At 45.6% G+C, this 56,878-nt stretch carries 61 protein-coding genes and 2 tRNA genes (1 of these 63 cut by a window edge); 33 read left to right on the forward strand and 30 right to left on the reverse strand.

Annotated features, from left to right (window positions below; translation table 11 throughout):
- Positions 1–682: 682 nt before the first annotated feature.
- From ICN12_RS09225 to ICN12_RS09235, 3 genes are all read left to right on the forward strand, one after another.
- Positions 683–1,669: a GSU2403 family nucleotidyltransferase fold protein gene (locus tag ICN12_RS09225; RefSeq protein WP_216272214.1), complete on the forward strand. Its 987-nt coding sequence runs from the start codon at positions 683–685 to the stop codon at positions 1,667–1,669.
- A gap of 379 nt (positions 1,670–2,048) precedes the next feature.
- Entirely contained in the window at positions 2,049–2,834 is a 786-nt protein-coding gene (locus ICN12_RS09230) for a formylglycine-generating enzyme family protein (protein ID WP_216272215.1), read from the forward strand.
- Positions 2,835–2,837: 3 nt separating this feature from the next.
- The gene (locus tag ICN12_RS09235; RefSeq protein WP_216272216.1) at positions 2,838–4,163 is read left to right on the forward strand and encodes an ATP-dependent DNA helicase; all 1,326 of its coding nucleotides are present in this window, start codon (positions 2,838–2,840) and stop codon (positions 4,161–4,163) included.
- Positions 4,164–4,167: 4 nt separating this feature from the next.
- Here ICN12_RS09235 and ICN12_RS09240 read toward each other — a convergent pair whose 3' ends face one another.
- The 10 genes from ICN12_RS09240 to ICN12_RS09285 all read right to left on the reverse strand — a co-directional run bounded on the left by ICN12_RS09240 (position 4,168) and on the right by ICN12_RS09285 (position 14,220).
- Positions 4,168–4,437, reverse strand: a complete 270-nt coding sequence (locus tag ICN12_RS09240; RefSeq protein ID WP_216272217.1) for a hypothetical protein — start codon at positions 4,435–4,437, stop codon at positions 4,168–4,170.
- Between the two features lie 14 nt (positions 4,438–4,451).
- Positions 4,452–5,978 (reverse strand): Fic family protein, encoded by a 1,527-nt coding sequence (locus ICN12_RS09245; protein WP_216272218.1) that lies wholly within the window; start codon positions 5,976–5,978, stop codon positions 4,452–4,454.
- A gap of 212 nt (positions 5,979–6,190) precedes the next feature.
- On the reverse strand, positions 6,191–7,780 hold the full coding sequence (locus ICN12_RS09250) for a gamma-glutamyltransferase family protein (RefSeq protein WP_216272219.1): 1,590 nt from the start codon (positions 7,778–7,780) through the stop codon (positions 6,191–6,193).
- A 48-nt stretch (positions 7,781–7,828) separates the two neighbouring features.
- A complete protein-coding gene (locus ICN12_RS09255; RefSeq protein WP_370625010.1) occupies positions 7,829–8,806 on the reverse strand; it encodes a Bug family tripartite tricarboxylate transporter substrate binding protein in 978 nt (325 codons plus the stop codon).
- A gap of 7 nt (positions 8,807–8,813) precedes the next feature.
- Positions 8,814–9,542: an LrgB family protein gene (locus ICN12_RS09260; RefSeq protein WP_216272220.1), complete on the reverse strand. Its 729-nt coding sequence runs from the start codon at positions 9,540–9,542 to the stop codon at positions 8,814–8,816.
- Positions 9,539–9,892 (reverse strand): CidA/LrgA family protein, encoded by a 354-nt coding sequence (locus ICN12_RS09265; RefSeq protein ID WP_216272221.1) that lies wholly within the window; start codon positions 9,890–9,892, stop codon positions 9,539–9,541. The genes ICN12_RS09260 and ICN12_RS09265 overlap by 4 nt, the downstream gene beginning before the upstream one ends.
- 24 nt (positions 9,893–9,916) lie before the next feature.
- Positions 9,917–10,771, reverse strand: coding sequence for a formyltetrahydrofolate deformylase (gene purU, locus ICN12_RS09270; RefSeq protein ID WP_216272222.1), 855 nt, complete (start codon positions 10,769–10,771; stop codon positions 9,917–9,919).
- A gap of 87 nt (positions 10,772–10,858) precedes the next feature.
- Entirely contained in the window at positions 10,859–11,266 is a 408-nt protein-coding gene (locus tag ICN12_RS09275; RefSeq protein WP_216272223.1) for a hypothetical protein, read from the reverse strand.
- 10 nt (positions 11,267–11,276) lie between these two features.
- Positions 11,277–11,684, reverse strand: a complete 408-nt coding sequence (locus ICN12_RS09280; RefSeq protein WP_216272224.1) for a surface-adhesin E family protein — start codon at positions 11,682–11,684, stop codon at positions 11,277–11,279.
- Between the two features lie 70 nt (positions 11,685–11,754).
- A complete protein-coding gene (locus ICN12_RS09285; protein ID WP_216272225.1) occupies positions 11,755–14,220 on the reverse strand; it encodes a penicillin acylase family protein in 2,466 nt (821 codons plus the stop codon).
- 133 nt (positions 14,221–14,353) lie between these two features.
- Here ICN12_RS09285 and ICN12_RS09290 point away from each other — a divergent pair.
- Positions 14,354–14,442 (forward strand) — tRNA-Leu (locus tag ICN12_RS09290).
- Between the two features lie 211 nt (positions 14,443–14,653).
- On the opposite strand, the gene ICN12_RS09295 is transcribed toward ICN12_RS09290, so the two are convergent.
- The 4 genes from ICN12_RS09295 to ICN12_RS09310 form a co-directional block, all read right to left on the reverse strand.
- Positions 14,654–15,031: a HEPN domain-containing protein gene (locus ICN12_RS09295; RefSeq protein WP_216272226.1), complete on the reverse strand. Its 378-nt coding sequence runs from the start codon at positions 15,029–15,031 to the stop codon at positions 14,654–14,656.
- Positions 15,021–15,815: a hypothetical protein gene (locus ICN12_RS09300; RefSeq protein ID WP_216272227.1), complete on the reverse strand. Its 795-nt coding sequence runs from the start codon at positions 15,813–15,815 to the stop codon at positions 15,021–15,023. The genes ICN12_RS09295 and ICN12_RS09300 overlap by 11 nt, the downstream gene beginning before the upstream one ends.
- 373 nt (positions 15,816–16,188) lie before the next feature.
- Complete coding sequence (locus ICN12_RS09305; RefSeq protein ID WP_216272228.1) at positions 16,189–16,902, reverse strand: FecR domain-containing protein; 714 nt, start codon at positions 16,900–16,902, stop codon at positions 16,189–16,191.
- Positions 16,899–17,708, reverse strand: a complete 810-nt coding sequence (locus ICN12_RS09310; RefSeq protein WP_216272229.1) for a DUF6502 family protein — start codon at positions 17,706–17,708, stop codon at positions 16,899–16,901. The genes ICN12_RS09305 and ICN12_RS09310 overlap by 4 nt, the downstream gene beginning before the upstream one ends.
- Before the next feature lie 175 nt (positions 17,709–17,883).
- Here ICN12_RS09310 and ICN12_RS09315 point away from each other — a divergent pair, with 175 nt between their 5' ends.
- From ICN12_RS09315 to ICN12_RS09370, 12 genes are all read left to right on the forward strand, one after another.
- Complete coding sequence (locus tag ICN12_RS09315) at positions 17,884–18,219, forward strand: hypothetical protein (RefSeq protein ID WP_216272230.1); 336 nt, start codon at positions 17,884–17,886, stop codon at positions 18,217–18,219.
- A 14-nt stretch (positions 18,220–18,233) separates the two neighbouring features.
- On the forward strand, positions 18,234–19,952 hold the full coding sequence (locus tag ICN12_RS09320; RefSeq protein ID WP_216272231.1) for a caspase family protein: 1,719 nt from the start codon (positions 18,234–18,236) through the stop codon (positions 19,950–19,952).
- Positions 19,953–20,399, forward strand: a complete 447-nt coding sequence (locus tag ICN12_RS09325; RefSeq protein WP_216272232.1) for a hypothetical protein — start codon at positions 19,953–19,955, stop codon at positions 20,397–20,399. It abuts the gene before it with no gap.
- The gene (locus tag ICN12_RS09330; protein ID WP_216272233.1) at positions 20,396–22,057 is read left to right on the forward strand and encodes a trypsin-like peptidase domain-containing protein; all 1,662 of its coding nucleotides are present in this window, start codon (positions 20,396–20,398) and stop codon (positions 22,055–22,057) included. The genes ICN12_RS09325 and ICN12_RS09330 overlap by 4 nt, the downstream gene beginning before the upstream one ends.
- Position 22,058: 1 nt before the next feature.
- Entirely contained in the window at positions 22,059–22,880 is an 822-nt protein-coding gene (locus tag ICN12_RS09335) for a DUF4384 domain-containing protein (protein WP_216272234.1), read from the forward strand.
- A 17-nt stretch (positions 22,881–22,897) separates the two neighbouring features.
- Positions 22,898–23,512 carry an LPP20 family lipoprotein gene (locus tag ICN12_RS09340; RefSeq protein ID WP_216272235.1) on the forward strand — a complete coding sequence of 205 codons (615 nt, stop codon included), beginning with the start codon at positions 22,898–22,900 and terminating at the stop codon, positions 23,510–23,512.
- Between the two features lie 114 nt (positions 23,513–23,626).
- A complete protein-coding gene (locus tag ICN12_RS09345) occupies positions 23,627–24,022 on the forward strand; it encodes a DUF1924 domain-containing protein (RefSeq protein WP_216272236.1) in 396 nt (131 codons plus the stop codon).
- 13 nt (positions 24,023–24,035) lie between these two features.
- Positions 24,036–24,491: a diheme cytochrome c gene (locus ICN12_RS09350; RefSeq protein WP_216272237.1), complete on the forward strand. Its 456-nt coding sequence runs from the start codon at positions 24,036–24,038 to the stop codon at positions 24,489–24,491.
- The gene (locus ICN12_RS09355) at positions 24,491–25,120 is read left to right on the forward strand and encodes a cytochrome b/b6 domain-containing protein (protein WP_216272238.1); all 630 of its coding nucleotides are present in this window, start codon (positions 24,491–24,493) and stop codon (positions 25,118–25,120) included. Before ICN12_RS09350 ends, ICN12_RS09355 begins: the two co-directional genes overlap by 1 nt.
- Positions 25,120–25,782 (forward strand): response regulator transcription factor, encoded by a 663-nt coding sequence (locus ICN12_RS09360; protein WP_216272239.1) that lies wholly within the window; start codon positions 25,120–25,122, stop codon positions 25,780–25,782. Before ICN12_RS09355 ends, ICN12_RS09360 begins: the two co-directional genes overlap by 1 nt.
- A complete protein-coding gene (locus tag ICN12_RS09365) occupies positions 25,779–26,861 on the forward strand; it encodes an ATP-binding protein (RefSeq protein WP_216272240.1) in 1,083 nt (360 codons plus the stop codon). Before ICN12_RS09360 ends, ICN12_RS09365 begins: the two co-directional genes overlap by 4 nt.
- A gap of 53 nt (positions 26,862–26,914) precedes the next feature.
- A complete protein-coding gene (locus ICN12_RS09370; protein ID WP_255537787.1) occupies positions 26,915–27,334 on the forward strand; it encodes a hypothetical protein in 420 nt (139 codons plus the stop codon).
- Here the strand turns inward: ICN12_RS09370 and ICN12_RS09375 are convergent.
- The 5 genes from ICN12_RS09375 to ICN12_RS09395 are packed head-to-tail and all read right to left on the reverse strand — an operon-like array spanning position 27,331 to position 31,511.
- Entirely contained in the window at positions 27,331–27,744 is a 414-nt protein-coding gene (locus ICN12_RS09375; protein ID WP_216272241.1) for an ExbD/TolR family protein, read from the reverse strand. The two genes, ICN12_RS09370 and ICN12_RS09375, sit on opposite strands and share 4 nt — an antisense overlap.
- Before the next feature lie 2 nt (positions 27,745–27,746).
- Positions 27,747–28,439 (reverse strand): MotA/TolQ/ExbB proton channel family protein, encoded by a 693-nt coding sequence (locus ICN12_RS09380; protein WP_216272242.1) that lies wholly within the window; start codon positions 28,437–28,439, stop codon positions 27,747–27,749.
- Positions 28,440–28,444: 5 nt separating this feature from the next.
- Positions 28,445–29,140: an energy transducer TonB gene (locus ICN12_RS09385; protein ID WP_216272243.1), complete on the reverse strand. Its 696-nt coding sequence runs from the start codon at positions 29,138–29,140 to the stop codon at positions 28,445–28,447.
- Entirely contained in the window at positions 29,137–29,946 is an 810-nt protein-coding gene (murI, locus tag ICN12_RS09390) for a glutamate racemase (RefSeq protein ID WP_216272244.1), read from the reverse strand. Before murI ends, ICN12_RS09385 begins: the two co-directional genes overlap by 4 nt.
- Positions 29,947–29,987: 41 nt before the next feature.
- Positions 29,988–31,511, reverse strand: coding sequence for a fumarate hydratase (locus ICN12_RS09395; protein WP_216272245.1), 1,524 nt, complete (start codon positions 31,509–31,511; stop codon positions 29,988–29,990).
- 179 nt (positions 31,512–31,690) lie between these two features.
- Between ICN12_RS09395 and acs the strand changes: the two genes are divergently transcribed.
- From acs to nadB, 11 genes are all read left to right on the forward strand, one after another.
- Positions 31,691–33,652 carry an acetate--CoA ligase gene (gene acs / locus ICN12_RS09400; protein ID WP_370625013.1) on the forward strand — a complete coding sequence of 654 codons (1,962 nt, stop codon included), beginning with the start codon at positions 31,691–31,693 and terminating at the stop codon, positions 33,650–33,652.
- 59 nt (positions 33,653–33,711) lie between these two features.
- Positions 33,712–33,802 (forward strand) — tRNA-Ser (locus tag ICN12_RS09405).
- Between the two features lie 234 nt (positions 33,803–34,036).
- On the forward strand, positions 34,037–34,609 hold the full coding sequence (locus ICN12_RS09410; RefSeq protein WP_216272247.1) for a phasin family protein: 573 nt from the start codon (positions 34,037–34,039) through the stop codon (positions 34,607–34,609).
- Positions 34,610–34,706: 97 nt separating this feature from the next.
- On the forward strand, positions 34,707–35,009 hold the full coding sequence (locus ICN12_RS09415; RefSeq protein WP_216272248.1) for a YciI family protein: 303 nt from the start codon (positions 34,707–34,709) through the stop codon (positions 35,007–35,009).
- An 80-nt stretch (positions 35,010–35,089) separates the two neighbouring features.
- Positions 35,090–35,443 (forward strand): toxin-antitoxin system TumE family protein, encoded by a 354-nt coding sequence (locus ICN12_RS09420; RefSeq protein WP_216272249.1) that lies wholly within the window; start codon positions 35,090–35,092, stop codon positions 35,441–35,443.
- Complete coding sequence (locus ICN12_RS09425) at positions 35,440–35,787, forward strand: HVO_A0114 family putative DNA-binding protein (RefSeq protein WP_216272250.1); 348 nt, start codon at positions 35,440–35,442, stop codon at positions 35,785–35,787. The genes ICN12_RS09420 and ICN12_RS09425 overlap by 4 nt, the downstream gene beginning before the upstream one ends.
- Positions 35,788–35,803: 16 nt before the next feature.
- Entirely contained in the window at positions 35,804–38,215 is a 2,412-nt protein-coding gene (locus tag ICN12_RS09430) for a DUF748 domain-containing protein (protein WP_216272251.1), read from the forward strand.
- Positions 38,216–38,224: 9 nt separating this feature from the next.
- Complete coding sequence (locus ICN12_RS09435; protein WP_216272252.1) at positions 38,225–38,449, forward strand: hypothetical protein; 225 nt, start codon at positions 38,225–38,227, stop codon at positions 38,447–38,449.
- A gap of 215 nt (positions 38,450–38,664) precedes the next feature.
- Positions 38,665–40,479, forward strand: a complete 1,815-nt coding sequence (locus tag ICN12_RS09440; RefSeq protein ID WP_216272253.1) for an NADH-ubiquinone oxidoreductase-F iron-sulfur binding region domain-containing protein — start codon at positions 38,665–38,667, stop codon at positions 40,477–40,479.
- A gap of 52 nt (positions 40,480–40,531) precedes the next feature.
- Positions 40,532–43,426 (forward strand): formate dehydrogenase subunit alpha, encoded by a 2,895-nt coding sequence (fdhF, locus tag ICN12_RS09445; protein WP_216272254.1) that lies wholly within the window; start codon positions 40,532–40,534, stop codon positions 43,424–43,426.
- 96 nt (positions 43,427–43,522) lie between these two features.
- Positions 43,523–45,184 (forward strand): L-aspartate oxidase, encoded by a 1,662-nt coding sequence (nadB, locus tag ICN12_RS09450; RefSeq protein WP_216272255.1) that lies wholly within the window; start codon positions 43,523–43,525, stop codon positions 45,182–45,184.
- An 83-nt stretch (positions 45,185–45,267) separates the two neighbouring features.
- Here nadB and ICN12_RS09455 read toward each other — a convergent pair whose 3' ends face one another.
- From ICN12_RS09455 to nadA, 4 genes are all read right to left on the reverse strand, one after another.
- Positions 45,268–45,600, reverse strand: a complete 333-nt coding sequence (locus ICN12_RS09455; RefSeq protein WP_216272256.1) for a helix-turn-helix domain-containing protein — start codon at positions 45,598–45,600, stop codon at positions 45,268–45,270.
- Positions 45,597–45,953 (reverse strand): type II toxin-antitoxin system RelE/ParE family toxin, encoded by a 357-nt coding sequence (locus ICN12_RS09460; protein WP_216862180.1) that lies wholly within the window; start codon positions 45,951–45,953, stop codon positions 45,597–45,599. Before ICN12_RS09460 ends, ICN12_RS09455 begins: the two co-directional genes overlap by 4 nt.
- Before the next feature lie 171 nt (positions 45,954–46,124).
- Complete coding sequence (gene nadC / locus ICN12_RS09465; protein ID WP_216272257.1) at positions 46,125–46,979, reverse strand: carboxylating nicotinate-nucleotide diphosphorylase; 855 nt, start codon at positions 46,977–46,979, stop codon at positions 46,125–46,127.
- A gap of 50 nt (positions 46,980–47,029) precedes the next feature.
- On the reverse strand, positions 47,030–48,157 hold the full coding sequence (gene nadA, locus ICN12_RS09470) for a quinolinate synthase NadA (protein ID WP_216272258.1): 1,128 nt from the start codon (positions 48,155–48,157) through the stop codon (positions 47,030–47,032).
- Between the two features lie 214 nt (positions 48,158–48,371).
- On the opposite strand from nadA, the gene ICN12_RS09475 reads away from it, so the two are divergent.
- The 4 genes from ICN12_RS09475 to ICN12_RS09490 are packed head-to-tail and all read left to right on the forward strand — an operon-like array spanning position 48,372 to position 50,253.
- Positions 48,372–48,929, forward strand: coding sequence for a hypothetical protein (locus ICN12_RS09475; RefSeq protein ID WP_216272259.1), 558 nt, complete (start codon positions 48,372–48,374; stop codon positions 48,927–48,929).
- Positions 48,930–48,977: 48 nt separating this feature from the next.
- On the forward strand, positions 48,978–49,334 hold the full coding sequence (locus ICN12_RS09480; protein WP_216272260.1) for a bactofilin family protein: 357 nt from the start codon (positions 48,978–48,980) through the stop codon (positions 49,332–49,334).
- Between the two features lie 14 nt (positions 49,335–49,348).
- Positions 49,349–49,786, forward strand: coding sequence for a bactofilin family protein (locus tag ICN12_RS09485; protein WP_216272261.1), 438 nt, complete (start codon positions 49,349–49,351; stop codon positions 49,784–49,786).
- A 17-nt stretch (positions 49,787–49,803) separates the two neighbouring features.
- The gene (locus ICN12_RS09490; protein WP_216272262.1) at positions 49,804–50,253 is read left to right on the forward strand and encodes a bactofilin family protein; all 450 of its coding nucleotides are present in this window, start codon (positions 49,804–49,806) and stop codon (positions 50,251–50,253) included.
- A gap of 4 nt (positions 50,254–50,257) precedes the next feature.
- Here the strand turns inward: ICN12_RS09490 and ICN12_RS09495 are convergent, their stop codons facing one another.
- Complete coding sequence (locus ICN12_RS09495) at positions 50,258–51,196, reverse strand: M23 family metallopeptidase (RefSeq protein WP_216272263.1); 939 nt, start codon at positions 51,194–51,196, stop codon at positions 50,258–50,260.
- Positions 51,197–51,991: 795 nt separating this feature from the next.
- On the opposite strand from ICN12_RS09495, the gene ICN12_RS09500 reads away from it, so the two are divergent.
- Positions 51,992–52,171 (forward strand): hypothetical protein, encoded by a 180-nt coding sequence (locus ICN12_RS09500; RefSeq protein WP_216272264.1) that lies wholly within the window; start codon positions 51,992–51,994, stop codon positions 52,169–52,171.
- A 6-nt stretch (positions 52,172–52,177) separates the two neighbouring features.
- On the opposite strand, the gene ICN12_RS09505 is transcribed toward ICN12_RS09500, so the two are convergent.
- The 6 genes from ICN12_RS09505 to pgi form a co-directional block, all read right to left on the reverse strand.
- Complete coding sequence (locus ICN12_RS09505) at positions 52,178–52,495, reverse strand: CcdB family protein (RefSeq protein WP_216272265.1); 318 nt, start codon at positions 52,493–52,495, stop codon at positions 52,178–52,180.
- Positions 52,495–52,752, reverse strand: a complete 258-nt coding sequence (locus ICN12_RS09510; RefSeq protein ID WP_216272266.1) for a type II toxin-antitoxin system CcdA family antitoxin — start codon at positions 52,750–52,752, stop codon at positions 52,495–52,497. Before ICN12_RS09510 ends, ICN12_RS09505 begins: the two co-directional genes overlap by 1 nt.
- Before the next feature lie 71 nt (positions 52,753–52,823).
- Positions 52,824–54,209 carry a phosphomannomutase/phosphoglucomutase gene (locus tag ICN12_RS09515; protein ID WP_216272267.1) on the reverse strand — a complete coding sequence of 462 codons (1,386 nt, stop codon included), beginning with the start codon at positions 54,207–54,209 and terminating at the stop codon, positions 52,824–52,826.
- Between the two features lie 17 nt (positions 54,210–54,226).
- A complete protein-coding gene (locus tag ICN12_RS09520; RefSeq protein ID WP_216272268.1) occupies positions 54,227–54,595 on the reverse strand; it encodes a type II toxin-antitoxin system PemK/MazF family toxin in 369 nt (122 codons plus the stop codon).
- Complete coding sequence (locus tag ICN12_RS09525) at positions 54,595–54,855, reverse strand: AbrB/MazE/SpoVT family DNA-binding domain-containing protein (RefSeq protein ID WP_216272269.1); 261 nt, start codon at positions 54,853–54,855, stop codon at positions 54,595–54,597. Before ICN12_RS09525 ends, ICN12_RS09520 begins: the two co-directional genes overlap by 1 nt.
- Before the next feature lie 88 nt (positions 54,856–54,943).
- On the reverse strand, positions 54,944–56,434 hold the full coding sequence (pgi, locus tag ICN12_RS09530; protein WP_216272270.1) for a glucose-6-phosphate isomerase: 1,491 nt from the start codon (positions 56,432–56,434) through the stop codon (positions 54,944–54,946).
- 140 nt (positions 56,435–56,574) lie between these two features.
- On the opposite strand from pgi, the gene ICN12_RS09535 reads away from it, so the two are divergent.
- A protein-coding gene (locus ICN12_RS09535; protein WP_216272271.1) for an NAD(P)/FAD-dependent oxidoreductase crosses the window boundary here: on the forward strand, positions 56,575–56,878 show its beginning. 833 nt of this gene lie beyond the right edge of the window; 304 of the gene's 1,137 nt are visible here — the first part of the coding sequence; its start codon is at positions 56,575–56,577; its stop codon lies off the right edge, out of view.

A 56,878-nucleotide genomic window follows, 5' to 3' on the forward strand; every position in this document is an offset into this window, starting at 1 on the left:
CGGCTTGTTTGAGGATGGCCATGATTTGGCTATCGGTAAAGCGGGAGGTTTTCATAGAATTTCCTTTAAATCAAACAACTTAGAAATTCTACTTTTAACTCAGGTTAAGGGGCGGGGGTATTACCCCCCCCGGCCATCACTTTTTTAAATTGGACAGATAGATCGATGATTTCTAGCAAAGCGCTGATAGACCAAACAGGCATATCGCGCGCCACCCTTAACAACTACATCCAGCTTGGGATATTGCCCAAGCCAGTTGTACAGTCTCTCACTGCAAGTGCAGATGAGGGTGGAGCTAGGCTTGTCTATTAGTAATCAACTCTTAGAGCTAATGGGCAGCAAACTCATCATCAACAGTACCGAGGGCCAAGGTTCGACTTTTAGTTTTGATTTGGTTTTAGGCGCAGGGCAGAAGGCTTAAAGCGGTCGGTAGTAAGTTGGTGTCACCGTCGCTTGTGGGTCGATATTTGTCTGCGGGGACTAATAAGCATGAGAGTCTGCTTAACATGCTAAAGCGGCCTGATTTAAATTCTATTAAATGGATTCATTAGGATCGGGTAGCGGATGACGACAGGACGATAAAGCTATTGATTGGTGAGCGTCGGCAAGTGGATTTATTTAAGTCATTGATTTATATGTTTTTTCAATATAAAATAGAAAAAACACAATTTATGTTGAAAAAATGACCGAATTCAAAGAGCTTAACGAAAATCAGCTCAAGCAGATTACTAATTCTGACCAGCTTTATCGGGCCTATATTCAAGCTCGTCAGCGCCAAGTAGCCCATGCAGGCTCGATGATTTGGCGCTCACAAAATGGCAAAGATTACTTGGTCAAAACGTCAGCTCGTGGGAATCAAACTGGGATGGGGCCTCGCAACGCAAAGACAGAGGCCATTTTTGGTCAATTTATGCGTGCTAAAGAAGGGGCCCATCAAAATTGGCTTGGCACTTTAGCGGCCTTAAAGGAAGCGGTGGCAATTAATAGAGTCTATGGCGCTGGGCGCACTCCGAATTTGATTGTTGAAATCTTGAGCGCTTTAGGTGAGCAAGGCCTTGGTGAGCACTTCATGATTATTGGAACCAATGCACTTTACGCCTATGAGACTCATTGCGGTGTTCGCTTTGAGGACAAAATTACTGCAACTGCAGATTTGGATATGTTGTGGGATTCGAGAAAGTCCATTCAAATTGCTGTTACCGAAAATATTAAAGAGCATGGCTTTTTGGGGATCTTAAAGAAGGCTGACAAAAGCTTTGAATTGCTTGAAGACCAACGTTATACGGCAATTAATCAAACGGGCTTCATGGTTGATTTGCTGCATTCTGGGAATCGAAAGCGCAAGCCAGAATCTCTGCAACTGTTTAAAAATCCAGATGATTTTTGGGCTGTGGAGGCTCCGAATATTGATTGGTTGTTAAGTGCTCCCAAATTTACTCAAACTGTTATTTCTGCGAATGGGAAATTTGCACGCATGGTAACAGTCGATCCAAGGGCATTTGTGATTTATAAGAATTGGCTTTCGCAACGAGTAGATCGTGATCCGACAAAAAAACCAAGGGACCTAGTCCAATCAAAAGCAGTTGCTTTGTTGCTAGAAGAATATATGCCACACTTTCCAACCAACGGAATTAATCATTTTCCAAAGGCGATAAGGTTGGACTTGTGAGCAATGCTTATTGGCTTAGATAGATACCAGCGGGTACTAAGTGAAGCGAGTGACTGCTATACAGCTTATAACTGCCGTATGAGTAAACTGGATAAATATGTCAGATTGACGGCCTTATGTAAGCCGCCTTCTTACGCAATAGAAACCTTCAATATCTGATTATTTTTTTGGGAATAGCGAACGTGAGAGCCTTATTCTATATGGGTGCTATTTATAAAATAATTCCCGAAAAAGACGGGAGAGGCTTATAGAATATGACTTGCCTAACCAGATTGTGATTCTGGTTGTCGCGGGTTCGAGCCCCGTCGTTCGCCCCACCGAATATTGCAGTATCCTAAGGCTCCCTTCGCGGAGCCTTTTATTTTTTTAGATTTTTCCCATGAAAAAATTCGACATTCTCCAAATCATTTTTGGTGTTCTGCTTTCAGTCATTGCACTGTATTTCATGTTGAGACCTTCAGCTTCTAATAGCGCTCCCGTATCTACTATTCCCGTAATAAAAGTTAGCAATCTAACTTGGGATCAAACTGAGAGGACAATTGCTGACGTAAAAACCTTTGCTGATGCCACAGGATTTGTCAGTCAGACCGAAAAAAATGGCGGCGGTCTCTCTTACGAGGCGGGCTTTGTGAAGAAGTCGGGCTGGACCTGGAAAACCCCTTACGGCGCTCCTGCAAAAAGTAGTGAGCCAGCGGTGCACCTCAATCAAGCAGAGGCACAATCAGTCTGCCAGTTTTATGGCAAACGCTTGCCTACCAATGATGAGTGGATTAGTGCGGCTTTTGTAGAACAAAGAGCCAATCCGCCCGAAGGTTTTACTCAAGGACAGCGCTATGCATTTCCGGGCGGCAACACACCCGTTGTTTCACACTGCTTAAGTGGTTGTGGTGATTACCAGGGTGTTGCACCTGCAGGCGCTCTGAATCGTGGCACAGGACATGTGCCTGCTGGCAGCACTAATCCAGGTGTGAATGGTTTGCTCGATATGGGCGGCAATGTATGGGGGTGGACTGCAACCGAGCGCAATGGTGGTTACATCACCCGCGGTGCTTCTTGGTGGTACGGGCCTGAAAGGCAGAAAGAGTCTGATGTCGAGTCTAAACCAACCGACATTGGAGTGGTTTACATTGGATTTCGTTGTGTAGCTGATACCGTGAAACAATAGCAGATGACCACTCCTGTAGTTGACCCCCTCCAAATTGAAATCACGGCTGAATATCAGGCGGTCATTGATGCCATCGAGCGTCGCGATCCCTATATCTTTGTCAGCGGTAAGGCGGGTACGGGCAAGACAACCTTAATTGGTTATTTGCGCGAGAACATTCCTGGCAACGTGGTGGTGGTAGCTCCAACAGGTGTAGCTGCGCTACAGGTGAAGGGTGTGACTATTCATTCCTTCTTTCGCCTGCCGCCCCGTTTGATCTTCCCTGAGGAAGATATCAAGCCCTTAAAAGATAAGCGTCTCTATAAAGATATTCGTTTACTCATCATTGATGAGATCTCGATGGTGAGAGCGGATGTAGTGGATGCCATGGATTTATTCCTACGCGCTAATGGTCCTCACAAGAGCCAACCATTTGGCGGCATTCAGGTCATGTTTGTAGGGGACTTATTCCAATTGCCCCCAGTAGTTTCTAACGCGGATATGCAAGTTCTTTCGGAGCGCGGTTATGAGGGCCCTTATTTCTTCTGCGCTATGGCACTGCATCGCAAAGATGTCACGATGGTGGAGTTGTCCAAGATCTTCCGCCAAAAGGATGCACACTTTGCAGGCTTACTTAATCAGATCCGTATCAATCAAGATATTGACGAAGCGCTTGATACCCTCAATGCGGTTTGTTATGAAACTAAAAAAGAGGCTGATGAGCAGACCATCACCTTAACTACAACCAATGCACGCGCTGATCAAATTAATGGCGCAGGCTTGCGCGCATTAACCACGGATGCCAAGGTCTATACGGGTAACAGCACCGGTAAGTTCAACGTGGATGACCGCAATCTTCCATCACCCAATCATTTGACCCTGAAGGTTGGTGCAAAAGTGATGTTTACTGCAACCGATAGCAACTTCCCCAAGCGCTGGGTGAATGGCACTATTGGGGTAGTGCGTGAGTTACTGCCCAATACCGTGAAGGTAATGGTGCAAAACGGACCATACTCAAACACGGTTGAAGTCAAAGGCCATCAGTGGGAGTCTTATCGCTACGACCATGACATGATGTCTGGCAGAATCTCACCAAACATCATTGGTACTTTTGTGCAAATTCCTTTGATGTTAGCTTGGGCCGTTACCATTCATAAGAGCCAGGGCAAGACGCTTGATAAGATCAAAGTAGATCTGTCGTCAGGTGCATTTGCGTCAGGGCAGGTCTATGTAGCCTTAAGCCGCTGCACCTCAATTGAAGGTATCACCTTAGAGCGACCCATACAGCCTAAGGATGTGAGCTGCGATCAAGAGGTGAAGCGCTTCTACTTGAACTGCTTGCCAAGTTAAGCTGCTACTTTAATTCGGAGTTAATAAAGCGTTTTAAGGCCTCCCGAATTAGGGGCTGATGCCCCATATTATATTTTTTTTCCAAGATCTTGAAGGACTTGATTAAATCTTTTTCCACGCGAATCGAGATTGTTTCTAAGCCTAATGCCCTGTCTACTTTGGTGCCCAATTCTGCATTTAGGGGTTTTGCAAATCTTGCATCGCATCCCAATTTTCTGTTTTCCCAGGCTTCGGTGGTATTTTCAATCGCAACTTCCTTGCTTTTTCTAGGCATTAATTTCCTCTTGTTCAGTTTTTAATTTTGTTAAATGAGTGATCTTGGATATCGTGCGGATCAAGCAATTGGTATTGGGATGGATTGTCTGTAAATGCATTGCAAGCCTTCATTTTTTCCCAGAGCTTGGCAAAGTCAGAATAGCTAAATCCAGCAGTCCAGTTCCAGGCCCTTGTCATAGAGCGTACAAATGGGGTTGGATCATTATTTTGTGACAGCGCCTTAAGTGGTAGCAAGTAATCTTCGCGATACCCGGTGGGAACAATGATGCGACAGGCTGAAGCTTCGGTTAGATAGGCATTCATGGTCAGGCGCGCAGTTCTACCATTGCCATCCATAAATGGATGAACCTCAGTAACGACAAACATGGCCATGAGGGCGCGCGCGAAAGCATCATCCAATAGCGCAACTCGCTTAAAGCCTTCACGCAAAGTTCCCTTTACTAATTCAGGGTGAACAAAGATTGTGCTTCCAGCTTGATTGGTTTGTTCTTTCCATTGACCTGGGTTTTTATCTGGGCGACTAGACAATATTTGGTGGTTGCATTGCTGTAACCATGCCAAGAATTCATCCTCGTTCCTAGGAAGTTTTGATCGAAAGGGCTGCTCCATAATGGCCTTGAAGGTACCCAGAATATCGTGAGAATCTTCATTGCGCTTGGGAATAATCTTGCCGTCGAAAATAATTTCAGAAGCTTCTTCAACGGTAAAGGTAGTGCCTTCAATATAGTTTGAAAAATACGATTCAAAAAAAGCAAAATTAAAGGCGCTCACCCCAGTCTTTGCTGGATCTGCAATCAGTGGGAAGGGCTTTCTTAAGGCAGAAAATAAACTCTCAAAGATCTCAATGCGATCAGGGTCATAAGGCTTTCCGGCGGCGCGAGCCAATGCATCGGCGGCGCGTAATGAGCGCGTTTTACCAGTTTGCATCAAAGCGGAAATGATCCTGGTTAAGGTTTTGAACTGAACATCTAAACCCAATTCGCTAGCGATTGACTTGGCATCATCACGCAAGGCGTTGATTTTGTGTTCACCGCGAATGGTGCACAGCTTGCTCAGATGGGATTCAACCCACTGGCGACCCATAGTACGAATCTCTGAGCCTTTGCCGGTGTAGAGATTTTCTAAAAGTCTTCTTGCCTCTGAAGAGACAAACAGCTTTCCATAGGGAGTGTCATTCACAGACGGGCTACGACCCACAATTGCAGGCGTGCCTGGCAAAATATTTAAGGTAAGACCTGGAAGCTGAAGGCTACGCACGCGCTTGCCATGGACAAGAAAAATATTACCTAAATCATCTGGCATACCTAATTGGGCAGAGCGGTAAGCTATAACTGCATTGGGATAGAGGTACTCTGCGATCTTGTGCCAATTGGGTCTAATGATTTGTTCAAGAGGGCTTTCAAGGTCACTTGTATAGATTCCACCGTGAATCTTGCGTAAATACCCAGCTCTTGCCAATCGAGAGATGCGCTGGGCATTTGCTTGATCTTCTGCCGAGCTGAAAAGGAGAAGCGGGAGACTGTCAACGGAAGTGCTCATAAAGCCTTAATTTACCGAGTGTTGTCAATAATAATGCTTATATTATAATTTATTGTCAATAAAAATGCATATTTATGATAAATAACCCCATTTTCTGTGTATTGGAATGGGCAGGGATGGCATTCCGTCAAGGGCAGCCCAAAGGGGCGCCTTGCGCACCCTTGATGCTCATGTTTATATCCAAGCTAACTATGTGCTTTTATGTAACGCGATTAAAAACCAGCCGCCAACCCATCTCGACGATGATCACTTCCAGCGATATAAGCATCTTTAGTTTCTTCTCCCAATAGCGCAATTGCTTGGGCACTACCAAAGTCTAAGCTATTGGCTGGCATGATAGTTACCTCATGCCCCATGGCTTTTAAGCCCTCAACGACTGCTACGGGCATTGAAGCCTCAACCGTGAGCTTGCCCACATCATCGATTCTCCAGCGTGGCGCGTCTGAGCATGCTTGTGGATTGAGGTACTCATCAACAAAGCGCATTACAAACTGGATATGTCCTTGGGGCTGCATATTGCCGCCCATCACACCAAATGCCATAGCCGCTTGATTGCCTTTGGTCAGGAATGCCGGAATGATCGTGTGGAAAGGGCGCTTGCCTGGGGCTACTTGATTGGGGTGGCCATCGACCAGGCTAAAGCTCATGCCGCGGTTATGAAAGGCAATGCCGCCTGGAGCAACTACACCAGAACCAAAGCCTTTGAAGTTCGACTGAATATACGAAATCATCATGCCAGCGTCATCAGCGGCGCAAAGGTAAACCGTGCCGCCGGAGTGCGGATCTCCTGCGCCATAACTACCTGCCTGTTGATGATTAATCAATGCGGCACGGCTGGCTAAATAATCCCTATCAAGCAAAGCGCTTGTCGGCACTTTCATGCTGCTGGCATCAGATACGTGTGCGTATGCATCAGCAAAAGCAATACGCATCGCTTCCACTTGTAAATGAATACGCTTTGCAGAATTAGCAGGGTATTGTTTTACATTCGCCGCTTGCAAAATACCGAGTGCCATTTGCGCTACGATGCCGGAGCCATTGGGCGGGATCTCATGCAGGGTGTACTCACCATAGTCAAAAGCCAGAGGCTCAACCCATTCAGTTTGATTATTGGCAAAGTCTGACATGGTGAAGCAGCCACCAGTACTCTGGGCAAAGTCCACCATGCTTTGGGCTAATGTGCCGGTGTAAAAAGATTCACCTTCGGTCTCGGCTATTTCGCGTAGTGTTTTGGCTTGTGCAGGGTAACGCCAGATTTGACCAGCAGTCGGCGCTTTGCCATCAATTAAAAATGATTCACTAAAGCCAGCTTGATTTTTAAGAATCGGAATGGCTTCACGCCATTGGCGCGCGACGACAGGTGAAACTGGAAAACCATTCTCCGCATAATCAATGGCGCGCTTAAAGAGCTCTGCAAACGGCAACTTACCAAATTTACGAGACAGCTCAATCCATCCCGACACCATACCAGGGACGGTCACGGTATTCCAGCCAATCAGATCCATTGCTGCTTTGCCAGAAAAATATTCCAGCGTCCAGGCTGCGGGTGCACGACCAGAGGCATTCATGCCATGGAGTTTCTTACCATCCCAGATGAGCGCAAAGCCATCACCACCTAAGCCATTCATGGTGGGCTCAACTACGGTGAGTGTGATCGCAGTGGCCAAGGCCGCATCGACAGCATTGCCCCCGTTTTGCAATGCCTCAATACCTGCTTGAGTAGCTAATGGCTGTGAGCTAGCAACGGCATTCTTAGCAAGTACTGGGGCGCGGCCACCACCAAAGGGAGGGGAGATCAACATAGGTCTGGAGTAATTTAAATAAGTGTTAAAGAATGATTAATGCAAGCATTAATCTACTTTGATATTGGCAGACTTTACTACTTTCTCCCATTTGCTGTGCTCGCTATCGGTGATTTGCGCGAGGCTCTCTGAGTTCGCAAATTGGGGATGTATTCCTTGGGCTGCCATGCGCGCCTTCAAGTCTGGATTGGTGAGGATTTTCCGAATCTCTTTTTCTATCTTGGAGATGATTGCTGGTGGCGTGCCCTTTGGGGCATAAACTGCATAGAAGTTTTCGACATCAAACTGCTTCATGCCATCTTGACCCAAAGTGGGAGCATTGGGCATTAGTGGTGAACGCTCGCTTGCCGCAATGGCAATCGGGCGCAACTTCCCACTTTGAATATGGGGCAGGGAGGCGGTCACGCTATCAAACATCATGGAGGTATTGCCTGCTATTAAGTCAGGTAATGCAAAGCTACTACCTTTGTAGGGAATATGTGTGCCAGTAGCGCCAATGCGCTGCATAAACAAAGTGGACTCCAGATGGGGGAGACTGCCGTTACCTTGGGATGCGTAATTGAAGTTCCCATTCTTAGATTTAATAAACGCAATCAGCTCCGGGAGTGTTTTGGCGGGAACGCTGGGATTAATCACAATCAGGTGCGGCACCGTACCGATGAGGGCTACAGGCGCAAAGTCTTTGCGCAAATCTGCCGGCGGATTTTTAAACAGCGCTTGAGAAATCGCCTGGTTGGTCATGGCGCTAATATGAATGGTGTAACCATCAGGAGCAGCTTTTGCAGCTGCACTCAGCCCAATCATCCCCCCAGCACCAGGCTTATTTTCAATGACTATCGATTGCCCAAGTGCCTCACCTAGCGGTGCAGTAACAGCCCGAGCAAAGATATCAGTAGATCCACCCGCTGGAAATGACAAGATGGCAACGAGGGGTTTCTTGGGCCAATCTCCATCTGCGCTAGCTAATCCCGCTGATAAAGCAATGAAAAGTCCCCAAGCCAGACGAGCCAAGATATTTTTGTTCACGAGTGCTTTATTTATTAAACAGGTGATACAGAATCGGAATGGCTACGGCGCTAATCACACCATTCATGCCCATGGCAAGGCTGGCGTAAGTCCCAGCCTCAGGATGAATGCTAAACGCACGAGAGGTACCAATCCCATGGGCTCCAATGCCAATTGCAAACCCGCGTTGCCACCACGCTTTCATACCAAGGGCATTCAGAATAAAGGGCGCCAAAATGGCTCCGAGGATGCCAGTGGTTACGGCAAAGATCGCAGTCAAGGTTGGGGATACGCTAATTCGCTCTGCGATACCCATAGCAATTGGTGCGGTCACGGATTTGGGGTACATGGCACCAGTAATGTTGGAGTCAGCCCCGAATAATTTAGCAATATTCACCGCGCTCACAATAGAGACAAGTCCACCAACAATCAGAGAAGCAAGTAAGGGGATAGAGCGACCCTTCAAACTATTTAATCCACGATAGATGGGGATGGCCAGAGACACTGTTGCAGAGCCCAGTAGGAAGTGAATAAATTGAGCGCCCTCGAAGTAGGTCGAGTAAGGCATCTCGATAAACTGAATGACGCTAGCGACAATGATGGTGGCAATCGCAACGGGATTGGCTAAGGGATTCTGCTTGGTGGTTTTGTAAACCCAGAGTCCAGTTTGATAAGCCGCTAGCGTAATGAATAGGGCAAATAGAGGGCTACCTGAGAGGTAAACCCAAATTTCGACAATGGAATGTTTTTCGCTCACTGTTTTGCCCCATCCAGCTTGGAGCTCAAAAAGCGCACCACGATGGCGCTGGCAGCAATCGTGAGGACTACGCTACCCACTAGGGCACTCACAATAGCTAAGGCATTTGCTTTGAGCTGAGGCAAAAACAAGACCACACCAACAGCTGCCGGCACAAACAAGAGGCCGAAATACTGAATGAAGCCATCTGCAACCAGAGCTAATTCAGGGTTGATACCTTTACGGAAGACTAGCCAGAGTATCAGCAGCACCAAGCCAATCACAGGGCCCGGCAGGGTAGGCAGAGCAAACTTGGAGATCAGCTCACCAAGACTCTGAAAAAAGAGGATTTGGACGAGTCCGGAGATCATCTAATGTGTTCTCCGTATTTCATCTTAATCAGAGAAGACGACAGAAGTAGCGCCGTTAATCAGCACGCGGTCATGCAAGTAGTAGCGTAGGGCACGGGATAGTACCGTACGCTCTAGATCGCGACCCTTACGAACCAAATCTTCTGGACTGTCGCCATGGGTAACTCGAGTAACGTCCTGCTCAATAATCGGACCTTCATCTAAGTCGCTCGTGACAAAGTGCGCTGTAGCGCCAATGAGCTTAATGCCGCGGGCATGCGCTTGATGATAGGGCTTCGCACCCTTAAAGCTTGGCAGGAATGAATGATGAACGTTGATGCATCGACCAGATAACTTGGTTGACAAATCGTCGGAGAGAATTTGCATATAGCGCGCTAAGATCACCATATCCGCTTTTGAGTCAGCAACGATTTCTAAGAGTTTGGCTTCTTGAGCTGGTTTGGTCTCCGGCGTTACAGGCAGGTGATAAAACGGAATGTCTGCAAAATCAATGCTTGAATAAACCTCGCGCGGGTGATTAGAAACGATCCCGCAAATAACCATTGGTAATTCGCCGATACGCCAGCGATAGAGTAAGTCTACTAAGCAGTGGTCCAACTTTGATGCCATGATCAGCACGCGCTTTAAATCCTTTACAGCGCGCAGGTCCCAGGTGAGATCAAAGCGTTTGGCAATATCTACAAATCCCGCTCTCAGAGTCTTGGCATCAGCACTACAACTAAAACTCACACGCATAAAGAAGCGCTTAGAAGCTTTGTCATCAAATTGCTGGGCTTCTTCAATGTCGCCACCCAGTTCAAAGATATAGGTTGATACAGCAGCAACAATACCTGGGCGGTTAGGGCAGGTAAGTGTGAGGTAATAGTTTTCTGAGGTCATGGCTTCAATATCGGGAAAGATTGCTTTTAAGGCCCAATTTTAGACTGCTTATGCAAGGGCCGTAAAAAGGAGGCCTCAGCCTGCGGACTATTGCTTGGCTTTGGGGATTGCGATATCGGCGGGGCCTAAATAGGGTTCGCTCATATCTTTTACTGCCGGAATGGGGATGTCCACGCAAATGGGTTTTGATCCTAAGGCATTCAGAAAATTACAGTCTTGTTTGGTGGCTGCTGAGGCAGCATGCTCTAAAGGGGATTTCCCCGTTGTTGCGGTAGAAATAGCGCTTGCTGCAGTCGAGGGATTGGCAACGGCTACAGAGACGGCTGCAGTACCTACAGAGCTAGCGGCAGCAGTCGTAGAGCTACCCAAGGCTAGAAGTGGTGCTGCACAGCCAGCGAGACCTAAGAAAAGGGCTATGCCGCCTATGGTTAAGCTTGTATAAAAGAAAAAAGCAGACCAGCCCGATGGGTTTGGCCTGCTTAGCTGAGCTGTCAAGAAGATGGGTTTATTTGCGTTGGCAAACAACGTTAAAGACTCCGGCCGCCCAAGATTCACTGACAACAGGTTCGAATTCACTATTCGGGGTTTTGTTATCAGAAACTACTTTGCCGGTACCCTTATTGCCAGCAAACTCTTTGTATTCAATTGGGCGGTAGCTAATAGCGGGGCAGTTGTATTCATTGATGCCGATGATTGAGTTAACAGGCTGCTTTGTTTTTGGATTCACACCTGGCTTTTTAAAATCCAACATCGACATAATTTGCGCTTTTTCGCCAGAATCACTAATGGTGTCTAGATCTACATAAACCACCATTACCTCATTTGCGCCCAACTCTTTCCAGGCAGCAAAGCTATTGGAAAGTGGCAACAGAGTCAAGGCCGTAAAGATAGTGAGTGCGTGTATTTTTTTCATGATGTGTGACGTATTGGTTAAATGGATAAGACTTAGGTAAGACCTCAAGAATCATTCTAAACTCCCTAGCTTATTTTTCCTTAATATTCAGATTCAGCTGTCGGTTGATCTTTTGGGGCTTCATTTGGAGGGGGAGATATTCATTTTTAGCCCAGAGTGCGCTCATATTTCGGTAGAGCTTGCTTTGTACCCAGCCTGATTGCCCAGTTTGATAAATAAAGAGGGATTGCTCTAAATCCGAAAGATCGTAGAGTGTCCGCAGGCTGGGGGCCTGCTTGGTTTCAAAGGGATTCTCAGCCCTAAGGAGCTCGAGTCGCCCGACATTAATCGTGAAGCTATCCCCCGGAAATGGCTGGGTTAAATTGAAGAGGCTTCCAATCAGCGGAACCTTGCTTAAAGGGCGATGTTCTGAGACGGCGATATGCGCGTTACCCCAAGCCCAATTTTTTGGATTACCGCCAAATTGCGAACGCAGTTGTTCTAGTGCTTTATCCAATGCAGCATTTGAGGCATCAGCACAGCTCTCGATCTGCTCTGTTTGGGGATCGTTACACCAGAGACTATCGGGGTTTTGTAACTGCAGTATCAGGGCTTGCCTGAAGTTGCGCGTGCCGTAATTCTCTGTAAACAAATAGCTCAAGCGAGAAAAGAGTTTGCGAGTGAGTTGATCGGCCCAGGCATTAAAAATGAGCGCACCAGGGCTATCTATTCTCATATCGCCATCAAAGTTTCTGCTGAGCTCGATAGCTTGTTGAGCTAGCGGATGTGTTGATTGGGCAGATTTGAATAAGTCTAATAATGGTGTGGCACCTAAAGAGACGGTATCAGCCTGCATGGATTTCATAGAAGCAAGATCATGACTTGATTTGCCTTTAATTAAATCCACAATTCTGTCGTAGCGAGTTGGTAGTTCCCAGTCACCCGTTAATGGATTGGGATCGTTGCTAGCCAATATTTTTTGGTTGGCAGTAGTAATCCAATTGCTATCTGGATTATTTCTATTGAGCAGCTGGTCGAATGGAACATATCCGGTCCAGTCATACTGCTTCTCCCAACCCAGTGCTGGGGCTACACCATATAACCCTTGATGCAGGGTGCGCTTGGGTGCAACGCCGGCCGCCTGAAAAGAAATATTTCCATCTACATCTGCCATCACCACGTTCTGCATGGGTGCATAGTTTTTGCGCAGCGCTTGCTTAAATGTATCCAAATCTTTGGCATGGTTCATCTCAAGCAAACCAGCGACAGATTGATTTTCAACATCCAAGGCGGTCCAGCGTAATGCCAGGACATAGTGATCTGTATCAATTGCCCGTTTAGCTCGTGCATACGATTCGGAAATCACAGGGCCGTGTCGTGTCTCTTTAACTAAAAAACGTAAAGGAGGCTCGCCTTTGACGTCGATGATTTCTTGGCGAACTTTAAAAGGGAGTGGGCCCTCAGGGCCGCGATAGACACCAGGATTTTTGGGGTCTAGTTGCTCAATATATAAATCTTGAACATCTGGACCCGTGTTCGTAAAGCTCCAAGCAAACTTATCTGTTCTACCCAAAACAACTGCTGGAACGCCGGGAAGGGTAGCGCCAATGACATTGAGGCCTGGCGCCTCTAAGTGAGCCATATACCAAATGGCAGGAGCAGAGAGGCCTAGGTGAGGATCGTTTGCTAGCAAGGGCTTGCCAGATGCAGTTAGCTTGCCGCTTAACGCCCAATTGTTAGAGCCAATACCGTCTTTTCCGCCAGGTATTTCATTGAGCACCAGCTCGGTAGCGGGAAGCTTATTGGATTTTTGATCTCTTGCGAGTGGATTTGGATTAAAGACATTGATATCGCGATAGATCTTGGCAAAGTCAACATGACTCACTGGTTCACCAGGTGTATAAGCTGGCATCACTTCCCATACTTGCTTGGTTGTTAAGAATTGCGATAGCTCCAGGCGTTGCAATTCTTTATGCCAGTTACCGCCAAGATCAAGTGCCATCATCAACATCCAGGCCACACTATCAGTAGGCGACCAATGTCCTGGCTTAGAGCCAGTTAAAAAGTACTCAACAGGTAGCGCCCAACCTAAGTGCGCATTACCCGCATTAACTCCATCCGCATAAGACTGCAGCAATCGCTTCGTAGCAATGGGGTAGTGATCAAATTGTTTTTCAGCTGCATGCTTAATACCTAGCGTACGAATAAAGCGATCAATTGCTACAGTTTCTTTGCCAAGAATTTCAGAGAGGCGCCCACTCGCTAGGCGACGATTAATTTCCATTTGCCAGGAACGTTCACTAGCATGTAAGTACCCTAGAGCGAAGAGTGCGTCAGTAGAGCTCTTTGCCTCAATATGGGGTATGTCGCTCTCGTCAAAAGTGATGACAACGGAATCGCCCAAGCTTTTAATCACTCGTTTACCAGAGGGATTGGTTTGAGCGGAGAGTAAGTAGATTATTCCGACAGCGATAGCCAGAACTAGGGCTGTAGAACCCAGCCAGAAGATGCCTTTGAAGAGGGTTTTAAGGCCTGAGCTCGGGGTGGGAATTTTCATGGGAATAGTGTAGTGGGTTTGGCTCAAGCGCAGTCGAACCTCAATGAAAGCAGGCTTCCCGCCACCCATGGGTCACGCATGTTAAAATTTTGCTTGTCTTGATTTATTTAGTACGGCTTTATTGCTCGTGCGAGCCCGAGTGGTGAAATCGGTAGACACAGCAGATTTAAAATCTGCCGACTCAAAAAAGTCGTGCCGGTTCGATTCCGGCCTCGGGCACCAAAGATTACTTTTTAATTCCCACTAAAAAGTAACATGCAGTAAACATAAGGGTTTGCGGTCTTATGGTTCTGGTACATTCTTGCAAAAAGGAATCTTTTAGAACTCACTTCCCGATAAAAATCCCGACTCAAATGCTTATTAATTTATCTATTTTGTTGGGCAATAAAAAAGCCCCGATAGGGGCTTTCTATGTGATGCGTATTAAGTATGCTTAGCTAGTTAATTCGTCGATAGTAGAGATTAACTTTTTAGAATTGGCAATTGCCTCTTCTGCATCACCTAATTCAAATACATCAAGGGTTTTATAGTCGGCCGTCACTCTCATTGTTCTTAGAGCTGTTAGTTGGTAGGCCGCAGACCTAGATTTCAATGCTTTTTCAACCCTTAATCTTCTAATTAGGGCTTCATGAACACCCACTCCATCGGATAGTGCTGAAATGGGTGCGAGCTTAGCGTCAACATACTCTTGTGTGTGCAGAAAGGCTCCATAGTAGGATCTACTAATGGCAGATCGCAACCCAGCTTCATTTAGAGGGTTCGAGAGTAGGCTTTCTGCAAACTCTATAAAGTCTAGTGGTTTAATTGGCATCAGAGATAGTTTGCCGTAGCCCACAAACTCCAAATGTAATTAGATCGGATTGAGTATCATCTCCAAATTCCTCAATTATCTTTTCACCAATTTCCCAGGAAAGGTCAACTCTTTCATCCAAAGGAGCGTCAATTTGAAAGTGGATTGCAATTGATCCGTTCGGATTTGAGCTAACCAAATTACGCTCAGGAGAGTGACCCTTTGAAATCAAATGATTCAATGCAAAGTCATATCTTAGATCAACATCTTTTTGAGATAAGCTCATGCGTTTAGCTAGTTCGGTGAACTTGGTGCTAAGTTCACCGAATATAGAAGTTTGTATTCTAGGGTTTGAGTGAACCACGTATTCCCTCACTTCGCTTAACTTAAAAAAATTCACAATATTTATGTTTAAAAATAGTAAAACAGCAACGTCGTTTTCTGATAGTTTTTGGGTGTAATCGAAATCATTTAGGGTTGTGCGAAGACGGTCAATTTCCTTTAGTCTCCACAAAAATCCTGCATACATCAAGTCTAATTCATGCGAGTTACTCAGAGACTTTATTTTTTCATGTGCATCTATTACAAATTCTGCTCTGCCCAAGATTGTGTTGGCATACATAATTGTTTTGTAGCTATTTAAAATGATCAGGCCGTCATTAGAATTCGCAATAATTCGCTCAGCATCTTGAATTATTCTTCTTATAGGGAATGTATTTTCAGATGATTTACGACTATCTAGTGCGATAAGCTGCTCCATCCACTTTGGTGCAATTTGTTGTGGTACGGGTGCTTGCCTCATCATATAAATCTTAGAGCCTTATTCTGAATGGTTATCTTTGTGCTGTCACTAATTAAATGCTGTGGGCGCTGTTTTTCTGCACAAGATACAGGCTTATTTTAGCAACCGATGATTTGTTAAGCTGTAATTAATGTCTTGATTCCCATAAGGGGCAACGAAGCTATTTTTGATAGAATATAAAATATTCTTTATAAACAATAACTTATATAATTTAACGAAGATAAATTTCTGAAATTAAATCCCGACAATTTCCCGAAAAACCCTATGTAAGTTGTTGATTTATATAGAGCGCTTCGCCCGGCCTCGGGCACCAAGTAATTGCAACATTCATCAAAGATGCTTTAGGCATCAATCCCTCCCAATTGGCCCATGAAATCTATATGGGTATCCTAGCGCCAAGTTGCCCGGTATCCTTTCGAACCTCAGTAATTGGATGCTCAGTATTTTCATTTGAAAATCCCATGTATCCCATGGGTACGGCAACCTTCTTGTTTTCTATTGATAGCCAAGATACCCCAGAGTATGAGCGGACATAAGTTGAGTATTTTTTATCCGTCGTTGGTTTGAGAATAATTTCTGCATCTAATCCGGCAACTTCAATTGTTGAATTGGCAGTTTTCAGTAATACCGCCGTTGAAATACCACCCACTTCTTTTCTCGTCACTCTGATTTTTCCATTCGTTAGCTTAAGAACTTGATTTTGTAAATTAGTGGCATCTTCATTGGGCTGAAACACCAGCTCTGCAGATCCTGAGATTGATATTTTTACGCCGTCTTGCAGTTCGACAACTACATATTCATCCTTTTGAGTTTTAATTTGAAAGCCTTCGCAAATCAATTCATGCTGTTTGTACTTGATGGAGGCTCCTTGAGCAATCGCAATCGACCCTATGCTTGATTTCTTGTCGCAGGGGGCTACTGCAACATTACTCATATTGACGAGTAAATCGCTATTTGTCTGTGTATATCCGGTGCCTCCAATGCCACCACCAGTGCCACCATTTTTTTCATTTCCGAAGCTTTGGGTGGCTATGCCTAGAGCTAGAACAGTTGCTAGTAGGGCGACTGTTAGAAGTTTTGTCAGGATCATTTCGAATCTTTCTTCATTACTTTTTCTTTTTTGTAGGCATAGACGCCAAAGTTTGTAGACCAGGCACCATGATTGCTTGGATCTTTGATGAGTGCTTGTGCTTTCTCATTAATAGCCATGAGGATTCTCATGCCTTCTTTCTTCGAAAATTCCTCTAGTTCCTTGGCCGCAGATTCAGAGAGTCCGAAGTAGTGGGCGGAGCGCTCTAGCTGAAGCGCATGGGGGTTTGTAAGATTGCCAACAGCAACCTCAAGGTGATCATGAATATTCATCCCAAGAAAATGGGCGACTTCATCCGTAGGTTGATTCGCAATAATATTTTCTAAATTCAGCGCTATTAGCCCTGACCGGTCAATCGCCACCATCTTCCTAGAAATCATTTCATCTAGAACGGCTTTTGACCTGACATCTTTGCTGAGTGAATATATGAGGTCATCGAAACTGTCCTGCGACCCATTTGATTTCTTTTCTAGTGGGCGCGGTGATCCGTCGGCATTTAAAAACTGTGGATCACCAATCCATTTTGAAAGTGCCTGAGAGGTAAGGGGCATATTTGACTGCTTAGTCTGATCAGATCCTTGCGCCCCCTTGATTCGCTTGACATCTTTTCTGTGAACCCCAGTCATTAAATGAATTCTGGTATCGGTAATTGGTTCGTTTAGTTCGATCAACTTTTCCGATGCCACTTGAACAAGTGAAGTTTTGAGCATCTCTGTTGCGTGAGCGCAGGAAATCTCTCCTTGAATGAGAAGCTTTGAAAGGGGCCTCAAGATCAACCCCACAGCGGCTTTTAGTTTTTCGCTCACATAAATCCCCATATTTTTTGAAAATATACCAGAATTTTGCTTGACGAGGGAAACTTTCCCTCTGATAATCTAAATAAGAGGGAAAATTTCCCGCAATAATTAATAAGCTTAAGAAATTCTTAATGTACGAGGGCAAAAATAGGGTTGTTAAAACTATCAACCAAAAAGCATAAACATGAAGAAGATATTCGTCCATTTTCTGATAGCCATCTTTTCGCTGGGATGCATCCCTGCGTACGCAGATACTGAAAGTAGCAGTAGCGATGGTGGCGGCGGAGGCGGTGGAGGTGGTTCTGGTGTAGGTATCGCGATCGGGGCTGCAGCTGTTATCGGTTTATTGATATGGGCTTTATCAGATAAAAAGGTGCCGGAAACTCCGGTTGCAGAAATTAAAGACCCGATGGCAAGTCAGGTCCCACCCGCAATCGAGACGGAATCTTCTAATGCGATTAAAAAATTACCAACCACACCATCGGGTGGTGTTGGTAACGTCAAAAGCATGGAGTTCTAGTAATGAGAGTCTCTATGTATAAAAAAATAGTGGTAGTTAGCGCCGGTATTGTGGCTGCTATGTATTCTCACAATGGAATTGCGGGTTACCTTGAGTCGAAAAGCGCCTTTATGCGTCAGGACTATAAGGATGCCTATGAGCAATGTATTCAAGCGGCAAATATTGGGAATCCTGAGTGCCTTAATGCAATTGGATATCTTTACCAAAAAGGCCTTGGGGTTGCGATAAATTTAGATGAGGCTAATAGACTATTTTCGTTGGCGGCAGATAAAAATAATGCCGGCGCCCAATATAACTTAGCGATGTCGCTACAGGCTAGCGGTCAAGGCTCTGCTGTTGATTTACAAAAATCTGCCAAATGGATGCTCAAAGCGGCAGAGTCAAAAAATGTTAGCGCACAAGTCAACCTGGGAACAATGTATTCAGAGGGCAAAGGCGTGGAGGCCAATCCATCGAAGGCGGTGTATTGGTGGAAAAAAGCCGCTGATCAAGGCAACGCCATGGCTCAAAATAATTTGGGTTGGGCTTATTTAAATGGCAGGGGCGTATCTGCAGACCAAAGCTTGGCAAGAGAGTGGCTAGAAAAGGCGGCTAGACAGGCCGGGGATGACGAAGCAAGAACATTGGCTCTGAATAATTTGAAGTTGATGAGGCTCAATAAAGAGTTTGGCGCACCAAAAGAAATGGTGATGGATGTTTATCCAGGTAAGCCAGATGCCAGCGGTAAAGTAATTTTAACGATTGCATCTGAAAATAAGACCCCCATTAGATTGCTAAAGGTGGGTGACAAAGACATCGGACCAAGCTCAACCGGTACTTACAGCATTACCCGATATGTACCCGTAGGCGAAACCCAAATTGAAATTTATGCCGAAGGTCAAAGTGGGGCGATATATAACCAACACATCTTGGTAAGAAGGGATATGGTCAGCGGATCAAACGCACTTCCTGAGCTAGACCCCACAAAAATTCCTAGCTCGGTCAGGCGCGATGCTGTTGCGATCGTGATTGGTGCAGAAGGTTATGAAATGCTGCCACGTGCTGATTTCTCGGATCATGATGCTAGAAGCTTCTATGACTATGCAAACAAATCTTTAGGTGTTGACGCTCAAAAAATTAAGTTACTGAGTGGTTCTTCTGCAAAAAGAAAGGATATCTTGCTTGCTTTAAGAAATTGGCTTCCCGCTGAGATTAATCAAGGAAAAACAGAAGTCATTATTTTTTATTCAGGCCATGGACTAGCCTCTGCAGATGGCAAGAAAAGATATTTGTTGCCGCTAGATGCGAACGTAGATCTTTTGGAAGACACGGCCATTGCTCATGATAGTTTGATCAAAATCATTAATGGTTATCAACCAAAGTCAATTACCTTGGTGATGGATAGCTGTTACTCGGGGGTAACCAAGACCGGCAAACCCCTGTTGACTGCCGCCCGCCCAATTGCTATCTATTCTGAAAACGAAAATATTCCTCAAAATACAACTATTCTCAGTGCTGCATCTGGCTCGCAGATTTCAATCTCTTCAGCCGAGATTGGCCATGGTCTTTTCTCCTACTTCATTATGCGCGGTCTCGAGGGTGAGGCCGATCTCAACAAAGATCAAAAGATTACAGCCCAAGAATTACATGCTTATGCATCAGAGCGCGTCACTAAAGAGGCTCAGAGAAAAGGGGTTCAACAAAACCCAGCAATCTCGGGGGCGTATCAAAAAGTCATATCAGCGCAAAAATAAATGAAGACAATATTCATCCTGGCCACCTTGTTATTTACTGCTACTCACTTGGCTGCCCAGCCATTGGTGAGTCAGGAAGAATATGTCAAATACCAAAAAATCTCGGCCACTAGTGCTAATGAAGGATTCATTGAGGATCCAAAGGCTCCCAAGATTATTATTTTTCAGCCCGAGGTCACAAAAACAGTAAAGGCACCATTTCCAATAGAGGTTTTCTTTAGGCCTTTTGAGAATCAAAAGATTGCCTGGGGTTCATTTAAGGCGCTTTATGGAAGTATGCAATTTGACATCACAGAGCGCTTACTCAAAATGGCGACGATATCGGATAACAGTTTATTTATCTCGAATGCCGATATACCTGTGGGTATCCACAGAATCACTTTATTGATAGCGGATGACATGCAAAGAAAATCACAGAAAGAATTTATTGTGGCGGTAGAAAAATGAGGAAGTATTTAAATTTACTGGTTGGGATTGCAAGTTTGTGCTCTTTGGCGGTTTTCGCTGCGCCAAAAGGGCCGTTGACCTTGCCCAGTCAATTAAGTGCTGGATATGCCTATATTGATGCCGGTATGTACAAGGAGGCGGTTCAATCTTTAAGGAAATTTGATGCCAAAACGGATGGGCAAATTTCTGATCTCAATATTGCTTTTGGAAAAATATATCTTGGCATAGACCAACCACAGAAGGCTCTAAAGTATTTCGACTTTGCTCTTGAGTACAACCCCGCAAGCTATCAGGCCCTTATTCTGAGTGCGGATGCGTATATTAAATTAGGCGATATTAAAGAGGCCAAAAGGGTATTGCAAAAGGCGGCGCCTAAAGATAGAGGGCAATTTGATGTTGCCTACTACGAGGCGCTCTGTGATGAGGTGACTGGTAATTCGGCTGCAGCAACTAAAAGATTGCAAGATTTGTTGGATAAAAATCCTAAGTCTGACAAGTTAATTGTTTCTATTGCTAAGCTTCATATGCAAAGAGGTCAAGCTCAGGAGGCAATGAACTTCCTTTCTCAAAAGCAGGTGCTGGTGCCTAGCTCCGGGGCTATTCAGGATGCAATTGGCGATACTTTATTGGCACTGGGACAAAAGGATTTGGCTATTCAAGAAAAGCAGCAAGCAGCCAAGTTATACGCTGCGGCCGGTGATTATGAAAAATCACAATCAGCTCTTTTGGTGGCCAACAAACTTAGTGGCAAAAAAATGATGAGCGCACCCAACATTGCCCCGCCACCAGATGCCCCTGCAATCATCGAGCCCGTCCCAGAAGATAAGATTACCAAGCGAGAAATTAAGCCAGATATCACTCCCAAAATTGGCATAAGACCTCCGGTGGAAGAGCGGCCTCATCCTAAATATGCGGATAGCATTATTGATAAAAAGCAGCAAAGCGCCGTTCCTGAGTATGAGACACCACCTGTCCCATCAAACTTCAATCGCTTTCCTTTCCCATCTGGCACTCCAATTAGTGGTGGCAGTGGAATTGTTATTGATGGCGGTAAAAAGGTGATTACAAATAGACATGTAATTGAGGGCGGTAAGGACTTTGCAGTTCGCAATGGACTCGGTGAAATGTCTAGGGCGAGGGTTATTTACAAGTCGCAGGCAGATGACATTGCGATATTGGAATTGGATAGCCCATTACCAAAAGAACATGCTATCTCTAGCTCTCAGTTTCAGGGCGCAAAGGCAGGTGGAGATGTTGTTGTGATGGGTTATCCACTCTGGCACGTGCTCGGAAGCTCAACACCTTCGATTACAAATGGGGTTGTCGCTAAGGCAACTGGTATTAGTGAGGATCCCAGCAGCTTTCAGTTGACCGCCAAAATCAACAAGGGAAATTCAGGTGGCCCCGTATTTGATCACTTCGGAAATCTACTTGGAATCACCGTGGGTAAATTAAATAGCGATGAGATCAAGCGCGGGAATGGTGTGGCGCCCGAGGATGTGAATTTTGCAATTCACATTGCTCGAATAAATAGTGCTCTCAAGATTCCTGAATCTAAGTTAACCAATACTTCAGAATCTAAAAAATTCATGAATTCTGAAGAGATCTATCAAATGATGATAGGTAAGGTTGTGATGGTGGCAGTCGCCCTCGAATGATATGAAGAACATTCCTTTTCGCCCACTTCTATTTACTTTCTTTCTGACTATATCTATTAGTTCTCAGGCGGCATGGATTTCAGGCGTCGGTGAATATCATTTTGGGCCAGATACCTCGGAGATATCCGCATGCTCCGCAGCCGAAGAACGGGCGAAGTTAGATGCCCTAAGGAAATTTTATGGCGAATCCCTCGCTATGGATCAAACGCTATCATGCCGTGAATCAAGCTCCTTAGATTCAGCCAGCGACCAGTGCACCATGAATCAGATTTTATGGTCGCAAATTGGAGGAGAGATTAAGTCTAGCAGGATTATTAAGCGGGATGTCCTTGAAATCCCAGGAAGCAAGGTATGCCGTGTTGAGGTAGTCGGTGACATCTCATCTAGCAGGGGTAAGCCAGATCCAGGTTTTGATGTTGGAATAAAGATAAACCAGAGTGTATACAGACCTGGCGAAAAATTAACGATCGATTTAAACCCTAATGGGCCTATGTATGTGGCAGTTTTTAATTGGGTGCCTTACTACGATAAAAGCAAGCAAATCATTCGTTTGTTTCCTAATTCCCACGACGCAGGATTCTTCATTAACCAAAAAAAGACTATTCCATCGTCTGGATATAGTTTTGAGCTGACGCTACCCGATAAGGTTCCCAAAAATCGATCCTTTGTTGATGAATATCTTTTAGCTGTCATTACCAAGGATCCGGTCAAGTGGCTTGAGAGCTATTCCTTTGATGAATTTAAAAGCCGTTTGGCTGAATTCCCATTGGATCGCATTCGATATATCAAGCGTGGATACCAATTACTAATACCGAAGTACTAATTAACGAAGGAGTTGTCATGATTAACTATAAATATTATTTATCAATAGGTTTGATTTCTGTCTGTGTAGCTTGTGGGGGTGCTCCAAAGTTTGGAACTCAAGAATATGCGGATTATCAAGAGCAGCAGCGCCAAAAAAATATGGCAAAAGAAGTTGAAAAAACAATAGATAAAACACCATCTTGGTTTGTTCAGCCGCCCGTTGAAAATAATGCCATTTATGCTGTAGCAACGGATTACTCAAGTGATTTGCAATTTGCAATTGATAAAGCAATGTTGAATGCCAAAGTTGGCCTAGCAAGTCAAATTAGCAATAAGGTATCTTCAAAGATGAAGGAGTTTGCTCAGGAGACGGGTACTAGCCGTGATCCACAGCTAATTCGGGAGATTGAGAAGGTCTCCACTGAGCTGGTGACTGAGGTCAATATTCCTGGGTACACCATTGCCAAGCGCGAAATCATGCAGCAAGGCACGGGTTTTAGAGCTTACGTTCTATTGCGCTACCCCTTAGGTGATGCTAATAAGATTGTGGTCGAGCAAACAAAAAAGAGCGCAATTTTAGATTCCAAATTACGCGCATCTAAGGCATTTCAAGAGCTTGAAAAAGATATTGCCGAGAGTAAAAAAGACTAAGCTTTATTTCCGCGTAACCTGGGGTGAATTGCCCCAGGACTCCTTTTTAAAGAGCATGCTTTCTTAATTTTCCCTTAATCTTTCCTCGATAAAGTAGTGGTTATGGAGGAAATTATGAAATCTACATTCACTGCAATCTTTTCGCTACTGATTCTTGTTTTTGTTAGCAACGCTCAGGCAGCCGATCCCCAATCCTTTTTAAAGCTTTATTCATCCGAAGCAAAAGAAACGCCCTCAGCCCAAAAGGGCGGCAAGTTCTTCTCTGAAAAACATGGCAACGAGTGGAGTTGTTCATCTTGTCATGGCATGCCTCCAGTAGGTGAGGGCAAGCATGCATCCACCAACAAAGTCATTGCCCCGCTCGCACCTGCATTTAATCCTGAAAGGTTTACGGATGAGGCAAAGGTAGACAAATGGTTTAAGCGTAACTGTAACGATGTTTTGGGTAGATCTTGCACGGCCGCAGAAAAATCCGATGTACTCGCCTATCTCATTAGCCTAAAAAAATAGGACCAGCCCAAAAATGAAAAAAATCTATTTCGCAGCGATAGCTACTTTAATTGCCAATATTTGTTTTGCCGATGGCAATAGACTGCCTAGCACCATTCCCTCAATAGCAAAGCAAGAGTGCGCAAGTTGCCATACCTTATACCCACCTGCATTTTTGCCCATTGAGTCTTGGAAGCGAATTATGGCGAATCTGGAAAAGCATTACGGGACCGATGCGTCGACGGATGCTAAATCCAATCTCGTCATTACGCAATGGCTTACTCAGTATGGAGGTACTTACAAGCGTATATCCGGCCCACCTCCAGGAGATAGGATTACTGCGTCTCCTTGGTTTATTAAAAAACACAATGGGGTATCTGCTGGGACTTGGAAAAACCCAAAAATAAAAAGTGCCTCAAACTGCGTCGCGTGCCATACCGGAGCAAATGAAGGCAATTACGACGACGAGTCTATTGTTTTGCCAAAGTAATGACTACTATGATTAAAAAAATTCTGATTTGGGATTTACCCACTCGGGTATTTCATTGGGGTTTGGTTCTGTGCTTTGTTGGCGCCATCTTGACCCAAGAAAGTGAGAAATATCGCTTATTTCATGTGACCTTTGGCTACACCATGATGGGTTTAGTCGTTTTTAGATTGCTATGGGGCCTTATTGGAACAAGGTACTCTCGATTTTCATCATTCTTTTTTGGCCTTGGTAGTATTAAAAGCTACCTATTTAGCCTGCTTAAAAATAGACCACTTCATTATTTGGGCCATAACCCATTGGGGTCGCTTGCGATTTATTTGATACTCACCATCATTCTGTGTATTTCCGCGACTGGCTACTGCATCTTTAATGATATAGGGGCTAATTGGCTATCTGAGGCTCATGAGGTCTTCGCCAATGTACTTATCGCCGTTGTTGTTATCCACGTCTTGGGCGTTGCAATTAGTGGTTATTTGCATCAAGAAAACTTGGTTCGCTCGATGATTACCGGCTTTAAGCGGGGGGTTGCTCAGGAAGGCATAAAAAATACATACACTCTTTTAGTCATTGCATTAGCTATCATTGCTAGTATTGGATACTTCTGGTTTTATCAATTTGGAATGCATTAATGCGCATATTGCTCGCAGAGGATGATCAACAGCTTGGATACGCCCTTAAGGCTGGGCTAGAGCATGAAGGTTTTATTGTTGATTGGGTTAGGGATGGAAGTGCGGCTCGTTACGAGGCCAGCATATCCAATTACTCAGCATTGGTGCTCGATATTAATATGCCTCTGATGAGCGGCATAGATGTTCTGAAAAGCGCTCGCAATTCCGGAAATACTACCCCGGTCCTTATGCTTACGGCTCAAGATGAAGTAAGCGCTATTGCGGAGACATTAGATCTTGGCGGCGATGACTATGTTGTTAAGCCTGTTGAAATTGTTGTTTTGGCTGCGCGACTAAGGGCCATCATCAGACGTTCTGAGGGCTCCAGTAGCAATGACCTTACCCTCGGAAGTCTACGCTTAAGTCCAAAGAAGCATCTTGTGACTTTGGCAGGGGAGGATATCAGTCTTTCCAAGAGAGAGTTTGCGTTGCTGCACAGTCTAATGATTTCTTCTGGTCGAGTCCTCACAAAAGAACAAATTGAGTCTCAAATGTATAGCTGGGGTCACGAGGTCGAGAGTAACGCTATCGAAGTGCACATCCATAATCTGCGCAAGAAGATTGGGGCCGACTACATCCGCACTATTCGCGGTATCGGATATCAAATTAAAGATATCTCATGAGCGCCCAGAATTTCTCCTTGCGCAATCGCTTACTTTTTTGGGTGCTCGGTAGTATCACCGTCATCTGGGGCATTGCTTCCATCCTGGTTTGGTATGACGCAAAAATGGAGCTTGAGGAAATAATCGAAAAAATCATTTCAAATCAAATGGGCATCCCCAGACTCATTCATGAAAAGGAGGAGTTGCTAGATGCATTACTATGGGGATTAATCAGACCATTGATTATGGGTTTACCTATCTTGGCTATCGTTGCCTCAGTTGTAATCTTTTGGTCAAATAGATCATTCACCGCTCTTAGTGAAGCGCTTTCCAAAAAATCCCTCAACTCAATAGAGCCCATTACTTTAGATGCTCTACCAATAGAATTAAAGCCAGTTTTAGATGAGTTAAATGCATTGCTTGCAAAGCTTGCTAATGCAGTTGAAAAAGAAAAGCGTTTTATTGCTGATGCCGCACACGAACTTCGAACGCCAATCGCCGCAATTAGAGCGCAGGCTGAAGTTTTGGGCTTTAGTCCGGAGTTAGACCCGGTCGGAGTTCAGAATCTCATTGATGGTTGCGATAGGGCAAGTCGCCTGATTGGTCAATTATTAGCGCTCTCTAGAATTGATTCAGAAAGGGCTGAGTTTGTTCAAGAAAATATAAACCTTCATGAAATTACAAGTCTAGTTGTAGCAGATGTATACGATCGTATTGAAGAGAAAAAGCAAATAATTGAGTTGACTGGCTCAGATTCCGTTAAGGTTTTGGTAAATAAAGACTTGCTTTCTATCCTCCTTAGAAATCTCATCGATAACGCATCAAGGTATACCCCAAATGGTGGGAGAATTTCAATCGATATTCGTATTCTAGATGCAGCCCCATGCATTATTTTTGAAGATAGTGGCCCAGGTATTGCTGCCGATATTTTGCCGCGATTGGGTGAGCGGTTCTTTAGGGGGTCAGCAAGTGAGGTTTCAACTGGGTCTGGCTTGGGCTGGTCAATTATTAAGCAAATTGCCAGTGTTGAGAGGGCGACTGTTTCAGTCGAGTCTTCATCAAAGTTCGGCGGCTTAAAGGTCGTGCTGAAATTTACGTAAGTAATATTGATTGAGTTGAGCCATCCTTGAAATGCCTCCACATTCTTTTTCTATTGATTTTCGCTACCCCTGCTTTGGCAGCAGAGCCCCTGGTTTTTAATTGTGAGCGCACGGAAAAGAATTACATCGAAACTTACGAGTTAATCGTCAGCCCCGCCTCCAAAACTCAAAAAGCCAAAGTCTTTGTCGATGGCAGAGATTTGGATCAATTTAATGAGTTGGGTCGCCAGACAAGTAAGAATGTATTGCTTACTGAATCCACGATATTGATTTCAATAGAGGCTTACTTTCCACCAGAGAGTTTTGATGGCGTTCAATACGGAGCGGGCACAGTAAAGACGGTAATTTCGATTAACCGCTCTACCGGTCAACTGAGAAAGGCGGAAACCATTCAAGGTGGAATTCTGTCGGCATCTCTAGGTGAGGGTACAAAGACCTATCAAGAGCAATGCACTTTCCCCAAGAAACCTTAATTGGGTTCTGTCACAAATCCCAGTTTAGTTAAGCCAGCGCGACGCGATGCTGCCAGTACTTGAGCAACGTATTCATATTTAACGGATTTATCGGCACGCAAATTAATTTCCGGTTGGGGTTCTTTCTGAGCTGCTTTTTCTGCATAGCCATCGAAAGTCTTTAAATCAATCGGCGTGCTATTCCAAAAGATTTGGCCTTTAGCATCAATCGACAGTTGTACGGATTCGGGTTTGACTTCATTGCGGACACTATTTGCTTTTGGAAGTTCCACTTTAACCGCCTGCTGGATTACTGGCAGGGTGATGATAAAAATAATCAAAAGTACCAACATGACGTCCACCATCGGAGTCATGTTGATTTCGGCCATGATGCCGCTTTCTTCCGGGTCGCTCTGAAGATTAAAAGACATATTTATTCTCCGGACTTCACGCGGGCGCCAGTCACAAAGTAAGCGAGTAAATCATTGCCAAAGCGATTGAGATCAGCAAGTAATAATTTATTGGCACGGTTGATCGCATTAAAGCCCAGCACCGCTGGAATCGCTACCGCCAAACCTAAAGCAGTCATGATCAGAGCCTCACCAATCGGGCCAGCCACTTGATCAATTTGTGCGCTACCAGAACTGCTAATGGCAATCAAAGCGTGATAGATGCCCCAAACAGTTCCGAACAAGCCAATAAACGGAGCGGTGGCACCAGTAGAGCCAAGAAAGGTAAGTCCTTTTTGTAGTTGAGCAGCTACACCATCAATACTGTTTTTCAGGCTTCTTGCCATCCATTCGGAATAGTTCAGTGTTTGCAAGAGTTCTCGATGATTGGTAGATTGACTCTGATGATGGCCCGAGGCGCCACTTGCTGCTTTGGCAATTTGGTAATAAGGATTGCTTGCATGACTAGTGAATGCATTCAGACCTTGATCATAGGAAGTGGCGCGCCAAAATTGATCAAGCTCAGGTTTAAGTTTGCGTAGATTGCGTAAATCCCAGAAGCGCGATAGCAAAATCACCCAAGTCACGATTGAGCAAACGAGAAGGGCAAGCGCTACAAAGCGGGTAATGGCATCGCCCTCGAGCCATAAATTTGCTAAGCCAAATGGTGTATTCATAATGATTAATTCTTTAAATTAAATTTAATTAAAAGGTTAGTAGAAATTCTGGCGGGTGTGCCGTTGACTAAGAATGGTTTAAAGCGATAACGTCGACCTATTTCGCTTGCTGCTCGATCTAAGCGCGGAAATGAACTAGAGCGCAACAATGCGACATCTTCAACACTTCCTGATTCATCAATAATTAATCTGACTACCACTTCACCTTGCTCTCCAGATCGCTTGGAAAATGAGGGGTAGTAGGCATCTGCATCGGGTTGATACACGACGACTAGTTTACCAATGTCAGTCTGAATGGGTGTGCCGCTAGATCCCGAAGTGGTGGCGGGTGCCACTGTTGCATTGGGGGCCTGGGATTCACTCTTGGACTGCTGTTGCGTAGGTGGTGTGGCGGCTTGTTGCTGAGATTGGGGTGGCGTTGGTGCTTGAGAGGACTTTTCAGTGACTGTTTCCTTCTTTTCTTCTTGCTTGGGTTTTGGGGGAGGGGCAGCGGGAGCGGCTTGAGGCTGCTTAGCGGCCTCAGGGCTCACTAGATTGGCCATCACCCGCGTATCGTCGAGATTATTCTCGTTATCCGGCTTCATGCCACTCTGAAAGCCAATTAAAAACAGCAGATGTAAAGCGATCACGATGCCGATGATGATGCGTTCGGTTTTGTCGAAGGGCAGTCGAGCACTCATGTGGGTGAAGAAGGTGCTCATTTGAAGGTGCTCACCAACTGAGATTGAATGCAGTGTGCGCTCAGATCAGACTGCATTAATTCTTGCGCCATTAGATGCAAGCCATCCGCATCTTTACTGCTAATGAATTGAATGGAGCCACACTGATCATTATCTAGACGCTTACCTTGCGACTCCAATTTGCGTTTAAGTTGGCGTACTACCGCATCGCTGGTATCAATGAGATTAATTGAATCACCCAGCAACTTGCGAATGGCTTTTCTCAGGAAGGGGTAATGAGTGCAGCCCAAGACAAGGGTATCGGCTCCTGCATCCTGAATGGGTTCAAGATGCTCTGCCAGTAGCTCTAAGGTTTCTTCGTCATTGGCTTGGCCCGCTTCAATCAATGGAACTAAACCTGCGCCAGCTTGTTTTATAAATTGACAGTCATTTGGGAGTGTCGCTAATAAGGCATTGAACTTATCGCTTTTGAGCGTAGCCTCAGTAGCTAGGACGCCCACGATGCCATTGCTTGATTGCATTGCCGCTGGCTTAATACCGGGCTCGACACCAATGATGGGAATATTGCTGAGCTCAGTACGAATATGCGCTATTGCTTCAGCGGTAGCAGTATTGCAGGCAACCATAATCGCATCGCAGCCTTGCGCCGCCAAATATAGACAGAGCTCCATACTGCGTGAGGCAATCCACTCGCTCGATTTTTCTCCATAAGGAGCATTGATGGAGTCGGCCAAATAAATATAGTCGTGCTCGGGAAGCTGGCGCAGAGCCTCGTCCAAAATGGATAAGCCTCCAACCCCAGAATCAAATACTCCGATGAGTGCCAAGTAACAGTCGCTTAACTATGAATCGCTATTAATCATTTGCCTTAAACAATCTTGACTGGAATGCCACCAATCTTTGCTTGCCATTCTTTCGGGCCAATCTCGTGCATAGAGGTGCCATCCGAGCTCACTGCAACGGTTACCGGCATATCCTTGACATCGAACTCATAAATCGCTTCCATGCCTAAGTCAGCAAAGCCAACCACCTTAGCCGTCTGAATCGCTTTAGATACTAGGTAAGCAGCACCACCAACCGCCATCAAGTAAGCAGACTTATGTTTCTTGATTGCTTCAATCGCAGTAGGACCACGCTCCGCCTTACCAATCATGGAGATTAAGCCAGTCTGAGCTAGCATCATCTCCGTGAACTTATCCATACGAGTCGCTGTCGTTGGGCCAGCAGGGCCAACTGCTTCGTTACCAACTGGATCGACTGGTCCGACGTAATAGATCACGCGATTCTTAAAGCTCACTGGCAACTCTTCACCTTTGGCAAGCATGTCCTGTATGCGTTTATGTGCGGCATCGCGACCAGTCAAGATTTTGCCGTTCAATAGTAGCGTTTCGCCTTCTTTCCAGCTGGCCACTTCTTCGGCAGTCAGCGTATCCAAGTTCACACGCTTGGATTTTTTGGTATCTGGAGTCCAGGTGACATCTGGCCAATCAGACAATGAAGGTGTCTCTAATTTTGCGGGGCCATCACCATGTAAATGGAAATGCACGTGACGAGTAGCGGCGCAGTTCGGAATCATGGCAACCGGTAAGGATGCTGCATGAGTTGGGCATTCCATGATCTTGATGTCAAGAACCGTAGCTAAACCACCCAAACCTTGAGCGCCAATACCTAGCTTGTTTACTTTGTCGAAAATCTCTAAACGCAATTCTTCAGCACGTGTTTTGGCTCCACGGGCGATGAGTTCCTGAATATCTACAGGACCCATTAAAGACTCTTTAGCCATGAGCATGGCTTTTTCTGGGGTTCCGCCAATGCCGATACCCAAAATGCCAGGAGGGCACCAGCCTGCGCCCATGGTGGGAACAGTTTTGAGAACCCAATCTACGATGGAGTCAGAAGGATTCAGCATGACCATTTTGGCTTTGTTCTCAGAGCCGCCACCCTTGGCTGCGCAAATGACTTCGACATCATCGCCTGGAACGATTTCGTAATGAACGACAGCGGGGGTGTTGTCACCGGTATTTTTGCGTTTACCTGCTGGATCAGTCAAAACTGAAGCGCGGAGTGGGTTATCTGGGTTCATATAAGCACGACGAACACCTTCATTCACCATCTCAGTAACGCTCATCGTGGCATCACCCCATTGGACATTCATACCAATTTTGAGGAAAACGACTGCAATACCAGTGTCCTGACAAAGAGGGCGGTGACCTTCTGCGCACATGCGGCTATTAGTCAAGATTTGAGCAATAGCATCCTTGGCTGCAGCACCTTGCTCTAACTCATAAGCCTTACCCATGGCGGAGATAAAGTCCTTTGGGTGATAGTAGGAAATGAACTGAAATGCGTCTGCAACACTTTGAATGAGGTCGTTTTGTTTGATATTTGTCATGGTTTAAGGGTCAATTAAGTAAGGTTTTTTCTATTTTAAGGGTTTGCCATAGAGCAAATCTAGCGTGTTTTCACTTATCTTATTAGCTCTTAGGGATGCGTTTCCCTGATTCTGCGTTATTTTCGCTGAAAAAGATGACTGATTATTGACTAGAAGGGCTGTGAAGCATGGAACCATTAATGCAAGAAAATCGCGTATTTAACCCACCTGCAGACTTTGTTAAGGGTGCGACCATTCCCGGAATGGAGGCTTACAACAAGCTCTGTGCTGAAGCTGAGAAGGATTATGACGGTTTCTGGGGGCGTCTTGCAAAAGAAAATATGTTCTGGAAAAAGCCTTTTACCAAGGTTCTCGATGAATCTAAGGCGCCTTTCTACAAATGGTTTGAGGATGGCACAACGAATGCTTCCTATAACTGTTTAGACCGTCAGGTCGAAAACGGTCTTGGTAATAAGACTGCAATTATTTTTGAAGCAGATGATGGCTCTGTTACGAAAGTAACTTACCAAGAAATGCTTGAGCGCGTTTGCAAAATGGCAAATGCACTGCGCAAAATGGGCATCAAGTCTGGTGACCGCGTCATTATTTATATGGCAATGACTATCGAAGGCATTGTTGCTATGCAGGCGTGCGCCCGTATCGGTGCAATTCACTCTGTGGTGTTTGGTGGCTTTTCAGCGCAAGCTTTGCGTGATCGAATTATTGACGTAGGTGCCATTGCAGTGATTACTGCTGATGGGCAGTTCCGTGGCGGCAAATCATTACCATTGAAAGCGATTTGTGACGAAGCGCTTTCAAATGGCGAATGCGGCAATGTAAAGCATGTCATCGTAAGCAAACGTACTGGCACTGAAGTCACCATGACTGCGGGTCGTGATGTTTGGATGCAAGAGATCGTAGCGAATGAAGCTGCAACTTGCGAGCCAGAGTGGGTAAGCGCTGAGCATCCACTGTTTATTCTTTACACATCTGGATCTACTGGTAAGCCAAAGGGTGTTCAGCACTCAACAGGCGGTTACCTCTTGTGGGCGATTCTCACAATGAAGTGGACCTTTGACATCAAACCTAACGACGTGTTCTGGTGTACCGCTGATATTGGTTGGGTAACAGGTCACTCCTATATTACTTATGGCCCACTCGCAGTAGGCGCTACTGAAATCGTGTTTGAAGGTGTGCCAACCTATCCAAATGCTGGCCGTTTCTGGGACATGATCCAAAAACACAAAGCAACCATTTTCTACACCGCACCAACAGCGATTCGTTCATTGATCAAAGCGTCAAGTAATGATGCAGCTGTTCATCCAAAGAGCTATGACTTGTCCTCACTGCGCCTCTTGGGTTCTGTTGGCGAGCCAATCAATCCAGAAGCTTGGATGTGGTACTACGAGAATGTCGGCGGCTCACGTTGCCCAATCGCAGATACCTTCTGGCAAACAGAAACTGGCGGTCATATGATTTCACCATTGCCGGGTGCAACGCCAATGATTCCAGGTTCATGCACATTGCCATTGCCAGGCATCATGGCGGCGATTGTGGATGAAGCGGGTGTAGATGTGCCAAACGGTCAAGGCGGTATCTTGGTTGTAAAACGTCCATGGCCTTCCATGATTCGTACGATTTGGAATGACCCCGATCGTTTCGTGAAGTCATATTTCCCAGAAGAGTTGGGTGGCACTTTGTATCTTGCAGGTGACGGTGCAATCCGTAATAAAGAAACTGGCTACTTCACGATTACTGGTCGCATCGATGACGTATTGAACGTTTCCGGTCACCGTATGGGCACGATGGAAATTGAATCTTGCTTAGTTGCCAATCCATTAGTTGCTGAGGCAGCAGTAGTTGGCCGCCCTGATGATATGACTGGTGAAGCCATTTGTGTATTCGTGGTTCTGAAGGGCGGACGCCCAACAGGTGATGAAGCCAAGAAGATTGCAACGGAGTTACGTAACTGGGTAGGTAAAGAGATCGGCCCGATTGCTAAGCCTAAGGACGTACGCTTTGGTGATAACTTGCCTAAAACGCGTTCCGGCAAAATCATGCGTCGCTTGCTGCGCGTGATTGCTAAAGGTGAAGAGGTGACTCAAGATACTTCAACTCTCGAAAATCCAGCAATTTTGGATCAGCTCAAAGAGTCTGTATAAGTTGCTAGTCGCGCTTTTAGAGGCAACCTTTCCGGCATACGTATAATCAATGGCTGTACGGAAGGGTGGATGAGCGGTTTAAGTCACACGCCTGGAAAGCGTGCGTAGGTTTATAGCCTACCGCGGGTTCGAATCCCGCCTCTTCCGCCAGTAGTTTGAAACCACCTTCGGGTGGTTTTTTCATTGTTTTTCCCTGATTTTTACCCTAAATCAGTGCGCCCACCCCAATTATTTCACCCCTCAACCCCCTGTTTTTAATCAAAAAATGGGGTTTTTGATCTTTTTGTTGCGTTGCCGCAAATAATTCTTGCAGTGCAACAAAAAACTTTTTACAATGGTGCATCGCAATAAATTTTATCAATTTAAAAAAGTTAGGAAAACACCATGTTCCAGAATCAATTAAACGACCAACTCTCACAAGCTCAAGCTAAAGCTGTTGAAAACGCTAAGTACTTGGCTCAAGTAGCTGTTGAAAGTGCAAAAGAATTAGCTGAGATCAACCAAGCTGCTGCTAAAGATGCTTTAGTTGTTGCTCAAGATGCAAGCGCACAATTGTTGGCAATCAAAGATCCACAGCAATTGACTAAATTGGCTCAGCCAGAAGTTGCTCAAGAAGCCGCTAAGTACGCTGCTGCTTACCAAGCTAAAGTAAACAAAGTTGTACGTAACGGTAACAAAGAAGTGGCTCAAGTAGTTGACGCTTCTATTGATGACGCACGTGCAGACATGGTTAAGTTTGTTAAAGAAGCTACTAAGACAGCTCCTGCTGGTTCTGAGGCATTTGTATCTGCATTCAAAACTGCATTCGAAACTTCACTCCAACAGTTTGACCAAGTTCGCGCTACAGCAACTGACGCTTTCGCAAACTTTGAGAAGAGTGTTGACGCTGCATTGGCTAACATTCAAGGCCAATACGCTGTTGCTAAGCCAGCTGCAAAAAGCCGTAAAGCTGCTTAATTCGTTTTAATAGCTTTGCACGAGAAACCGCCTTCGGGCGGTTTTTCTTTTTCCAGTTGCCGTAAGATCTAGGTATTAGGGCTGAACAGGAGAAAACATGATCTTTGCAATCCTTCTAATGGATCGTCCCGGCACAGCTGAGTTGCGGATTCAAGTGCGACCAGAGCATCGCGCCTATTTGGGAAAACTCGCAGACAAAATGGCCTTTGCTGGTCCGCTAACGTCGGAAGACGGCAAAACTACTGTTGGCAGCTTATTGGTAATGGACTTCCCAAGCAAGGCAGATGTTGAGGCTTGGCTTTCCGATGAGCCATTCACCAAAGCAGGTGTTTATGAAATGCCTGTTATCCATGCATTTAATAATGGATGGCATCAAAAGGTAGGATTCCCGCCTGCATAAATCGTAGCAAGAAGCAGTAATAACCCAAATGCCATGGGGGGTGTTACTTTTGATATATCATTAGTTGATATATTTAAGTAATGAAAGTTCAAGGTAAGAATGTCTTGTTAGATCTGCATGGGCAGATCTTGGATCAGGAGGGCGGCTATTGGATAAAGATAGAGGCTTGGGAGGTGACTGCATCATTAGCCATTCCTCATGGAATTCGGTATTCATTAACTTTGCATAATCCTAAAGGGGTTCGCATACTGGGTTATGACAATGCACACTCTACAAAGCCTACTGGATACGCAAATCGAAAACTTCCTTATGACCACAAGCATCGCTGTGCAACAGATCTGGGGGTGGGCTATCCATTTAAGGATGTATACCAGTTAATGAAGGATTTTTTTGAGGATGTTGATAAGACATTGAGCTTAGCGAGGGGTAAATGAAAGTTATCAAGATTGGAATTGCATCTCAACAGCAAATGCGTGAGCGCGTATTAATGATTGCTAAGGGTCAAATACAAGTTCGCCCTAGTGATCCAAAAATATGGTTTACCTCTATGCGTTCATTGGCTCAGGTCTTAAGTGATGAAAACCGTGCGCTCTTGAATGTCATTCGCGAATCTAATCCGATCTCAATTTCTGAGTTGGCAGAATTAACTGGGCGCAAGCAAGGTAATTTATCTCGTACCCTAAAGACAATGTCGAATTATGGAATCGTCAAGATGCAAAAGCAGGCTAGAGCTTTGCGGCCTATTGTTTGCGCTGATAGGTACGAAATCTTTGTGTAAGAAAAGCATTTAATTTATGTCCTCTAATGCACCCTCCCTTTCGTTGATTCGTTTCTGGCTACTCCGAGTCCTTGGGGCGATCTGCGCAATAGCTTTTCTATTCTGGGGCGCGTGTCACCTCTGGATTCCTGGTGCACTCAAGAATGTGGCCGAATCGTATGGCAAGACGATCGGTTATGAGATAACTTATCAAGACCTCAGTATTTCTCCTTTGAGATTGCGCATAGAGATTGATGGCTTGCGTTTAGTCGATCGGCGTCAAGGAAAATTGCTGGAGCTTAAGAAATCGGTTGTGATGTTGAAGTGGTCTCGCCTCATGATTGGTGAGATTGGTTTTGATGAAATCCTACTAGATCAACCCAGCGTGCTGCTCGAGAAGCGCGCGTATAAAGGCGACTCCAGTCAATGGAATTGGCAGGAATTGATTGCGGTTATTACGCGCAATTTGCCTCCAACCGATCCGGCCGCACCCAAAAAGAATATCAAAATCTCTGTAGATGAATTTAAGGTGGCCAATGCCTCTTTAAGGGTTGCGGATCCAGTCGGAAAGTTTCAAGAAGAGTTCAAAACTTTCTCTATCGAATTAAGCAATATTGCCAATTACGATACGAGCGGTGAAGTGAATGGAGTACGTGGTGAATATGGACTCAATCTTGGCGCCTTGCATTTCACCTTACCCGGGCTCAATAAGAAACTTGCCTTTAAGCATGTTGCTGTTAAAGGTGTTTTAAATAACTCTGGGCCTGAGACTCTTGGAGCTCAAGTTAATTTTGAATTAGATGAAGCGCGCATTCAAACCCATTGGGATTTGAAGGCTGATAAATCCATATCCGGAAAAGTGCAGATTGAAAAGCTTTCCATCGCGCCTTTTATCGGATTACTTCCTGCCAATAAAGAGATGCAAGCTAAGGGCGGGGTGATTGACTCCAGCATATTGATTGAACTCAAAGAAGATGGCTTGCTTGCATCTGGAAATTTGCATTTGCTTGATCTAGATGTTTGGGAGTTAGGGCAAAAACAAGCGCTCATGTCTTGGAAGACTGGCGATATTAATCACTTTACTTATAGGAGCTCTAAGACTTCAGGACCAAGTTTAAGTGTCGAAGATGTCATTGTGAGTCAGCCTGTCTTACTTTTTGAGATTGACGAAAAAGGCTTTTCTAATTTCAGGCGTTTATTTTCTAAGTCTGAGGGCGGTGCAGCAGATATTGACAAGCTGCCGGCATCGTCGAAAGTGAATGCGCCTTTTGCTTTAGATATCAAAGCGCTGAAGCTACGTGAAGGTGAAGTGTTGTTCGCTGACTTAGCCATGAAGCCGAACTTCAAAGTAAACCTTAAAAAATTTAACGCTAGCTTTGAAAACCTCAGCAATCTTTCTGGCCATTTAACTACGATGTCTTTGGATGGCGTGGTAGCGGAGTCTGGATCAATGCGTGCCAAGGGGCAGATTTCGTTTGATGACCCACGTCGCAATAACGATGTGACGCTCAATTTTAAAAATCTACCTCTCAATGCCTTTAATCCTGCAGTCATGACCTTTGCGGGTTATCAAATTGCCAGTGGTCGAGTGAATTTGAATTTGCACTACAGCGCCAAGAATGGCGAGCTCAAGGGTGGAAATCAAATCGTCATTAAGAAGATTGAGCTTGGTGATGAGGTTCCTGATTTCCAGGGAAAAAAATTGCCCTTGGGTTTAGCGATAGCCTTGCTTGAGGATGCTGACGATACGATTGATGTCACTATCAATATTGCTGGTAATGTGGATTCTCCAGAGTTCAGTGCGGGCGGTCTGGTGTGGCAGGCGATTAGCAATGTTCTGACTAATGTCGCCACCGCGCCATTTAGGGCCTTGGGCGCGCTCTTGGGTATGGGTAGCAATGATGGTGTTAATGCGGTTCTTGGGGAGGCGGTGTTCTTACCACCCGATCAAGATCGCTTGGAAAAGTTTGGCGAGTTCTTAGCAAAAAGACCAAATGCCACTATCGAACTCTCGGGAACTTATGACCCCATCCTTGATAAAGAAGCGTTGGCACGTGCTACCGCAGATCTAGCTATCTTCACTGCGGCTGGAGTGAATCTCTCCCCAAATGAAGCTCTGCCAACCCCAGACTTTTCTGATGCCAGGGTGCAGGCTGGATTGAAGTCTACTTATGCTCAGTACGTTGGCAGAATCAAGTTGGGACAGCGCTTATTAACCTTGCCGGATGGCAGGGAGCGCAATGAGCAGTTGCATGCAGAGCTCATTGCTAGCATTTCGGTAACGGAAGGGGATCTCAAGAGCTTGGCTAATGGCCGTTCAAAGCTGGCCTTAGAGCTCATGATCAAAAATAACCCGAACTTAGTGGGCCGCATTGCGCTGGGTGAGGTCAAAACAGTGAGCTCGGGTAAAGAGGGCGTTCCCCTCGAAGTTGAAGTCAGAATCAAGTAGACTTGAGGGATGAATTCAACTACATTTCGCCCCTTAGCCCTTCTTGCTTTTATTGGCATTCTTTCCTTATCTGGCTGTGGCTCCATTGAGTCTGCCGCACAAGATGATTGCACCTCTATTGGTTGGCAGATTGGTAGCAAGGGGTATCAAGATTGCTTCAAGGCTAGGGTCTATGAGCGTAAGTTGGATTACTCACTGCCGCCAGGCGATAAGCCCTCCCCATCTGTTATCTAAATCAAGGGTTTACCATTAGATAAATTCACTTGAGCGCCGTCAAGGACTTGAGGGCGGAAATAACCCAAAATCACTCAAGATTTTGGGAGTTCTCTATATACAGCGAAATACACGAATTTCGCTAATTCGGGCATCCTCAATTTAAGCATTCAGCATTTTTGACTACATAAAAAATAGCAGTAACTATTGCGACTAGAAATTAGAGACTACACACTATGAATCACCCAAAACCCTCTGGAGAGATCAAGGCTGTTGCCGTAGCGACTGCAGATGATTTAAGGGAAACCATTCGTCGCAAAAGTAAGCTCAAGGGACGCCAGGCGGATGATGTGTCATTGGCAGAGGTTCGCCAGTTAATTGGTGCGGCCCCCCATCGTCGCGATTTGCTGATAGAAAATTTACACAAACTCAATGATGAATACCGTGCCTTGCATGATCGTCATTTAGTTGCCTTGGCAAAGGAAATGAATTTGCCGATGGCCGAGGTCTATGAAGTAGCAACTTTCTATCACCACTTTGAAGTAGTGCGTGGCAATGATCCGGTGGCGGATATCACCATACGTGTATGTGATGGTATCGCTTGTGAATTGGCGGGCGCGCAAAATCTCTTGACAAAGTTGCCGGCAATTTTGGATAACCCGAATGTCAAAGTGGTGGCCGCACCATGCGTAGGTCGTTGTGAACAAGCTCCAGTAGCAGTAGTACATCAGTACCCAGTACTGTTTGCGACTACCGACAAGGTTAGTGCTGCCGTCAAAAATAGTCTGACCACTCAGCCAATTGCCACAGATAGTGCCAATTTTGATCCTGCAGCCTTGGCAGAAAAAGGTGTGTCACCTCAGGGTGAAAATCAGGCGGTGTCACCAGACTATGTCGGCTATGAGTCCTATTGTGCTCAGGGTGGTTACGCCTTGGCAAAAGAAATTGTTGAGGGTGACAAAGCAAAATCGCGTGATGCTGAAAGCATCATCAAAGTTATGGAAAACTCTGGTCTGCGTGGCCTTGGTGGCGCAGGTTTCCCGGCAGGGCGCAAGTGGCGCATTGTGAAAAATCAAACCGCTCCAAAGTTGATGGCAGTAAATATTGATGAAGGTGAGCCAGGGACATTTAAAGATCGCACATATTTAGAGCGTGACCCACATCGCTTCTTAGAAGGTTTGCTGATTGCGGCTAATGTCGTGGGTATTGATGCTTGCTATATCTACTTGCGTGATGAGTACCACGGTTGCCGTGAATTGCTTGAGGTCGAGTTAGCAAAAATCAAAGCGAATCCGCCATTTAAATTACCTTTGATTGAATTGCGTCGTGGTGCTGGTGCTTATATTTGTGGTGAAGAGTCCGCCATGATTGAAAGCATTGAAGGCAAACGTGGCGAGCCACGCATGCGCCCCCCATATATTGCACAAGTCGGTTTATTTGGCCGACCTACACTCGAGCACAACTTTGAGACGCTCTATTGGGTGCGCGATATTGTTCAGCGTGGTCCAGAGTGGTTTAGTTCTTTTGGTCGCCATGATCGCAAGGGCTTGCGTAGCTATAGCGTCAGCGGCCGTGTAAAAAATCCGGGTGTGAAATTAGCGCCAGCTGGTATCACTATTCAGGAGTTGATTGACGAGTACTGTGGCGGCATGCAGGATGGCCACAAGTTCTATGGCTACCTGCCTGGTGGCGCATCCGGTGGCATCTTGCCGGCCACGATGAACGACATTCCGCTCGACTTCGATACTTTGCAGCCTTATGGTTGCTTCATCGGTTCAGCGGCAGTAATGGTATTCGGTGATCAAGATAAAGCCCGCGATATGGCTTTGAACGTGATGCACTTCTTTGAGCATGAGAGCTGCGGTCAGTGCACCCCATGTCGCGTAGGCACAGGTAAAGCTGCTCAATTGATGCAGGCCAAGTCTTGGGATCAAGAAACGCTAGAGGATTTGGCTACCGTGATGGTCGATGCCTCTATCTGTGGTCTAGGTCAAGCTGCACCAAATCCTATTCGCTGTATTGCTAAATATTTCCCGGAAGAAGTTCAATAAAGAAGTTGCTTAATAAAAGCACATATAAATATCAGGGAATAACGAGACCAATATGAACGCACCAGTAAATCCTAAAGAACTTGAATTGCAAACAGTTGAGTTCAAGTTAGATGGACAAACCATCGTTTCTTACGAAGGCGAGACTATTCTCAAGGCTGCTAAGCGCCATGGCATTGATATTCCGCATCTGTGTTTCAAAGACGGCTATCGTCCTGACGGCAATTGCCGTGCATGTGTAGTAGAGATTAATGGTGAGCGTACCTTGGCTCCAAGTTGCTGTAGAAGCGCTACTCCTGGCATGGAAGTCAAAGCCAACAGCGAGCGTGCGTTAAAGAGTCAAAAACTGGTCTTGGAGATGTTGTTATCTGACATGCCGGACGAGGGATTTAAGTGGGTAGGAGACAGCAAGGAAGAAGAGCAAAAAAATCAACATGGCGAATTAAGCACCTGGGCGGCACGCATGGATGTGACGGTTCGACCAGAGCTCAAAGTATTACGTCGTGAAAAAGTTGCTCAGGATATCTCTCATCCAGCAATGGCAGTCAATTTGGATGCTTGCATTCAATGTAACCGTTGTGTACGCGCTTGCCGTGAAGAGCAGGTCAATGATGTGATTGGCTACGCCATGCGGGGCGCTCATAGTGAGATCGTATTTGACTTGAATGACCCCATGGGTGATAGCACCTGCGTAGCCTGCGGTGAGTGTGTGCAGACTTGCCCAACCGGGGCATTAATGCCTAAAGGCCTCATTGGTTCGCAAACGGTTGATCGTAAGGTGGATTCAGTATGTCCTTTCTGCGGTGTCGGTTGCCAGATTACTTACAACGTTAAAGACGAGAAAATTGTTAGCGTTGATGGTCGGGATGGCCCAGCCAATCACAATCGCCTTTGCGTTAAAGGTCGCTTTGGTATGGACTATATCCATAACCCTCAGCGCTTAACGAAGCCACTCATTCGTAAGGCAGGCGTTCTTAAGGATGAAGCTTTGCTGGAAGGTAAGCAAGATTGGTCTGACATCTTCCGCGAAGCGACTTGGGAAGAAGCGCTTGAAGTTGCAGGTGGAGGCCTCAAAAAACTCAAAGATCAATACGGTAATAAGGTGCTGGCAGGCTTTGGTTCTGCAAAAGGCAGCAACGAAGAAGCTTATTTATTCCAAAAGCTGGTGCGTACGGGTTTTGGCAGTAATAACGTTGACCACTGCACACGTCTTTGCCATGCATCTTCTGTAGCTGCGTTGCTGGAGGGGGTCGGTTCAGGCGCCGTTAGTAACCAAGTAAATGATGTTGAACACTCAAGCCTTATTTTCTTAATCGGATCTAATCCGACCGCCAATCATCCTGTTGCTGCAACCTGGTTTAAGAATGCGGCTAAACGTGGTGCAAAAATTGTGTTGTGCGATCCGCGTGCGACAGAGATTAGTAAGCATGCATGGCGCACGATGCAGTTCAAGCCAGATACTGACGTGGCGATGCTCAATGCCATGATTTATACGATTATTGAAGAAGGCTTGGTTGATAAAGACTTTGTTGAAAATCGCGCTAATAATTTTGAGGCTCTTAAAGAAAATATCAAAGGCTATAGCCCCGAAGCAATGGCGCCAATCTGCGGTATTCCTGCAGAGACTTTGCGTGAAGTTGCGCGTGAGTTTGCCACTACTAAGTCAGCAATGATTTTATGGGGCATGGGTGTGAGCCAACACGTTCACGGTACGGATAACGCTCGCTGCTTAATTGCCTTGGTCAGCATTACTGGCCAAATTGGTAAACCCGGTTCTGGCTTGCATCCATTACGCGGACAAAATAACGTGCAGGGCGCTAGTGATGCTGGCTTGATCCCGATGATGTTCCCAAACTATCAGCGTGTTGATAATCCAGAAGCGCATGCTTGGTTTGAAAAGTTCTGGGATACCCCATTAGATAAAAAGCCTGGTTACACCGTGGTGGAGATCATGCACAAGATCACTGCACCGGATAGTGATCCCGATAAGATTCGCGGTATGTATGTCGAGGGTGAGAATCCTGCAATGAGCGATCCGGATTTGAATCACGCTCGTCATGCTTTAGCTTCTTTGGATCTCCTGGTCGTTCAGGACATCTTCATGACCGAAACTGCGTTGTTGGCTGACGTTGTGTTGCCAGCTAGTGCGTGGCCAGAGAAGGTAGGTACCGCAAGCAATACTGACCGCATGGTGCAGATGGGTAAGAAGGCGATTAATCCTCCCGGTGATGCCAAGCCGGATTTGTGGATTATTCAACAGATTGCCAGGCGCATGGGTCTTAACTGGAATTACCAGGGTGCTGATGATGGTGTTGCAGCGGTATATGACGAAATGCGTCAGGCAATGCATTCCGCCATTAACGGTATTACTTGGGATCGCCTTGAAAAAGAGTCTAGCGTAACCTACCCGTGCTTATCTGCCGACGACCCAGGCCGCCCAATCGTATTTGATGACAAATTTGCTACTTCAGATGGTAGGGTGAAGCTGGTTCCAGCTGACATCATTCCTGCAAATGAGCGCCCAGATGTTGAGTACCCATTTGTATTGATCACGGGTCGTCAGCTAGAGCATTGGCATACCGGCAGTATGACCCGCCGCGCAACTGTCTTGGATGCAATTGAGCCAATGGCTACTGTATCGATGAACGGCGAAGATATGACCCAGTTAGGTGTTTCTGCTGGTGACGTCATTACCGTCCAGTCTCGCCGTGGCGAAGTGGCTATCCACGTTCGTAGAGATGACGGTACCCCACGTGGTGTGATCTTCATTCCATTCGCTTACTATGAGGCTGCAGCGAACCTCATCACTAATGCTGCCTTGGACCCCTTTGGCAAGATTCCAGAATTTAAGTACTGCGCCGTTAAGTTAGCCAAGGGCGGTCAAGCTGCTCCAGTGATGGGTTATGGCACTAATGATCCCAAACGGCAGAAGCTTGCTACCACTTCATAAGATATTCAATCAAACCTCACAAAACCCCTCAACAGGGGTTTTGTTGTTTTGGTCCTTGGAAAATACCCAAATACGGATTGCCCTTTAGAATTAAGCATGGCCAGTTCAAAACCCCAAATCACTCAATCCGATACCAAAGCTGAATTACCCGTTCTTATTATTGGGGCGGGATTAGCAGGGCTAACTGTTGCCCTGCATATGGCTAAGACACAGCCAGTTATTGTGATGGCTAAGCGTGGTCTTGGCGAGGCAGCTACAGCATGGGCACAGGGTGGCATTGTTGGGGTGGTAGATAAAGAGCGTGACAGTATTGATGCTCATGTGAATGACACTCTGGATGCCGGCGCAGGTCTCGTTGTCGAATCAACGGCGCGCTATATTGCCGAAGAAAGTGCAGAAGCCATTCGTTGGTTAGTTGAGCAGGGCGTTCCTTTTACTGCTGATGAGTCTGGCCCTATGGGTTTGCATCTTACGCGCGAAGGTGGCCACAGTCAGCGCCGGATTGCGCACGTTGCCGATGCCACGGGAAAAGCCATTCATGAGGTTTTGCTAGATAAAGCACGAGCCCATAAAAATATTCAGTTGCTAGAGCATTGGATTGCTCTAGACCTCATTACGAATCGCCACTTAGATGCGAAGACGCAACGCACCAAGCCCAATCGTTGCTATGGTGTCTATGCGCTGGATATTAAAAACAATCGTGTAGAAACCATTCAAGCCAAGTCCGTTGTATTGGCTACTGGTGGTGTTGGTAAGGTCTATCGATATACGAGCAACCCAGACACTGCAACAGGTGATGGTATTGCCATGGCTTGGCGTGCAGGTTGCCGTGTCGGTAATATGGAATTTATTCAGTTTCATCCAACCTGTTTGTATCACCCCAGCGATAGAACATTCTTGATTACTGAAGCCATGCGAGGTGAGGGTGGTTTATTGAAGTTGCCTGATGGCACCCGTTTTATGCCCGAGCATGATGATCGCAATGAGTTGGCTCCGCGCGACATTGTTGCTCGCGCAATCGACTTTGAGATGAAGAAACACGGTTTGGATTACGTGCATCTGGATGCCACCCATCTGGGTGAAGCATTTATTAAAGAACATTTTCCGATGATCTATGCGCGTTGCATGACTCTTGGTCTCGATATCACTAAAGAGCCAATACCTGTTGTGCCGGCAGCTCACTACACCTGTGGTGGCGTAGTCACTGACCTCAAAGGGCGTACTGATTTGCCAGGGTTATATGCGGTGGGTGAAGCAACCTATACGGGCTTACATGGCGCTAATCGCTTGGCTAGTAATTCATTGTTAGAGTGCGTTGTCATTGGCAAAGCCGCCGCCCAAGATATCTCATCACTCAAGACACCCGTTATGCCCAATTTACCTTTGTGGGATGAGAGTCAGGTTGAGGATGCTGATGAACAAGTGGTGATTGCCCATAACTGGGATGAGCTCCGTTCATTGATGTGGAATTACGTTGGTATTGTTAGAACCAACCGCCGCTTAGAGCGAGCATTACACCGCATCAAACTCCTCAGATATGAAGTACAAGAGTATTATGCGAACTTTAAAGTAACACGAGATCTGATTGAGCTACGTAACTTACTAGAGTGTGCTGAGTTGATTGTGCGATCAGCACTCATGCGCAGAGAGAGCAGGGGATTGCATTACAGTCGCGATTACCCAGGTACTTGGGCGGTCTCTTACCCAACAATCTTGACCCCACAGGCTGAAGGAACATCAGAAAATCCAGAAACGTAATTCGTTTCTAGACTAGACCCTTCAAAACAACCTCTTTATTTAGATATGCTCTCGCATTCCAGTATTGGCTTAATTGGGTACCCTTATCTCACGGCAAACTCAACCTGCTTGCCTGCTCTAGCTAGCATGTCTACAAGAGCATCTATAGTGAACTTGACGGTTTTTTTGTGAACAACATCAGAAACCCGTGGTCGACTAACTCCTAGGATAATCGCTGCGTCATGTTGTTTTAGATTTTTTTCATCAATCCAGGTTGAGAGTTCGGTCATTAGAGTTTCTTTTATCGCTATTTTTTTGGAGATTATTTTTTTTGATTTGGCTTGCAATGCAGCCGCTTCTTTTGGTGAAAATCCAAGATCCAGGAAAATATTGCCACCAACATTTGTTGTATGTGCAGATTTAGTGTGTTTAGTCATTTGCTATTCCTTTTCGCTACAACCTCTTTATATCTCGCAGTTGCAATACCCTTATCCCTCTTGCTTGTAGTTCGCGATTTCTTTTTAAAGCAATGTAAAACATATACTGCTTCGTAAAACTTAGCTACATACATAACTCTGTACCAGCCATCCTCAAGATTAATGCGTATCTCTTTTGTTCCTGGCCCAACCTCTTCAAAAGGTTTCCAGCAATCAGGTTCAAGCCCCATTTGTACTTGATGTAATTGATGGCCAGCCTCTTTTCGAGCTCCTAAAGAAAAAATTCCATCGTCTTTAATATCTTTGAATGATGTGCCCCACCATTCAATTGGTTTTTCTGTTATCTTTTTCAATTGTATCAAATTTTATACATTTATATTTAAAAAACTCACAGGGAGTTCGGGTGACTAAAAAAATGGGGGCGGATAAAGCTTGAATATCTCGCAAGACAATAGATTTTAACTATTGCTTGCTAAGGAATCAAAGAGTGGGCTTGATGTTGACTGGGAAACAGGGTGATGTGCCTACATAATTCTCATTGAGAAATCCACTGCCTTGATATCTTTGGTTAGCTTTCCGAGGGAGATGCGATCAACGCCAGTTGCAGCAATTGCACGCATCTGGCCTAAGTCAATGCCACCAGAGGCTTCCAATAATGCGCGGCCATTGGTAAAGGCAACAGCTTCTTTCATTTGCTCGGTAGTGAAGTTATCAATCAAGATGCTCTTTGCGCCAGCATTTAAGGCCTCTTCCAATTCAGAAAAATTCTCCACCTCAACCTGAATATCCACACCCGAGTTAAGAGCTTGCGCAGCTTTAATGGCAGCAGCAACACCGCCTGCAGCAGCAATATGATTCTCTTTAATTAAGATGCCATGCCAAAGTGCAAGACGTTGATTTTGACCGCCACCGACACGTACCGCGTATTTCTGCGCTTGACGTAAGCCGGGAATCGTTTTACGTGTATCAAGCACTGTGCAACCCTTAGGGTTGGGGCTGATACCTGCAATGGCATCAACGTGTTGACGTGCAATGCTGGCGGTCCATGACAATGTTTGTAAGAAATTAATACAGGGACGTTCAGCAGAGAGCAGGGCGCGTGAGTTCGCTTCAATATCGCAAACCTTGGTGTCAGGCTTCATCAGATCGCCCTCCAGGTAATGCCAGGTGACTTTAGCTAAAGGATCCAATTTCTTGAGCGTACCCTCAAACCAATCTACCCCACACAGTACGGCATCTTGGCGAACAATGAGCTGCGCATGAACTGCCTTGCTTGGTACGAGTTGAGCTGTCCAGTCGCACTTACCAATGTCTTCCATCAAAGCATCATGGATATTGCGTTGACGGGCTTGCTCTAAAGTCTCGTTGTACTCAAACATGAATGAATCGATCTAAATTAAGGGAAAAATCAAAAGGTAACAATAAACAATTAAGCTGCGCCAATATTCTTGACAAAGCCATGTTGGGCTTTGGCTAAGAGGTCAGGGTGATTTTTAGTAAAGTCGAGCATGCGTTCGATGCAACCCAATGCTTTCACTCGAACGTCTTCCTCAATCACAATTTCACCAGAAGCATTCTCAAGACAGTTCAGAATTCCTTGCAGGCCATTCATGGCCATCCAGGGGCAGTGGGCACAGCTCTTGCAAGTAGCACTGTTGCCTGCGGTTGGGGCTTCGATCAGTATTTTGTTAGGGGCTAGCTGACGCATGCGGTGCAGGATGCCATTATCAGTAGCCACAATATATTCAGTAGCGGTGCCTTCAACTACGGCTTTAATCATGGCTGAAGTAGATCCCACTACATCCGCTAAATCTACCACTGCTTGTGGGGATTCAGGGTGAACCAAAACCATGGCATTAGGATGTACTGCTTTCAGCATCCCCAATTCAACGGCCTTGAATTCATCATGAACAATGCAGGCACCGTTCCATAACAACATATCAGCGCCAGTCTGCTCTTGAATATAGCGACCTAAGTGGCGGTCTGGCGCCCAGAGAATTTTCTTGCCTTCAACTTTTAGTTGATGAACGATTGCTAATGCGCATGAGCTAGTAACCATCCAATCGGCCTGAGCTTTAACGGCAGCGCTGGTATTGGCATACACCACTACAGTGCGATCAGGATGCATGGCTCTAAAGGCGGCAAAGTCACTAGCATCGCAACCTAAATCTAAAGAGCAAGTCGCATCGAGATCTGGCATGAAGACACGCTTTTCAGGACTCAGAATCTTTGCGGACTCCCCCATAAAGCGCACACCGGCAACAACCAGATTCTTAGCAGGGTGTTTTTTACCAAAGCGGGCCATTTCTAAAGAGTCAGAAACAAAGCCACCAGTCTCCATCGCTAAATCTTGAATATCCCCATCAACATAGTAGTGAGCCACCAAAGCAGCCTCTTTCTCGATCAGCAATTGCTTGATACGGGCAATTACCGCAGCCTTATCAGTGCCATGAAGTTGTGGGGGTATTTTTGCCCAAGCTTGGGCAGTGCAGGTAGCCCCGGCGGCATCTTGCTGGGGGTAATCAAAGGCGATGGGGGTGCTCGTAGTTGAAATCATGGTTAATTTTAACGCAGTAGACCTCAGCTTTGTGGCGTCAATCCAGCCTATTAACTCCCTCAAGGCCTTAGGCTGACGATGTGAAGGTGACTAAAAAAGTAGTAGGATCTCTCTTTATGAAATTCGCCAACGAAGCATTCTTTTTGAGTTCGATGTCATCATCGTCTCAAGTTCCTTAAGTCAAATTGAAACGGCGAGTTCAGAAATTTTTATTTTGGAATACATTCAAAGTAGTGCTGCTAAATTTAATGCAAAGGGCCAATACATATTGGTTGCTCCTAGTCGCATTGAGCCTGGACAAGAGTCTGAGATTGGATTTACGGGCTTAAGTTTTTTGCCAACCTGCTTTGTTACTCCGCCGATATATCGCATCCCCGATATCAATAAACATTTGCATATTTCTTATTTCTTTCAGTCTCAAGATCAAGCGATTGCAGATAATTTCTCTGACTTCGGTATTTTTGTCTATGACAAGCTCATGGAAAAAATGGTATCTCCATTAATGGCTCGCTCCAACTCTTTAGATGTTCCAGTCCGCAATCTAGGGCAGGCCTTGCACACCCCCCCCCAGAACGTATTCGCCCAAGCGCGCCTTCTCCAATTTTGCATAAAGGCCAACAAATTACCAAGACGAGTGAAAAAGAATCCTTCTTGGATTTCATTCCCACTTTCCTGCGCAGAAAGTAAGTTCAATAAAGGGGTGCTCCACCTGTTTATTAGCCCTAGGGGTAATACTCTTATTGGGTTGAATATGACAAAATCGCCTCATTAAATCGCATTGCGCTGAATCTAGCCTGCAGTTCTATTCATAACTATTTAAATGTGGAGTTCTTCCGTGGCCGAAAGTAATCAACAAGGTTGCCTATTCGTAGGTGAGGGTGTGGTTCTAAAGGGAAACTTTGAAGTTCCTGACATTGCCTCTGTATCCGGAACAATCGAAGGCGAACTCTCCGCAAAACAAGTCATCGTTGAGTCTACAGGCACAATCCGCGGCAAAGTGACTGGCGAGATGATTGATATTCGTGGTGAGGTTGTTGAGTATCTGTCTGCCACCCAATCCCTCATTATTCGTTCTACTGGTAAGGTCAGTGGCGCTATTCATTACTCAGAAATTGAGATTGAAAAGGGTGGTCATATTCATGGCGATTTGCATATCGTCGGCTCAACTCGTAGTTAACCTCAAAGCTATTTATGTTTTCTAAAAAACCGCCAGTAGATTCAGTTGAAGAAGCTCAAATTGAAGAGGCCTCTATGCCTGAAGAAGTTAATGAGAGCGAAGCTATCGATGCTGAGCTTGTAACTCAGACAACGCGAGCAATGCCTACAAAGCCCTCCATTATTAGCGAGGGCTTTGAGTTCGTTGGAACCATTACCTCCGAAGGCACTCTCAATATTGCTGGCGTTGTTAAGGGCAAAATTACCGCCAAGTCTGTCTTGATCGATGTTGAAGGTCAAGTAGATGGCGAGCTCAACGCTGATCATCTGATGGTCAAGGGCAAAGTCATTGGCGATGTCACTTGTCAGGACCTCAATGTTGGTCCACGCACATTCACGGATGGCAGCATTACTTATCAAAATATTCATATTCAACGTGGCGGCAGAGTTGCCGGTAAGTTCAATCAGAATTAATCCCATTCTTAAAAGACATGTTTTTTAAGAAAAAGAATGCGGCCCCTCTGCTGCATCCCACCATTGAATCATTCGATACGATTATTGGTCCCTCAACCACCATTCATGGTCGGGTTGTAGCGGATACAGGTTTGCGCATTGATGGTGAGGTTATTGGGGATATTGAGGCTCAGCAAAATGGCGGTATCAGTGTTGCCCTCGGTAAAACAGGTCGAGTGCAGGGCGACATTCATGCATTTCGTGTGTTAATTGCTGGCCAGGTTGATGGTCATATCTACGCTACTGAGCGCGTGGAATTACATGCAGGCGCAAAAGTGACTGGTGATGTGACCTATGGTCAGCTCGGGATTGAGGAGGGAGCAAGCATCAGCGGTTTGATGATTTCCAAGTCTGGTGAAAGCCCTGTTGGAGCATATGACCCCAGCATGCTGGTGCTGCAAAATCCCTCCAGCATTAAAACCAAATAATTTCTTATTTCTCAGCTAGCTGAGGGATATGGGTGGCAAGGGCCTGCATTGGGTTGATGGGGTGACCGTTGACGCTGACCTCATAGTGCAGATGTGGCCCAGTAGATCTACCTGTATTGCCGACCTCTGCAATGACTTGCCCGCGAGATACGACTTGCCCTTGTTGAACATGGATCTTGCGAGTATGGGCATATTTCGTCACAAAGCCATCGCCATGCTTAATTTCTACAAAGTTCCCATAGGCATGGTCGGTTTCCACTTTAAATACTGTGCCATTGCCAGTAGCCAAGATAGGTGTTCCAGGAGGGGCTGAAAAGTCGATGCCGGGATGCTGGGCAATTTGCCTGGTGATCGGATCTACTCGGGGACCATAGTTGCTGGAAAGTCCAATGCGATTAGAGATCGGCGGGGCAGTGGGGAGTTGGTTAAGCCATTGATACTGGCGATCCCATTTTTTCTCCATCTTGTCGAGCATCACTATTAGAGATTGGCTACCGTCTAAAGTGGATTCCAAATCACCTAGTAATCCATTTTTAGAATGGGTCTTAAAATTCATCGGCAGGTAGGGGCCACCTTTGCCGGCATCCTCATTCAATTTATATTTGACTGGAGTAGGGGTCACTAAATCAGTGAAGCGATCTTTGATGGCTTGTAACTTATTAATTTGATCGGTAACTTGCATTAGGCGATTTTGAAGTGCCTCAAGTCGCGTTCGGTAAGTGGATTCAATTTCATCTTTTTCGCTAATGGTAATAACGCCACCCATTTCACGAGCAAGATCTGGTTTGAACTGAACAGCAACCCTAAATCCTAGGAAGTGAATTCCGGCACCCAGCAGAAGAAAGGCAAAGCAAAAAACCGCGATGACTTTAGCTAAGCCTCGGCCGGTAATGTTAACTCTCTTAATTTGTGAAGTAGATCCAGAGATCCAAATAATCTGCATAGGCTTTAATGATTAGCAAAAATACTAAATGCTATTTTTGGGTAGTTATCTATTTTAAAGGCTTAACCCCTTGGATGTCCATCGCTTAGACCCGATCTTCTATTTGGGTTAATTTTTCGCGCTATTTCTAGAGCTACTTTTGAGGCCCAATTCCCAATATTGGCACCCCTAAATGAAGTCGCCCAATCATCCTGCCAAGAAAAATAGGGTGCCTTTGAGGGGCCTTAAATCATCCAACCCTCTGCAAACAAAATTGGTAGATTGAATCCAAATACGATGTTGCTGGATAGCCCTTAATTGTGTGGAGACCTTAATAGGGGATCATGATCTAAAGACCATCACCTTAACCCCCAGTTTCCCTAAAGGCATCATTAATCAGTCAAGCTGATTCACGGGTTAAGAGGCATTGGCTAAGGGAGATCATGAGCAGCCCCTGATAGAACAGGGTGCGATCTATAGTTAACTTAACTATCGGCTATCAATCAATATAAGGCCCTCTATATCTTGAAACGGATGATGCCCGCCCAGACCTGATTTGGCCATGGTGATCATTCGGCTAAATACAGGGTTAAGGATGCGCTGGTTAAGTAGGGTGGTGGGCTTGCCTTGAGTCCAGGATAACTTAATAGATAGTCTTGCCTAAGATGGCAACCCAGACTCATCTCGCCTCTTCTATTTACCCCCTATATAGAGTAAGTTGTTAATGGGGTGGATTTCTCAATATAAGCCCTATATATCTGCTTACATTCGCCCTAGAGGCAATTTTCAAAGTGCTAACTTTACTCGCTAGATCTGGTGTTGCCGGGCGGTGCCAATATCAATGTCAAGATGGCGGGCCCAACTTTGCAGGCTTTGTGCGCCTTGCTCAATCAACTGCGTGAACATGCTGTTTGGGGTCCAGTGCCCTCAGTGGCTCAGGCCGCTACTCGTGGTGCTGACAATTTAAAAGAGGGTGCTAAACCTTCGGTTCATTGATAGGCTCTAGAATCCGTGAAACAGTCTATCAATGGCGGCTATAACAATATGCTGTTGATCTCGCAGGTTAGCAACTTCTTTTTTAAGATGCTTGGCTGGGACTGCCGCCATTCTTGGGGTATCTAAGATAAAGTTTTTACCTTGAATTGCAAAGCTCGGCATTAAATCCTGTGCTGAGCTTAAATTTTGATACTGGCCACTTTTGCGAAGCGGTATTACTATGCGCGTATTCAAGCCACTCAGTAGATCTGTTTGTACATCAAGAATATATGGAGTGGTTTTGGTGGAGTCATCGGCATTTTGATAAATGCTAAATCTGGCCATCAGAAAGTTCTCCACTTATCTAGTGGTAAACCTTCTTCTTCAGTGATTCGATTGTATTCATTAATAAATTTTGCATTATCTAACTTCCAAAGGCGCTCTTTTTCTTGTCTAACAAGAGACTCCAAGAATGCATCGCAGGCTTTTGAGATATTGATCCCCAGTTTTTTTGCTTCAGCCAATACCTCGGTATTTAAGGTGAGGTTAGTCGCCTTTTTTAAGGATTTGTCTTTAGTGGGGAATGGATCATAAGTGAGCATGCCCCAATTATAGGCATAATTTATACGCAGTCAATATGCGCATAAATTATGTGGGTATTGCTATAGAAACCCTAAAAAGGCAACTCTGCACCAGGCTTAGCGGCCAACAACACAGCCTTAAACTCCGCCTGAATACGCTTGATAGCCTCTTCACTATCCGCCTCAAAGCGCATGACAACTACTGGCGTTGTATTAGAGGGTCTTGCAAGGCCAAAGCCATCAGCGTATTCCACGCGCACGCCATCAATCGTATTGATAGACTCGGAGGTTGGGAACTTCGCGTTGGCCTTAATAGTTTCCAGGAGAGCGAATGGCTCGCCTTCAGCGCAAGCCAATTGCAACTCTGGGGTGCAGATCGCATTCGGTAGATTGTTGAGGGTATCGCTCGGATTCTGTTCTTTACTGAGGATCTCTAGTAAACGTGCGCCGGTATAAAGGCCATCATCAAATCCAAACCAACGATCCTTAAAGAAAATATGGCCACTCATCTCACCAGCCAGTGGAGCACCAGTTTCTTTTAACTTGGCTTTGACTAAAGAGTGCCCAGTTTTCCACATAATGGGTTCACCACCATGCTCTTTGACATAGGTCGCTAAGTTACGAGTGCACTTCACATCGTAAATAATCTGACCACCAGGATTGCGGGAAAGAACATCTTTAGCAAACAGCATCATCTGACGATCTGGGAAGATGACCTGACCATCTTTAGTGACTACACCTAAGCGATCGGCGTCACCATCAAAGGCGAGGCCCAATTCATTATCGGTAGTCTGGAGGTTCCTGATGAGGTCTTGTAGGTTCTCGATATGAGCAGGGTCTGGATGGTGGTTCGGAAAATGCCCATCGACTTCGCAGAATAGCTCTTGGACTTCGCAGCCCAAAGCTCTGAATAGTTTTCCTGCAAATGCACCACCAACACCATTGCCGCAATCCACGGCAATCTTCATGCGGCGAGCAATCTTAATGTCGCCCAAAATGTAGTTGAGGTACATCGGGAAAATATCAAAAGTACTTCGAGTACCTTGACCGGCAGCAAACTTCTTGGCTTCAATCCGTTTACGCAAATCCTGAATCTGCTCACCATAAATCGCTGCTGTACCCAAGACCATTTTGAAGCCGTTGTAGTTAGGAGGATTATGGCTACCAGTAATCATGATCCCAGACTTCGGAGTCTTGCCATCAATGGTGTGGTTTGCGGCAAAGTACACCATGGGTGTAGCGACCATACCCAAGTCAATCACATTGATGCCGGTAGAGAGTAGGCCTTCTGTTAGAGCTTCAATCAAGCTAGGCCCAGATAGGCGACCATCTCGACCGATAACGATATCGGTCTCACCAAGCTCACGCATTTCAGTGCCAAAGGCTTGGCCAATCAGTTTGGCAATAGAGGGATCTAGAGTCTCATCAATAATGCCGCGGATGTCATACGCTTTAAAAATTGAAGGGGATAGTTTCACTTTGATTCCTGGTGGTATTAATGAGCAATTTCGATGATTGAGTTTAGGCCCTCACAAGCCTCCTGAAAGAGAGCGGGCGGCAGACTCTTCCATGGATGGGGTCTTGCGGAGCGCAGGCGCCAGTCAAAAGATTTTGGCTGATGTGTCAAGATAAAGACGGGCTCACTGCGACCAACAGAAAATTTGATTGCAAATGGATTGGTTTCATTGGACTTTGCGTGCGTCATAGGGAGTCCGATAACAAGGCCAGTTTTTTCATTAAATGCTTTGGGTGATATAACGAGCATAGGGTGCTCATCTTTCATTTCTTTCCCTAATTGAGGGTTAAAGTTAATCCAAATCATATCCCTACGCTCAGGAACCCAAGCCTTCAATTTTTCCTCCATTAAATAATTTCTTTCCCAATAGGTGTTGATGTCATCGCTTCGCCGCCATGTATCTCTGGATCAAAAGCTTTTAGTTTTTGAGAGAGACTCAGTTTAGGCTTGCCAACCACCCTGAGTAAAACACCATCCTTAACAACCTCAACTGAAATAGGGACACCTTGAGAAAAATGGGCAGCCTTAGCCACTGGTGAGGTGATTCGAACACCAAGACCATTTCCCCATTCTTGAATGGTTTGCTCTACCTTTAATGCTGGAGCCATAGGTACCCCCCCCTAGATGAATGTTTATACAAGTTTAAACAATTTGTCTGGCAATGTCAATTTGATCAGACTTAGGCGGATTGGTACGCTATGAATTTAATAGATTAATACGAGTAGCGGTAACAGCATCAATATCTGTACTAGAGGCAATATCATTCTGATGACTTGCGAGAGCCTTCTCAATTGGTTTGGCTAGTACTTTGCCGTATTCGACACCAGGTTGATCAAAGCTATTAATGTTCCACAAGGCGCCTAATGAAGCGGTACGGTTCTCATATAAAGCGAGCAGGGCACCAAGATAAAACGCATTGAGCTTGGGTAGTAATAAGAGATTGCTCGGTCGCTTACCTGGATAGACATTGTTTGGATTGCTATCGTCTTTACCGTTAGCCAGAGCCTGCGCTTGTGCCAAGCAATTGGATAGCAGAATGCGGTGATGCGCTACAGCCTCAGGTCGATCACTCATCGGTTCGCGTACGGCAATGAAATCAATCGGAATGATTTCTGTACCTTGGTGAAGGAGTTGGAAGTAAGAGTGCTGAGCATTACTGCCCGCACTACCGAAAACTACCGGTGAAGAATGCTTCACTGGCTTACCGTTGCGATCCACGCTTTTGCCGTTACTTTCCATATCGAGCTGTTGCAACCACTTCGGAAACCAATCTAAAGCATCCGCATATGGAATAGCGGCATAAGCCTTGATGTCATGTTTGTCTTGCTGATACAGCAAAGAGAGCGCCATGATGACAGGTAGATTATCTTCGAGAGGTGCATTCTTAAAATGCAAATCCATGGCTTCGGCACCAGCTAAGAACTGTTTGAATGTTTCAAAGCCGTATTGCAAAGCAATCGGGAGCCCTACTGCTGACCAGACGGAGTAACGACCGCCGACCCAATCCCAGAAGGGGAAAATATTGTCTTCAGCTACACCAAATTCTTTTGCAGCGGGAATGTTGGCGCTGACTGCATATAAGGAATCAGAAATTTGACTCTTAGTACAGCCGCTCTCTTTGAGCCAAGCAACAATAGCCTTGGCATTCATCGTGGTTTCAAGGGTAGTGAAAGACTTAGAAGCAATGATCACCTTGGTGCTGTGCGCTTGAGCACGCGCCAAAATAAGAGCTAACTCAGCGGTATCAATATTGGCCAAGAAGTGCATCCGCATGCCACGGCTTTTAATGCCGGAGACGTGAGCCAATGCTTCAATCGCTAGACGTGGTCCAAAGTCAGAGCCACCAATGCCAATATGAATGACATCGGTGACGCCAACCCATTTGTCACAAAGCGCTTCAATCCGATGCCACACCCCTGCCACCGCTGGCATCACATCCACGCCATTGATCAATACAGGAGTCTTAGTGAGGTTGCGTAATGCTGAATGCAGAGCAGGGCGATCCTCACTATTGTTGATATGCTTGCCTGCAAACATATCTTGAATAAATTGCTCTAAGCCACTTTGGCGAGCAGTAGTAAAGAGTTCTTTCCAGGTGCCCTCATTGATGCCTTGATAGGCAGTATCGAGGACGATATCTATAGCGGAATGCTTATTTTGGGGGGATGTATTAACAGGTAAAGACATTTCTAGATTTTATCAATAACCATGCTGAGACCACTCCAAAATGCTGAAAATGTTACGATTTGAGCAATATAAAGGCTTTAGCTTAAGCAAAAGTCATTACAAAATTGAGACATATCTGAAATCAGGTCAGGAATAGCTAAATGGAGCAGGTTGATTGCGTAGTGGTTGGTGCAGGAGTCGTTGGCTTAGCAGTTGCACGCGAAATGGCCTTACAAGGTCGAGAAACCATCTTGCTTGAGCGGGAGGATTCCTTTGGAACAATCAGCAGTGCACGAAATAGCGAGGTCATTCATGCGGGGATTTATTACCCTAAGGACTCCCTCAAGGCAAAGCTTTGCGTTGAAGGTAATCGCCTCTTATATGAATACTGCCGTAGCCATCAAGTGAGCACGCAAGCATATGGCAAGCTCATTGTGGCTGCCAATGCTAATCAGCTAGATGATC

The organism is Polynucleobacter sp. AM-25C3, from assembly GCF_018882335.1.
Classification (GTDB): Bacteria; Pseudomonadota; Gammaproteobacteria; order Burkholderiales; family Burkholderiaceae; genus Polynucleobacter.

Coding starts and splice junctions, on each gene's coding strand:
- fdhF (WP_216272254.1), top strand. CDS start 40,532: ATGAACGCACCAGTAAATCCTAAAGAACTTGAATTGCAAACAGTTGAG.
- ICN12_RS09435 (WP_216272252.1), top strand. CDS start 38,225: ATGAATTCAACTACATTTCGCCCCTTAGCCCTTCTTGCTTTTATTGGC.
- ICN12_RS09480 (WP_216272260.1), top strand. CDS start 48,978: ATGTGGAGTTCTTCCGTGGCCGAAAGTAATCAACAAGGTTGCCTATTC.
- ICN12_RS09230 (WP_216272215.1), top strand. CDS start 2,049: ATGAAAAAATTCGACATTCTCCAAATCATTTTTGGTGTTCTGCTTTCA.
- ICN12_RS09525 (WP_216272269.1), bottom strand. CDS start 54,855: ATGGCTCCAGCATTAAAGGTAGAGCAAACCATTCAAGAATGGGGAAAT.
- ICN12_RS09505 (WP_216272265.1), bottom strand. CDS start 52,495: ATGGCCAGATTTAGCATTTATCAAAATGCCGATGACTCCACCAAAACC.
- pgi (WP_216272270.1), bottom strand. CDS start 56,434: ATGTCTTTACCTGTTAATACATCCCCCCAAAATAAGCATTCCGCTATA.
- ICN12_RS09360 (WP_216272239.1), top strand. CDS start 25,120: ATGCGCATATTGCTCGCAGAGGATGATCAACAGCTTGGATACGCCCTT.
- ICN12_RS09225 (WP_216272214.1), top strand. CDS start 683: ATGACCGAATTCAAAGAGCTTAACGAAAATCAGCTCAAGCAGATTACT.
- ICN12_RS09510 (WP_216272266.1), bottom strand. CDS start 52,752: ATGCTCACTTATGATCCATTCCCCACTAAAGACAAATCCTTAAAAAAG.
- ICN12_RS09335 (WP_216272234.1), top strand. CDS start 22,059: ATGAAGAACATTCCTTTTCGCCCACTTCTATTTACTTTCTTTCTGACT.
- ICN12_RS09365 (WP_216272240.1), top strand. CDS start 25,779: ATGAGCGCCCAGAATTTCTCCTTGCGCAATCGCTTACTTTTTTGGGTG.
- nadA (WP_216272258.1), bottom strand. CDS start 48,157: ATGATTTCAACTACGAGCACCCCCATCGCCTTTGATTACCCCCAGCAA.
- ICN12_RS09330 (WP_216272233.1), top strand. CDS start 20,396: ATGAGGAAGTATTTAAATTTACTGGTTGGGATTGCAAGTTTGTGCTCT.
- ICN12_RS09415 (WP_216272248.1), top strand. CDS start 34,707: ATGATCTTTGCAATCCTTCTAATGGATCGTCCCGGCACAGCTGAGTTG.
- ICN12_RS09380 (WP_216272242.1), bottom strand. CDS start 28,439: ATGAATACACCATTTGGCTTAGCAAATTTATGGCTCGAGGGCGATGCC.
- ICN12_RS09485 (WP_216272261.1), top strand. CDS start 49,349: ATGTTTTCTAAAAAACCGCCAGTAGATTCAGTTGAAGAAGCTCAAATT.
- ICN12_RS09235 (WP_216272216.1), top strand. CDS start 2,838: ATGACCACTCCTGTAGTTGACCCCCTCCAAATTGAAATCACGGCTGAA.
- ICN12_RS09320 (WP_216272231.1), top strand. CDS start 18,234: ATGTATAAAAAAATAGTGGTAGTTAGCGCCGGTATTGTGGCTGCTATG.
- ICN12_RS09430 (WP_216272251.1), top strand. CDS start 35,804: ATGTCCTCTAATGCACCCTCCCTTTCGTTGATTCGTTTCTGGCTACTC.
- ICN12_RS09315 (WP_216272230.1), top strand. CDS start 17,884: ATGAAGAAGATATTCGTCCATTTTCTGATAGCCATCTTTTCGCTGGGA.
- ICN12_RS09305 (WP_216272228.1), bottom strand. CDS start 16,902: ATGATCCTGACAAAACTTCTAACAGTCGCCCTACTAGCAACTGTTCTA.
- ICN12_RS09410 (WP_216272247.1), top strand. CDS start 34,037: ATGTTCCAGAATCAATTAAACGACCAACTCTCACAAGCTCAAGCTAAA.
- ICN12_RS09375 (WP_216272241.1), bottom strand. CDS start 27,744: ATGTCTTTTAATCTTCAGAGCGACCCGGAAGAAAGCGGCATCATGGCC.
- purU (WP_216272222.1), bottom strand. CDS start 10,771: ATGACCTCAGAAAACTATTACCTCACACTTACCTGCCCTAACCGCCCA.
- ICN12_RS09520 (WP_216272268.1), bottom strand. CDS start 54,595: ATGGAGGAAAAATTGAAGGCTTGGGTTCCTGAGCGTAGGGATATGATT.
- ICN12_RS09495 (WP_216272263.1), bottom strand. CDS start 51,196: ATGCAGATTATTTGGATCTCTGGATCTACTTCACAAATTAAGAGAGTT.
- ICN12_RS09340 (WP_216272235.1), top strand. CDS start 22,898: ATGATTAACTATAAATATTATTTATCAATAGGTTTGATTTCTGTCTGT.
- ICN12_RS09425 (WP_216272250.1), top strand. CDS start 35,440: ATGAAAGTTATCAAGATTGGAATTGCATCTCAACAGCAAATGCGTGAG.
- ICN12_RS09240 (WP_216272217.1), bottom strand. CDS start 4,437: ATGCCTAGAAAAAGCAAGGAAGTTGCGATTGAAAATACCACCGAAGCC.
- ICN12_RS09440 (WP_216272253.1), top strand. CDS start 38,665: ATGAATCACCCAAAACCCTCTGGAGAGATCAAGGCTGTTGCCGTAGCG.
- ICN12_RS09285 (WP_216272225.1), bottom strand. CDS start 14,220: ATGAAAATTCCCACCCCGAGCTCAGGCCTTAAAACCCTCTTCAAAGGC.
- nadB (WP_216272255.1), top strand. CDS start 43,523: ATGGCCAGTTCAAAACCCCAAATCACTCAATCCGATACCAAAGCTGAA.
- ICN12_RS09325 (WP_216272232.1), top strand. CDS start 19,953: ATGAAGACAATATTCATCCTGGCCACCTTGTTATTTACTGCTACTCAC.
- nadC (WP_216272257.1), bottom strand. CDS start 46,979: ATGTTTGAGTACAACGAGACTTTAGAGCAAGCCCGTCAACGCAATATC.
- ICN12_RS09350 (WP_216272237.1), top strand. CDS start 24,036: ATGAAAAAAATCTATTTCGCAGCGATAGCTACTTTAATTGCCAATATT.
- ICN12_RS09490 (WP_216272262.1), top strand. CDS start 49,804: ATGTTTTTTAAGAAAAAGAATGCGGCCCCTCTGCTGCATCCCACCATT.
- ICN12_RS09265 (WP_216272221.1), bottom strand. CDS start 9,892: ATGATCTCCGGACTCGTCCAAATCCTCTTTTTTCAGAGTCTTGGTGAG.
- acs (WP_370625013.1), top strand. CDS start 31,691: ATGCAAGAAAATCGCGTATTTAACCCACCTGCAGACTTTGTTAAGGGT.
- ICN12_RS09395 (WP_216272245.1), bottom strand. CDS start 31,511: ATGACAAATATCAAACAAAACGACCTCATTCAAAGTGTTGCAGACGCA.
- ICN12_RS09345 (WP_216272236.1), top strand. CDS start 23,627: ATGAAATCTACATTCACTGCAATCTTTTCGCTACTGATTCTTGTTTTT.
- ICN12_RS09250 (WP_216272219.1), bottom strand. CDS start 7,780: ATGTTGATCTCCCCTCCCTTTGGTGGTGGCCGCGCCCCAGTACTTGCT.
- ICN12_RS09300 (WP_216272227.1), bottom strand. CDS start 15,815: ATGATGAGGCAAGCACCCGTACCACAACAAATTGCACCAAAGTGGATG.
- ICN12_RS09245 (WP_216272218.1), bottom strand. CDS start 5,978: ATGAGCACTTCCGTTGACAGTCTCCCGCTTCTCCTTTTCAGCTCGGCA.
- ICN12_RS09385 (WP_216272243.1), bottom strand. CDS start 29,140: ATGAGCACCTTCTTCACCCACATGAGTGCTCGACTGCCCTTCGACAAA.
- ICN12_RS09420 (WP_216272249.1), top strand. CDS start 35,090: ATGAAAGTTCAAGGTAAGAATGTCTTGTTAGATCTGCATGGGCAGATC.
- ICN12_RS09455 (WP_216272256.1), bottom strand. CDS start 45,600: ATGACTAAACACACTAAATCTGCACATACAACAAATGTTGGTGGCAAT.
- ICN12_RS09355 (WP_216272238.1), top strand. CDS start 24,491: ATGACTACTATGATTAAAAAAATTCTGATTTGGGATTTACCCACTCGG.
- ICN12_RS09295 (WP_216272226.1), bottom strand. CDS start 15,031: ATGCCAATTAAACCACTAGACTTTATAGAGTTTGCAGAAAGCCTACTC.
- ICN12_RS09280 (WP_216272224.1), bottom strand. CDS start 11,684: ATGAAAAAAATACACGCACTCACTATCTTTACGGCCTTGACTCTGTTG.